Source organism: Alteripontixanthobacter muriae, assembly GCF_013336795.1.
Taxonomy (GTDB): domain Bacteria; phylum Pseudomonadota; class Alphaproteobacteria; order Sphingomonadales; family Sphingomonadaceae; genus Pseudopontixanthobacter; species Pseudopontixanthobacter muriae.
On sequence record NZ_JAAFZT010000012.1, the window covers coordinates 1 to 56,203 of the forward strand.

The 56,203-nt window shown below is 62.2% G+C and carries 56 protein-coding genes; 17 read left to right on the forward strand and 39 right to left on the reverse strand.

Features of this window, described 5'->3' with window-relative positions; all coding sequences use genetic code 11:
• Positions 1 to 427 precede the first annotated feature (427 nt).
• Positions 428 to 697 carry a DUF6894 family protein gene (locus G7A66_RS03405; protein WP_174294314.1) on the reverse strand — a complete coding sequence of 90 codons (270 nt, stop codon included), beginning with the start codon at positions 695 to 697 and terminating at the stop codon, positions 428 to 430.
• A gap of 339 nt (positions 698 to 1,036) precedes the next feature.
• Between G7A66_RS03405 and G7A66_RS03410 the strand changes: the two genes are divergently transcribed.
• A complete protein-coding gene (locus G7A66_RS03410; RefSeq protein ID WP_174294315.1) occupies positions 1,037 to 1,621 on the forward strand; it encodes a recombinase family protein in 585 nt (194 codons plus the stop codon).
• A 537-nt stretch (positions 1,622 to 2,158) separates the two neighbouring features.
• Here the strand turns inward: G7A66_RS03410 and G7A66_RS14080 are convergent.
• Positions 2,159 to 2,671, reverse strand: coding sequence for a PEPxxWA-CTERM sorting domain-containing protein (locus tag G7A66_RS14080; RefSeq protein WP_232366617.1), 513 nt, complete (start codon positions 2,669 to 2,671; stop codon positions 2,159 to 2,161).
• A gap of 326 nt (positions 2,672 to 2,997) precedes the next feature.
• Here G7A66_RS14080 and G7A66_RS03420 point away from each other — a divergent pair, with 326 nt between their 5' ends.
• Positions 2,998 to 3,315 carry an excalibur calcium-binding domain-containing protein gene (locus tag G7A66_RS03420; RefSeq protein WP_174294316.1) on the forward strand — a complete coding sequence of 106 codons (318 nt, stop codon included), beginning with the start codon at positions 2,998 to 3,000 and terminating at the stop codon, positions 3,313 to 3,315.
• A 221-nt stretch (positions 3,316 to 3,536) separates the two neighbouring features.
• Here the strand turns inward: G7A66_RS03420 and G7A66_RS03425 are convergent, their stop codons facing one another.
• The 4 genes from G7A66_RS03425 to queF all read right to left on the reverse strand — a co-directional run bounded on the left by G7A66_RS03425 (position 3,537) and on the right by queF (position 7,238).
• Positions 3,537 to 4,598: an ATP-grasp domain-containing protein gene (locus G7A66_RS03425; RefSeq protein ID WP_232366618.1), complete on the reverse strand. Its 1,062-nt coding sequence runs from the start codon at positions 4,596 to 4,598 to the stop codon at positions 3,537 to 3,539.
• Complete coding sequence (locus G7A66_RS03430; RefSeq protein ID WP_174294317.1) at positions 4,595 to 5,815, reverse strand: tyrosine/phenylalanine carboxypeptidase domain-containing protein; 1,221 nt, start codon at positions 5,813 to 5,815, stop codon at positions 4,595 to 4,597. Before G7A66_RS03430 ends, G7A66_RS03425 begins: the two co-directional genes overlap by 4 nt.
• Positions 5,812 to 6,669, reverse strand: a complete 858-nt coding sequence (locus G7A66_RS03435; RefSeq protein WP_174294318.1) for an N-formylglutamate amidohydrolase — start codon at positions 6,667 to 6,669, stop codon at positions 5,812 to 5,814. The genes G7A66_RS03430 and G7A66_RS03435 overlap by 4 nt, the downstream gene beginning before the upstream one ends.
• Positions 6,670 to 6,758: 89 nt before the next feature.
• Positions 6,759 to 7,238, reverse strand: a complete 480-nt coding sequence (gene queF / locus G7A66_RS03440; protein WP_174294319.1) for a preQ(1) synthase — start codon at positions 7,236 to 7,238, stop codon at positions 6,759 to 6,761.
• 106 nt (positions 7,239 to 7,344) lie between these two features.
• On the opposite strand from queF, the gene G7A66_RS03445 reads away from it, so the two are divergent.
• From G7A66_RS03445 to G7A66_RS03485, 9 genes are all read left to right on the forward strand, one after another.
• On the forward strand, positions 7,345 to 8,616 hold the full coding sequence (locus G7A66_RS03445) for a hypothetical protein (RefSeq protein WP_174294320.1): 1,272 nt from the start codon (positions 7,345 to 7,347) through the stop codon (positions 8,614 to 8,616).
• Between the two features lie 68 nt (positions 8,617 to 8,684).
• A complete protein-coding gene (locus G7A66_RS03450; protein WP_174294321.1) occupies positions 8,685 to 9,530 on the forward strand; it encodes a sulfurtransferase in 846 nt (281 codons plus the stop codon).
• A gap of 1 nt (position 9,531) precedes the next feature.
• Positions 9,532 to 10,773, forward strand: a complete 1,242-nt coding sequence (gene metC / locus G7A66_RS03455) for a cystathionine beta-lyase (protein WP_174294322.1) — start codon at positions 9,532 to 9,534, stop codon at positions 10,771 to 10,773.
• Complete coding sequence (locus G7A66_RS03460; RefSeq protein ID WP_174294323.1) at positions 10,770 to 11,915, forward strand: mechanosensitive ion channel family protein; 1,146 nt, start codon at positions 10,770 to 10,772, stop codon at positions 11,913 to 11,915. The genes metC and G7A66_RS03460 overlap by 4 nt, the downstream gene beginning before the upstream one ends.
• 109 nt (positions 11,916 to 12,024) lie before the next feature.
• Entirely contained in the window at positions 12,025 to 12,828 is an 804-nt protein-coding gene (cobA, locus tag G7A66_RS03465) for a uroporphyrinogen-III C-methyltransferase (RefSeq protein WP_174294467.1), read from the forward strand.
• Positions 12,825 to 13,124, forward strand: a complete 300-nt coding sequence (locus tag G7A66_RS03470) for a DUF2849 domain-containing protein (protein WP_174294324.1) — start codon at positions 12,825 to 12,827, stop codon at positions 13,122 to 13,124. The genes cobA and G7A66_RS03470 overlap by 4 nt, the downstream gene beginning before the upstream one ends.
• A complete protein-coding gene (locus tag G7A66_RS03475; RefSeq protein WP_174294325.1) occupies positions 13,124 to 14,758 on the forward strand; it encodes a nitrite/sulfite reductase in 1,635 nt (544 codons plus the stop codon). Before G7A66_RS03470 ends, G7A66_RS03475 begins: the two co-directional genes overlap by 1 nt.
• Positions 14,751 to 15,254, forward strand: a complete 504-nt coding sequence (locus tag G7A66_RS03480; protein ID WP_174294326.1) for a DUF934 domain-containing protein — start codon at positions 14,751 to 14,753, stop codon at positions 15,252 to 15,254. Before G7A66_RS03475 ends, G7A66_RS03480 begins: the two co-directional genes overlap by 8 nt.
• Positions 15,247 to 16,089 carry a phosphoadenylyl-sulfate reductase gene (locus G7A66_RS03485; RefSeq protein WP_174294327.1) on the forward strand — a complete coding sequence of 281 codons (843 nt, stop codon included), beginning with the start codon at positions 15,247 to 15,249 and terminating at the stop codon, positions 16,087 to 16,089. The genes G7A66_RS03480 and G7A66_RS03485 overlap by 8 nt, the downstream gene beginning before the upstream one ends.
• Positions 16,090 to 16,095: 6 nt before the next feature.
• On the opposite strand, the gene G7A66_RS03490 is transcribed toward G7A66_RS03485, so the two are convergent.
• The 28 genes from G7A66_RS03490 to G7A66_RS03625 form a co-directional block, all read right to left on the reverse strand.
• A complete protein-coding gene (locus G7A66_RS03490; protein ID WP_174294328.1) occupies positions 16,096 to 17,007 on the reverse strand; it encodes an NAD-dependent epimerase/dehydratase family protein in 912 nt (303 codons plus the stop codon).
• Positions 17,004 to 18,137 carry a glutamate 5-kinase gene (gene proB, locus G7A66_RS03495; protein ID WP_174294329.1) on the reverse strand — a complete coding sequence of 378 codons (1,134 nt, stop codon included), beginning with the start codon at positions 18,135 to 18,137 and terminating at the stop codon, positions 17,004 to 17,006. The genes G7A66_RS03490 and proB overlap by 4 nt, the downstream gene beginning before the upstream one ends.
• Positions 18,138 to 18,180: 43 nt before the next feature.
• The gene (gene obgE / locus G7A66_RS03500; RefSeq protein ID WP_174294330.1) at positions 18,181 to 19,236 is read right to left on the reverse strand and encodes a GTPase ObgE; all 1,056 of its coding nucleotides are present in this window, start codon (positions 19,234 to 19,236) and stop codon (positions 18,181 to 18,183) included.
• A gap of 243 nt (positions 19,237 to 19,479) precedes the next feature.
• A complete protein-coding gene (locus G7A66_RS03505) occupies positions 19,480 to 20,604 on the reverse strand; it encodes a hypothetical protein (protein ID WP_206675050.1) in 1,125 nt (374 codons plus the stop codon).
• A 191-nt stretch (positions 20,605 to 20,795) separates the two neighbouring features.
• Positions 20,796 to 21,575, reverse strand: a complete 780-nt coding sequence (locus G7A66_RS03510) for a Bax inhibitor-1/YccA family protein (RefSeq protein ID WP_174294468.1) — start codon at positions 21,573 to 21,575, stop codon at positions 20,796 to 20,798.
• A gap of 111 nt (positions 21,576 to 21,686) precedes the next feature.
• Positions 21,687 to 22,496 carry a pyrroline-5-carboxylate reductase family protein gene (locus G7A66_RS03515; protein WP_332310479.1) on the reverse strand — a complete coding sequence of 270 codons (810 nt, stop codon included), beginning with the start codon at positions 22,494 to 22,496 and terminating at the stop codon, positions 21,687 to 21,689.
• Between the two features lie 17 nt (positions 22,497 to 22,513).
• Positions 22,514 to 23,020 (reverse strand): type III secretion system chaperone family protein, encoded by a 507-nt coding sequence (locus G7A66_RS03520; protein ID WP_174294331.1) that lies wholly within the window; start codon positions 23,018 to 23,020, stop codon positions 22,514 to 22,516.
• A gap of 147 nt (positions 23,021 to 23,167) precedes the next feature.
• Positions 23,168 to 25,099 (reverse strand): tetratricopeptide repeat protein, encoded by a 1,932-nt coding sequence (locus G7A66_RS03525; protein ID WP_206675051.1) that lies wholly within the window; start codon positions 25,097 to 25,099, stop codon positions 23,168 to 23,170.
• 169 nt (positions 25,100 to 25,268) lie between these two features.
• A complete protein-coding gene (gene ftsZ, locus G7A66_RS03530; RefSeq protein ID WP_174294333.1) occupies positions 25,269 to 26,936 on the reverse strand; it encodes a cell division protein FtsZ in 1,668 nt (555 codons plus the stop codon).
• Between the two features lie 160 nt (positions 26,937 to 27,096).
• Positions 27,097 to 28,386 carry a cell division protein FtsA gene (gene ftsA, locus G7A66_RS03535; protein ID WP_174294334.1) on the reverse strand — a complete coding sequence of 430 codons (1,290 nt, stop codon included), beginning with the start codon at positions 28,384 to 28,386 and terminating at the stop codon, positions 27,097 to 27,099.
• Entirely contained in the window at positions 28,386 to 29,294 is a 909-nt protein-coding gene (locus G7A66_RS03540; protein ID WP_174294335.1) for a cell division protein FtsQ/DivIB, read from the reverse strand. The genes ftsA and G7A66_RS03540 overlap by 1 nt, the downstream gene beginning before the upstream one ends.
• Positions 29,287 to 30,267: a D-alanine--D-alanine ligase gene (locus tag G7A66_RS03545; protein WP_174294336.1), complete on the reverse strand. Its 981-nt coding sequence runs from the start codon at positions 30,265 to 30,267 to the stop codon at positions 29,287 to 29,289. Before G7A66_RS03545 ends, G7A66_RS03540 begins: the two co-directional genes overlap by 8 nt.
• A 25-nt stretch (positions 30,268 to 30,292) precedes the next feature.
• On the reverse strand, positions 30,293 to 31,219 hold the full coding sequence (gene murB, locus G7A66_RS03550) for a UDP-N-acetylmuramate dehydrogenase (protein ID WP_232366619.1): 927 nt from the start codon (positions 31,217 to 31,219) through the stop codon (positions 30,293 to 30,295).
• Entirely contained in the window at positions 31,216 to 32,649 is a 1,434-nt protein-coding gene (gene murC, locus G7A66_RS03555) for a UDP-N-acetylmuramate--L-alanine ligase (RefSeq protein WP_174294337.1), read from the reverse strand. The genes murB and murC overlap by 4 nt, the downstream gene beginning before the upstream one ends.
• Positions 32,646 to 33,845 carry an undecaprenyldiphospho-muramoylpentapeptide beta-N-acetylglucosaminyltransferase gene (murG, locus tag G7A66_RS03560; protein ID WP_174294338.1) on the reverse strand — a complete coding sequence of 400 codons (1,200 nt, stop codon included), beginning with the start codon at positions 33,843 to 33,845 and terminating at the stop codon, positions 32,646 to 32,648. The genes murC and murG overlap by 4 nt, the downstream gene beginning before the upstream one ends.
• Positions 33,842 to 34,996: an FtsW/RodA/SpoVE family cell cycle protein gene (locus G7A66_RS03565; protein WP_408609234.1), complete on the reverse strand. Its 1,155-nt coding sequence runs from the start codon at positions 34,994 to 34,996 to the stop codon at positions 33,842 to 33,844. The genes murG and G7A66_RS03565 overlap by 4 nt, the downstream gene beginning before the upstream one ends.
• Before the next feature lie 80 nt (positions 34,997 to 35,076).
• Positions 35,077 to 36,471 carry a UDP-N-acetylmuramoyl-L-alanine--D-glutamate ligase gene (gene murD / locus G7A66_RS03570; RefSeq protein ID WP_174294340.1) on the reverse strand — a complete coding sequence of 465 codons (1,395 nt, stop codon included), beginning with the start codon at positions 36,469 to 36,471 and terminating at the stop codon, positions 35,077 to 35,079.
• 7 nt (positions 36,472 to 36,478) lie between these two features.
• A complete protein-coding gene (mraY, locus tag G7A66_RS03575) occupies positions 36,479 to 37,549 on the reverse strand; it encodes a phospho-N-acetylmuramoyl-pentapeptide-transferase (RefSeq protein WP_174294341.1) in 1,071 nt (356 codons plus the stop codon).
• Complete coding sequence (locus tag G7A66_RS03580; RefSeq protein ID WP_174294342.1) at positions 37,550 to 39,007, reverse strand: UDP-N-acetylmuramoyl-tripeptide--D-alanyl-D-alanine ligase; 1,458 nt, start codon at positions 39,005 to 39,007, stop codon at positions 37,550 to 37,552.
• Positions 39,004 to 40,464, reverse strand: a complete 1,461-nt coding sequence (locus G7A66_RS03585) for a UDP-N-acetylmuramoyl-L-alanyl-D-glutamate--2,6-diaminopimelate ligase (RefSeq protein ID WP_174294471.1) — start codon at positions 40,462 to 40,464, stop codon at positions 39,004 to 39,006. The genes G7A66_RS03580 and G7A66_RS03585 overlap by 4 nt, the downstream gene beginning before the upstream one ends.
• The gene (locus tag G7A66_RS03590; protein ID WP_174294472.1) at positions 40,464 to 42,173 is read right to left on the reverse strand and encodes a peptidoglycan D,D-transpeptidase FtsI family protein; all 1,710 of its coding nucleotides are present in this window, start codon (positions 42,171 to 42,173) and stop codon (positions 40,464 to 40,466) included. The genes G7A66_RS03585 and G7A66_RS03590 overlap by 1 nt, the downstream gene beginning before the upstream one ends.
• 5 nt (positions 42,174 to 42,178) lie before the next feature.
• A complete protein-coding gene (locus tag G7A66_RS03595; RefSeq protein WP_232366631.1) occupies positions 42,179 to 42,703 on the reverse strand; it encodes a hypothetical protein in 525 nt (174 codons plus the stop codon).
• Positions 42,703 to 43,641, reverse strand: a complete 939-nt coding sequence (rsmH, locus tag G7A66_RS03600; RefSeq protein ID WP_174294344.1) for a 16S rRNA (cytosine(1402)-N(4))-methyltransferase RsmH — start codon at positions 43,639 to 43,641, stop codon at positions 42,703 to 42,705. Before rsmH ends, G7A66_RS03595 begins: the two co-directional genes overlap by 1 nt.
• On the reverse strand, positions 43,638 to 44,132 hold the full coding sequence (locus G7A66_RS03605; protein WP_174294345.1) for a division/cell wall cluster transcriptional repressor MraZ: 495 nt from the start codon (positions 44,130 to 44,132) through the stop codon (positions 43,638 to 43,640). The genes rsmH and G7A66_RS03605 overlap by 4 nt, the downstream gene beginning before the upstream one ends.
• Before the next feature lie 346 nt (positions 44,133 to 44,478).
• On the reverse strand, positions 44,479 to 45,282 hold the full coding sequence (locus G7A66_RS03610; RefSeq protein WP_232366620.1) for a Gldg family protein: 804 nt from the start codon (positions 45,280 to 45,282) through the stop codon (positions 44,479 to 44,481).
• A 7-nt stretch (positions 45,283 to 45,289) separates the two neighbouring features.
• The gene (locus tag G7A66_RS03615) at positions 45,290 to 45,664 is read right to left on the reverse strand and encodes a hypothetical protein (RefSeq protein ID WP_174294347.1); all 375 of its coding nucleotides are present in this window, start codon (positions 45,662 to 45,664) and stop codon (positions 45,290 to 45,292) included.
• 32 nt (positions 45,665 to 45,696) lie between these two features.
• Entirely contained in the window at positions 45,697 to 46,713 is a 1,017-nt protein-coding gene (locus G7A66_RS03620; protein WP_174294348.1) for a cysteine synthase A, read from the reverse strand.
• A 94-nt stretch (positions 46,714 to 46,807) separates the two neighbouring features.
• Positions 46,808 to 47,125, reverse strand: a complete 318-nt coding sequence (locus G7A66_RS03625; protein ID WP_174294349.1) for a 2Fe-2S iron-sulfur cluster-binding protein — start codon at positions 47,123 to 47,125, stop codon at positions 46,808 to 46,810.
• Positions 47,126 to 47,259: 134 nt separating this feature from the next.
• Here G7A66_RS03625 and G7A66_RS03630 point away from each other — a divergent pair, with 134 nt between their 5' ends.
• The gene (locus tag G7A66_RS03630; protein ID WP_174294350.1) at positions 47,260 to 47,883 is read left to right on the forward strand and encodes a DNA-3-methyladenine glycosylase family protein; all 624 of its coding nucleotides are present in this window, start codon (positions 47,260 to 47,262) and stop codon (positions 47,881 to 47,883) included.
• Between the two features lie 264 nt (positions 47,884 to 48,147).
• Here the strand turns inward: G7A66_RS03630 and G7A66_RS03635 are convergent, their stop codons facing one another.
• Positions 48,148 to 48,531, reverse strand: a complete 384-nt coding sequence (locus G7A66_RS03635) for a hypothetical protein (protein WP_174294351.1) — start codon at positions 48,529 to 48,531, stop codon at positions 48,148 to 48,150.
• Between the two features lie 255 nt (positions 48,532 to 48,786).
• Between G7A66_RS03635 and G7A66_RS03640 the strand changes: the two genes are divergently transcribed.
• Positions 48,787 to 49,665, forward strand: a complete 879-nt coding sequence (locus G7A66_RS03640; protein ID WP_174294352.1) for an AraC family transcriptional regulator — start codon at positions 48,787 to 48,789, stop codon at positions 49,663 to 49,665.
• 330 nt (positions 49,666 to 49,995) lie between these two features.
• Here the strand turns inward: G7A66_RS03640 and G7A66_RS03645 are convergent, their stop codons facing one another.
• Positions 49,996 to 50,208, reverse strand: a complete 213-nt coding sequence (locus G7A66_RS03645) for a helix-turn-helix transcriptional regulator (RefSeq protein WP_174294353.1) — start codon at positions 50,206 to 50,208, stop codon at positions 49,996 to 49,998.
• Entirely contained in the window at positions 50,198 to 50,551 is a 354-nt protein-coding gene (locus G7A66_RS03650) for a hypothetical protein (RefSeq protein WP_174294354.1), read from the reverse strand. Before G7A66_RS03650 ends, G7A66_RS03645 begins: the two co-directional genes overlap by 11 nt.
• A gap of 218 nt (positions 50,552 to 50,769) precedes the next feature.
• Here G7A66_RS03650 and G7A66_RS03655 point away from each other — a divergent pair, with 218 nt between their 5' ends.
• Positions 50,770 to 52,776, forward strand: a complete 2,007-nt coding sequence (locus G7A66_RS03655; RefSeq protein WP_174294355.1) for a S9 family peptidase — start codon at positions 50,770 to 50,772, stop codon at positions 52,774 to 52,776.
• 71 nt (positions 52,777 to 52,847) lie between these two features.
• On the forward strand, positions 52,848 to 53,654 hold the full coding sequence (locus G7A66_RS03660) for an SDR family oxidoreductase (protein ID WP_174294356.1): 807 nt from the start codon (positions 52,848 to 52,850) through the stop codon (positions 53,652 to 53,654).
• A gap of 4 nt (positions 53,655 to 53,658) precedes the next feature.
• On the opposite strand, the gene G7A66_RS03665 is transcribed toward G7A66_RS03660, so the two are convergent.
• Positions 53,659 to 53,949, reverse strand: a complete 291-nt coding sequence (locus G7A66_RS03665) for a 4a-hydroxytetrahydrobiopterin dehydratase (RefSeq protein ID WP_174294357.1) — start codon at positions 53,947 to 53,949, stop codon at positions 53,659 to 53,661.
• Positions 53,950 to 54,002: 53 nt separating this feature from the next.
• Here G7A66_RS03665 and ccmA point away from each other — a divergent pair, with 53 nt between their 5' ends.
• Both ccmA and G7A66_RS03675 read left to right on the forward strand, forming a co-directional pair.
• Positions 54,003 to 54,644, forward strand: coding sequence for a heme ABC exporter ATP-binding protein CcmA (gene ccmA, locus G7A66_RS03670; protein WP_174294358.1), 642 nt, complete (start codon positions 54,003 to 54,005; stop codon positions 54,642 to 54,644).
• Positions 54,644 to 55,303, forward strand: a complete 660-nt coding sequence (locus tag G7A66_RS03675; protein ID WP_174294359.1) for a heme exporter protein CcmB — start codon at positions 54,644 to 54,646, stop codon at positions 55,301 to 55,303. The genes ccmA and G7A66_RS03675 overlap by 1 nt, the downstream gene beginning before the upstream one ends.
• Here G7A66_RS03675 and map read toward each other — a convergent pair.
• Entirely contained in the window at positions 55,300 to 56,130 is an 831-nt protein-coding gene (gene map / locus G7A66_RS03680; RefSeq protein WP_174294360.1) for a type I methionyl aminopeptidase, read from the reverse strand. The two genes, G7A66_RS03675 and map, sit on opposite strands and share 4 nt — an antisense overlap.
• Positions 56,131 to 56,203 lie beyond the last annotated feature (73 nt).

Consider the following 56,203-nt stretch of genomic DNA (forward strand, 5'->3'; position numbering starts at 1 on the left):
CGGCGGGTCGCCACCCGCTTCGACCGCAACATCAAGACCTTTATGGCCACAATCGCTATCGCAGCCATCGTCACCTGGTGGCTCTAATGAGTCCGGACCCTAGAAAGCACCTGAAACATTTACCCGAACCCATGCAATAATTTGCGTTGAATTCAACCAAACCTCACAAATATTATCAGCTAAGTTAATGTAGGTGAAGATAAGTTAAGCTGAGTTCAGCTTTTTACATACTTACCTTGCCGGAGTTTGTGCATTTTGGTGGAGTTAGGCTCGGTAAAAAGGGGACTGTGTTTAGCCTATTAGGAAACTTCTTGTCTTCACAGATTGAAGACGAGTGCAGATAGCTCGAAGCAAAAAGGGCTAGCGGTTTTCTTTTTGAGCATCCGTGGTTGCTAGCCGCGTGTCGGAAATCGTGTGAAAAAAGCGCCTAAACTAGCCCTTCAATATGAACAGCGTCTCTGAACTTAATTTCCCCAACAATCCGCCCGCCTTCGGAAGCGATGATGATGCTGTGATTCAGATTAAGCTTGCCAGTCTTGGCGTCTTCTCCTGCAAGTTCCCTTGCCTCTCGTAAGCCGCGTCCTAGCGCAAACTCATCGGTTGGAAAGTCGGCACCCTCTTCATCTATCGTGTCAGTTTCATCGTGAACATGGAGGTAATATCTAGGCATAGAGTCTAGTTTAGCGCCATCTAACATGCCGGTCCTTCACAAATGGTAAGCACTTGCATCCAAACATTTACACTGAACCATCTGCACACTGGTCTACACCGCTAGTTTGGCCGTTGGCATTCATCACAACTGATGCAGGATGAAAGGGTTCTACCCACACCTGACCATCACAGAAGCGCTGTTATCAAGTGCGGCAAGGCTTTCACCTTCTGCCTGTTCAACGGTCGAGCATGACGCTCAGAACTTGTAACTAATAAGCCCACTTCATAATTATCTAGTGATATGGCGCACAAGATAGCTGGACTCCGTTATGAACTAGGCTCATAAAGTAAGCCTAACTTATAAGCGAGTCGAAAGGCAGAAACTATGAGCCGCATTGCATACTACCGAGTGTCTACCGATGGGCAGTCAATCGAAAGCCAGCGCAAGGCTCTTGGTGGTAACTTCGATAAGGAGTTTGCTGATGAAGGTGTGTCGGGTGCGACGTTAGCTGCTGACCGTCCTGCCTTCGCCGCACTGCTAGGCTATGTTCGCGAAGGTGATACGGTCTGTGTCACTGCATTGGACCGTGTAGGCCGCGATGCTTTGGATGTGCAGTCTGTGGTTCGTGACCTAATCAAGAAGGGCGTGACCATAGACGTTCTTGGCTTAGGCCCCGTCGCTAAGGGTGTAGGTGAACTGGTGGTAGCTGTGTTGGCACAGATTGCCGATATGGAACGTCAGCGCATTAAGGAGCGCTGTGATGCTGGTAGGCAAGCCGCAAGGGCCTCTCTTGCTGCCAATGGGAAGACGCACAGGGGCAAGGCTAGCCTAGGACGTCCTTTTGCTGCCGATAGCGATGCAGTTGCACAATGGCGCAAGGATAATGGCGCTAGCATCGCTACGACTGCACAGGAGTTCGGTTTGTCCGCTGCAACAGTGAAGCGGTACTGTGCTGCTAGTGCAGCCTAAGGTCTGCACTGCTTCAAGCGCTCCTATACCCTTCGGTCTAATCCCTTTGGCATAGCATGTGGCGGTTGGGTCTATAACGACAGAGAGGCACTTAGTCCTTTTGCATAGTAGACCAACCTACAACTAATCTGTCATGCCATGTCTCTCGCGGGAACCAGTTAGGACTCGCGAAGTTGTGAATGTCGGGTCGGCACGCAACTCACTGGCTTTCTCCCAAGTCAAAGAACGTGCCGCCCGTCTTCCAGCATACTGATATCAATTATGTGGCGGCGTCTTTGCCGCTACTGCCACAGCTGCCAAGCGGTAATGCGCTGCTCCTGCTGCCCAACCCTCTGAACTGTACCGTAAGGCTCTAGAAGGGCGGTCCAGGCCACCAAGGCGCCTCCTTTTACCGCTGACTGTTCCGCTAAGGTGCTCCATTGCGCTATACCCCCACCGAGCAGAGTGCTCAGGGGTTTGCATAAATTATCTGGACGAACAGCAAAACGCCGCCAGTACTACCCGGCGGCGCCATAGCTACAGACCTCTATCGGGTAGTTACGCGTAGGAGACGGTGAACTTCTGCCGGCGCTTAGTGAAACGCATTGCGCCACCCACGAAGCCGAAACCAAGCAACATCATAGCCCAAGTGGTCGGTTCGGGAACTGCGCCGCCTACCTCGCCGATTGTTAGTGTTCCTGTACCACCAGTCCCGCTGAGGGCGAAACTACCAAGTATGAATTGGGGGGCTGACGTAGGACCGGTAAAGAGTGCGGAACCAACATAATCAACAAAGCTGCCGCCGGAAGCAAAGTTGAAACCAGCCAAGGTGGGTGAGCCAAAGTTATAGAAATCGATTTGGCCCGTTACAAGGCCACTACTTGTTGTCACCGGAACCGCGGCGTAAGCAAATTGATTGGGGATAAATGCATCCGGAGCAACGGTGTCATCTAGAACAAAGCTGATGCTGTTCGCAGGGTTCTCTGCTGAGAAATTGAACACTAACTCCGCCGCTGATGCCGGGGTCGCGACGGTAAAGAGCCCTGCACTTGCGAGTAGAAGTCTTCTCATTTGACAAATCCTTTAGCTGGGGTGTCATAGTGACTGAAAAAACGACCCGTCCAATTGGAGTAATCGCTCAAAAATATGAGCGACGAGAATTATCATCAACAGCGGCTAAGGGCTCGAACTGCGTTCGGCCACCAAGCCCAAGCCATCGAATCCCGCGCTCGGCAGTAAAGATTAACCATACATTAATTTATGCCGCTTGCAACTGCCGGGTGGGCCCGCTTCCTATTTGTTAGAAGACTCAAGCCTGGTCTTTCGTGTCCTACCCTGCTTGCTAGACAACCGTGTTTGTGTACGCTGCAATCGAGGTTAAGTTAGGCGGGGGTGACATGCGCCAGCAGGGCAGAAACAATGTACATTCCATCAAGGCTGCCCGGCGCGCTGGTTGGAAGAAGACAAAGCGGCAGCGCAGTGCAAAACGTCTAAACATCGCAAAGGTTCGGTTGGGATTTCTAGTGCTTGCCTTCGGTGGCCTAGGGTTCTTCGCCTTGAAAAACGACCAGGTCGGATTTGCTGATTATGTATACTACCCGCGCTGTAGCTTCGCTCACGCAAAAGGAGTCTACTCAATCCGCAGTGGCGAACCTGGCTATCGCTCGGAACTAGACGCTGATGCGGATGGACTCGCCTGTGAGCCTTACCCCTGAGGCATAAGCCAACATAGCCTCAGCATCGGGGCCCAAGGACTAGCTTAGGACTAATCGACTCGCTCCTTACGGCTCCGAACTGCACCAGAGCGCACTGCTCCATTCCATAAGATATTGAAATCATGGAGCAGTATGGTTCAGGTTGGTGCAACTTGCCGGATTTGTAATCAGGGGGTCAGGGGTTCGAATCCTCTAGCCGGCACCATCCGCTCCTCGCCCGATCAGATTACCGCAAGCTGGCGATTGGTCAGCGTACCGCCATACTGGCGTTGCAGCCGTACCTTGCGCTCGAGATCGTCGATGATCGCTCCGGAGAAGTTTACGCCGCTCAGATCCTCGATGAAGTTGAGGCCGCCGGGCGTATCGACGTTTATTTCCATCATCTTGTCGCCCGCAATATCGAGCCCGGTCAAATACATGCCATCGTCGATCAGCTTGGGCCCGACGATTTCGGCAATTTTCAGGGCGACCTCTGGCGGATCAACCATTTCGACGCCGCCACCGGCGGAGATGTTCGACCGGTGATCCTCGGTCTGGCTGAAACGGTGCAGGCAGGCATAGGTGTCGTCCACCTTCAGCGGACGCCCGTTCATCGTCAGCATCCGCAGATCGCCTTCGCTGGCTGCCGGCAGATATTCCTGCACGATGGCGTAGCCGTCGCGGATGACCGCCTCCATGATTTGGTTGAGGTTCTGCCTATTGTTCTCGTCGATGATGAAGACGCCCTGCCCGCCCGAGCCTTGCAGCGGCTTGATCACGCCCTTGCCGCCATGCGCCTCGAGAAAGCGCTCGATCTCGGCCGGAACGCGGGTGATGGTGGTTTCAGGGCGCACGTCTTCGGGAAAGCCTTGGAAGTAGGTCTTGTTCTGCGCGTCGGTCAGATGCTGCGGGTCGTTCAGGACAATGGTCTGATTGCGCGCCGCCAATTGCGCGAACAGCAGGCTGGAGGAAGGCGCCCAGTTGCGGGTCCCGAGTTCCTCCGCCGGGTCGCCGCGCAGCATCAGCACGTCCCAATCGGCAAGCGCGATGCGGTGATTGTCGATCTCTCCATCCTGCAAATGGGCGAGATAGGTCGTGTCGTCCTCGAAACTATCGATCTTGCTCATCGTTGCCATGGCGCAGATCGATTCGTTCCAGTCGTAGATGAAGTTGCCGAGGCCGATCAGCGCCACCTCGTGCCCGCGGGCCACTGCTTTGCGCGCCAGCCGGATGGTGGTGTAATTGTCCTGCTCCGTTTCGATATCGTTGATGACGAAGGCGAGCTTGATCTTCATATCGGTCATGCTTCGGGTTTTTCCTGGAAAAGTTGTTCGATTGTGAGGGTGCGGACGCGGTCCAGCCGTTGGCGGGCTCCGTCGTCCTGCAGATAGTTTGGCAGAACCCGCGGCGGCATGACGATGCCGTCCTCCAGCAGGTCCTTGAGAATGGGGAGCTGTTTCAGGGCAAATTTGCCGAGGAACAGGATCTCGAAATCGCCGTCATGACGCAGATAGGCGAGCAGTTCCGCAAGGCCTTTCAGATAAAGCGCATCCTTGGTCAGCCCGCCGCCCCGCTTGGCGCGCAGGGCCGTGTCGAAGGCCATCTCGGGCATTAGATCGCATTCCTCGACGAGCCGGGCGTAGATTTCCGACCCGCTGGCGCGGGCGACCGCCATATGCGCGGCAATCACCCGGCCAGCCAAAACGCGCAGACGCGGTGCGGGCAAATAGCCGGACAGATATTCCGCCAGAACCGCGATGCCTTCCTGCAATTCGTCATAATCGGCAAGGCCGCCCGCAAGGGTATGCAGCGGCTGGCAGCGCCCGTTATGGCGCGTGACGACATGCGTGCCGACTTCGTGCTGGATCAGCGGGTCGACCCTGGCGCGGGCGGTGCGATAATCGAAAGCGACGTGAAAATTGCCCATCGAGGTATAGAGGGCGGTGCCCGGCGTATCGTCCTTGATCACCTCGCAGCGGAAGGATGGATAGCGTTTCTTGAAGCCGTCGACAGCATGATTTGCAGCATCGATGAAGTAGTCGGCATCGACGTCGGACTTGTCGCGCTCGACCACAGGCACACGGGCGAGAACCGTTTCAGCCGTGTCCAGCAATTGTTCGTCTACATGGCCGAACAAGTCGATGCTGGCCATGATGAAGCCGTCGCAATCTCGCATGCGGACGAGTTCGATCTGGCGGTCGAGTTCCCGCTGCTTCTCCAGCAGCAACGCTTCGACCAGCGGGTTTTCAATGTTCCGCACAGGCAAGTCGAACAGCGTCTTGCGAAGGCCCGGCGCATCGTCAACCAGCCCTTCGCCATAGGTGCTGTCGGGCATATGGCGGAATCCGCTGGCGAAGAACTCCTCGCGTATTTCATCGATATTGACCGGGGTCAGGCGTGTCAGCCAGTCGACCTGCCGGTCCATGCGGGCGAGCGCTTCGTCCACCTCCACCGCCGCAGCGCAGAGCTGGGTCCCGCCCTCCTTCCGCGAGACCTCGCGCGGCTGAACGCCGCTGCTCACGGGCGAAACCCTTCCAGCCGTGACAGCGCGGCGCGGCCTTCCCGCACAGCAGCATGAAAACCGGAACGCAGGTCCTGCATGGCGAGGACTTCGGCGCCGTGGCTCCATTCGTCCATGAAGATCTTCTTGTATTCCAGCGTGATGACACAGGCCGCATCGCCATATTCGGCATGCAGCCATTCGGGAAAGTTTCCGCCGTCTTCCCAGCGTACATTCACGCGAACGTCGGGGGTTTTTCCGACCACTTTCCGGCTGCGCAGACCATCGGCGAACCGGTCGAGCAGGTCGCCGTAAATTGCCTTGTCGAGTGTCGTGGCACCAAGGTCAATGTCGGGATTGCCTGCTTGCGGCGCCGCATCCGCTTCGGCCCCGTCGCGCCGGTGGTTGTAGCTGTGCAGATCGAGCACCAGTATTCTACCGTGACGGGCGATCATCGCCTCCACCCGCTCCGCCATCAGCCGGTAAAACTCGGCATGCAGCGCCAGGGATGTCTGCTTCTCCGCTTCCGGCATGTCGGGGTTCCAGATCTTCAGCCCCCAGGTGTCGTCCGGATCGACAGTGACCGCCGTCTCGGCCGGGCGGTTCAAATCAAATTCGAAGCGCGAACGGTTCGCGCGGAAAACAGTATCGCCGCCAGCCATGAAGTAGTCCGTCAGCGGGTCTTCCTCGCGAAGGCGGTCGCCATTCTCGATCTCGAGCCAGGGCTGCAGCGACTTGCGGATAATATGGCCAGCGTGAATGGCGGTGGTCATCACCGGGCCGTCCTGGATCATCAGATCCCATGGCGGATTGTCGGTGGCGTGGTTGCTTGCTGGTTGCGGGTAAAGGTCGTCGGCTTGGGGCAGTGTGTTCATGCCGGGTGAACGCTGCCCTGCTGGCTCCGTTCCGACCTTTCACGCCCGATCGCCCGGGAGTTTGCTCTAGGCGACCTCAAGCCGGTGCGTCAGCCGCGCCCCCGATAGGATGCAACCCCCTGATCCGGCACCCATAATCCCTGCGGGGGAGCGTCGCTCTGCCAGAAAACATCGATGGGGATCCCGCCGCGCGGATACCAATAGCCGCCGATGCGAAGCCAGCGGGGCTTCATTTCCTGCATCAGGCGCTGACCGATCCCGACCGTCACATCCTCGTGAAAACCGCAGTGATTGCGGAATGCACCCAGGAACAGCTTCAGCGATTTCGATTCGACGATCGTCTCATCCGGTGCGTAATCGATCACGATGTGGGCGAAGTCGGGCTGGCCTGTCACCGGGCAGAGCGAGGTGAACTCGGGCGCCGCAAATCGCACGAGATACAGGGAGCCTGCCCGCGGGTTCGGCACATAGTCCAGAACAGCTTCTTCCGGCGAAGCGGGAAGCGGGGTCTGTTTGCCGAGGAACTGCGGCCCTTGTCCGGGCGCACTCTTGAGAGGTGTGTCATCCATGCCGCGCTGATGCCGCGAAGCGCGCCGCGCTGCAAGCAGAGCGTTGGCCTGCAGCAATTCACCGCCTATTCAGCGCGCCCCCGCCCTTTGACCCGTCTGTATGTTCATGACCCGCTCTCCCAACGCGCTCTCGCGGCGCTCTGCCCTGCACCGCAGCAAACCCGCACTGGTGCTGACTGTCCTTGCAACAGCGATGCTGCCGTTGATGGCTACTGCGGCATCGGGGCAAGGACGAGTGCAGGATTTCAGATTGCCGCCTGCTCCGACGCCGACGCCGGACGTGATCGGCCCTGTCGATGAAGAAGCACCGCTGAGGCCCGCTCCGCGGGTCACGCCCACCCCGACGCCCGCGCCTCGCCCGGCAGCCACACCGACCCCGGCGCCCACCAACAGCGCGCCGCGCCAGCCGCTGGTCCTGCCGCAAGCGCCGGCTACCCGGTCGCCTGCAGCTTCCCCGACTGCGACAGGCACCCGCGCCCCCTCGCGCCCCTCCGCGGTCTCTTCGCCGCGCGCTTTGGGTCCGACGGCAGCGACACTTCCGAACGCATCCGAACCGGAACTTGCAACCGAAGCCGCTCAGTCGCTCGACGAAGCGAGCACGGCCCAAGCGCCTGTAGCCCCTCCCCCGGTTCAGCAGCCTGCCACGTCACCTGCGCCGGATGGTTTGGAGAGCGAAGGTAGCGCGGGCTTCGCATGGATCGCCCTGATCCTGGCGGCACTTGCTGCCCTTGCAGCATTCCTGTTCTTCCGGGCACGAACGCGCGAGGTAAGCGGAGGCGCAGCAAGCGCTCTGCCTCTTGCGGCGAAGCCGGAACAGCCCCCTGCCTCCCCTGCTCCTCGGCCGCCAGCTGCTCCCTCTCCTCCCGCTCGGCCGCGCAGCACCCCTGCTCCACTGACCAGATCGGACCAGCCGGTTGGAATGGAGGTGGAGCAGATCCGCGTATCGCGCAGTATGATGGCGATCACCTTCGCCTGGCGTCTGCGGCTGACCAACTACACCGAGGGCGATCTCGGTGATCTGCAACTTTCAGGCGACATCACCTCCGCGCATGGGAAGGTGCCGACGGAACAGCAGCTGGCGACAGGCGCAACCGAATTGCCGATGTTGCGCCAGTTGCCAGCCATTGCCGCCGGCGAGACGATCGAACTGAAGGGAGAGATACGCCTGCCCGTCGAACGCGTCGTGCCCATCCGGCAGGGCTCTACTCCGGTCCTGGTGCCGCTGCTGCGGCTGAGGATCACCGGTGAAGCTCTGGATCAGCAAACGCGCAATTGGGTCGTCGGGTTGCAGGGCGATGCGGGTGCCCGGCTCCAGCCTTTCCCGCTGGGCGACCGGCTTCAGACCTACGGCACTGCTGGAGCAAGATCGCTCGCCTAGTCATGGGCAGCTCAGCTGCAAGCGCGAGGCACTCGACGCGGGCGCGCGGCAAGGCTAGGTCATACTACATGCAATCTCTCGTGACCACGACATGGCTGGCGGATCAACTCGGTGCCAGCGACCTCATTCTCCTCGATGCGTCGCTGCATCTGCCGGCGGCAAATCGCGATGCGGAAGCGGAATATACCGCCGGGCACATCCCGGGCGCGTGCTTCCTTGGCCTCTCCAACCTAACGGATACGCAATCATCCGTACCCGCTGCCCTGCCGCGTGCCGACCAGATGCAGGACAGGCTCCGCACGCTTGGCGTGGATGAGGGCAGCCGCGTCGTTCTTTACGACGACAGCGCGCTGCGCACTTCTGCACGGGCCTGGTTCATGCTGCGCCGTGCGGGGTTGAAGAACATTGCCCTTCTCGACGGCGGGCTCGGAAAATGGAGAGCGGAAGGCCGGGCGATTTCGAAGGATGTGTCCGAACCTGCCGTCTCTAATCTGAAGGTCGAACAGGATGACAGGCTCGTTCGCGACAAGGCGGCGATGCATGCCAACATCGGCACCGGTGCCGAACAGATGGTGGACGCACGCGACGAGGGCCGCTTTACCGGGGCGATAGAGGATACGGTGCATGGCCTTGCCGGCGGGCATATCCCCGGTGCGCGCAACCTGCCCTTCACGAAGGTGCTGCACGGCGACGGCACCTATCGCGATCGGGTGCAATTGCGCGCATTGTTCGACGATGCAGGCATCGACCTCGACCAGCCCGTCGTGGCGAGTTGCGGTAGCGGGGTGACGGCATCGGTGCTGCTGTTCGCCTTGCATATTGCAGGCAAGGACGATGCTGCCCTGTACGACGGCAGCTGGAGCGAATGGGGAGCCGATCCGGTCACTCCGAAAAAGACCGGAGCCGCCGCCTGACATGGCAGCGAAGGGCGACACGGATGCAAGGCGACCGGACCGGCAGGAACGGCAACTTGGCACCGGAACCCGCCTCGTCGAAGCTGGCCGGCGCGAGGAATGGACCGGCGCCGTCGTCAATCCGCCCGTCTGGCGGGCGAGCACGCATCTGTACAATGACGTGGCAGCCCTGCGTGGGGGGCAGCGCGGCAACGCGGACGGCGCGTTCTTCTACGGCAGGCGCGGTGCGCCCACGCAATGGGCACTAGCCGACGCGCTGACGAGCCTGGAACCGGGTGCTTATGGCACCATGCTGTACCCCAGCGGCACCGCGGCCCTTGCAGGCGCGCTGATGGCGGTGCTTTCTCCAGGCGATGTCCTGCTGGTCACCGACAATGCCTATGAGCCCACCCGCAATCTGGCGACCGGCATTCTCAAGCGCTTCGGCATCGAAAGCCGCTTTTTCGATCCTTGCGATCTGGACGCTTTCGCGGCTGTCTTTTGCGAACGCACGAAGGCGGTGATGCTTGAGTGTCCCGGCAGCCTGACGATGGAACTGCAGGACATCCCCGCGATGGCCACTATCGCGCGCGCAAAAGGCGCAGTGACCTGCATCGACAACACCTGGGCAAGCCCGCTGGGCTTTGCGGCGCTGGAACATGGGTGCGACATTTCGATCATGTCGCTGACCAAGCATGTGGGCGGACATTCCGACCTCATGATGGGCAGCGCCACCGCAGGCGAACGCCATTATCGGCGTTTACGGAATACCGCGCAGGCTCTGGGCCATGTCGTCTCACCCGATGATGCAGCGCTGGCTCTGCGGGGCTTGCGCACCATGGGCGTCAGGCTCGAAAGGGAGGCCGCAAGTGCCCTGAACATAGCGGCATGGCTGCAATCCCGTGACGAGGTGGCACAGGTTCTGTGCCCCATGCTCCCCGGCGCACCGGGGCACACGATCTGGAAGCGTGATTTCACCGGCGGCTGCGGCCTGTTCAGCTTCATCCTGCAGGGCGGCGATGACGAAGCGCGAAGCCGCTTTATCGACGCGCTGCAACTCTTCGGCATCGGCTACAGCTGGGGCGGGTTCGAGAGCCTCGCCATTCCCTTCGACCCCTCGCCAATCCGCTCCGCCAGCGCATGGCCGCCCGCCGGCTGGGACGCAGCGGACCGGCTTGGCGTCCGCCTTTCCATCGGCCTTGAAGATGCGGACGATCTGATCGCCGATCTGGACCAGGCATTCAACGCGATGGCGCCCGCATGACCCCCGCCGAAATTGCTGCGCCCACACCCACGCCAGAGGCGGAAGCGAGTGAAGCGGCCGTCAATGTTCAGCCGCCGCCAATGCTGGAAGGCACGAACCTCCCGCTCCTGCCTGAAAACATCAACCCATTGGTCGAGGAGCCCGTCGGCGCGGCAGAGGGGCTGCGCGATGTGGTTTCGGCGCAGAATGAAACGGCAGCCGGGCTGATCGAGACACTGGACGCCGCGGCTCTGACCCTTGGCGAAACGCGCGTTTCCCTTTGGGACGCCGTCGTCGTGATGCTGGTGATTATCGCAATCATCATCGCAGCCTGGCTCTTCAGCAAGCTTTCTCATGGCCTGCTCGCGCGTATTACGCGGCTCGATCCCTCACAGCGCCTGCTCTCGGAAAAACTCCTCAGTGTCGGCGTATGGGCGATAGCGATCCTCGTCGGCATCGACCTGCTGGGGATCGATCTTACCGCATTCGCGATCTTTTCCGGCGCCTTTGGCCTCGCCATCGGTTTTGGCCTGCAGAAGACCTTCGGCAATCTCATCGCGGGAATTATCCTGCTGATGGACAAGTCGATCAAGCCGGGCGACGTCATCGCAGTGGCGGATATCGCCGGGAACGAGACCTTCGGGCAGATCCAGAAGATCGGTATCCGTGCCGTCTCCATCACCACCAGGGATGAACGCGAATATCTCATTCCGAACGAAAATCTGATGGTGAACCAGGTCGAGAACTGGTCCTATTCCTCCAAAAATGTGCGCATGCAGATCCCGGTCGGTATTTCGTATGGCTGCGATATCGACCAGGCAGAAAAGCTGATGCTTGAAGCCGCCAAGAGTTGCCGCAGGGTGCTAGAGGCTCCGCCGCCGACTGTCTGGCTGCAGAAGTTTGGCGACAGCAGCGTGGATTTCACGATCCACTGCTGGATCCGCGACCCGGAAGATGGCGTCGGCAATGTGAAGTCGGAAGTGCTGAAAAACCTCTGGCATCTGTTCCAGCGCGACGGGATCGAAATTCCCTTCCCTCAGCGCGACCTGAACCTGCGCAACAACGAACAGTTCGAACAGTTGATCGCCGCAATATCGCAGCGAATAGGCAGGAGCGAAGCGGATACGGGAGACGGCGCCGAAAAGGGCGACAAAAAGGCGTAGGCGCAGCTCTTCCAAAGAAAACTGTCCGGGTGGAAAACCATTCTCGCTGGCGCGGCGCGTGCTGCACCGCCATCTCGGCATGATGCAACAACCTATCCACAAATGCGCCATGCCCGCGCGCAATGCTGGCCCCAGAACTGGCACCAGTACTGGCACGGTCTATCTGGTCGGCGCAGGTCCGGGTGATCCCGACCTGCTGACCGTACGCGCGGCGCGGCTGGTGATGGAAGCCAGCCTCATCGTCCATGACGGCCTGGTCGATCCGTCCATACTGGCGCTCGCTCGGCCCGAAGCGCGGATGGTTTCGGTCGCCAAGCGCCGTTCGCATCACAGCGTCCCGCAGGACGACATCAATGCGCTGCTGATCCGCGAAGCCCGTTCAGGGCGGGACGTTGTTCGCCTGAAGGGCGGCGATCCGTTCATCTTCGGACGCGGTGGAGAAGAAGCGGAAGCCTGCCGCGCCGCCGGTGTTGCAGTCGAAGTGATACCCGGCATCAGCGCAGCGAACGGTGCAGCTGCCGCGGCGCAGATCGCGCTCACGCATCGCGATGCCTCTAGCATCGTCAGCTTCGTCGCAGGCCAATGCAAGGGCCTGGTCGAGCAGGATTGGGCCGGTCTTGCCGGCAAGGGACGCACGCTGGTCATTTACATGGGCGTGAAAACCGCACCGCAAATCGCCGAAAAGCTTATGGCGGATGGGCTTGCTCCCGACATGCCCGTAGCCATCATCGAAAATGGCGCGCGCAAGACCATGCGCGTGCTGCGCGGGCCGCTTGCCGGCTTGCCTACCCTCGTCACGGACTATTCTGTCGTCAGCCCTGCCCTCATCCTCATCGGTGAAGTGACTGCCCGGGATGACGCCGAAATCAATGCGCTGGCGCTGGAAGCTGCCTGCAAGGAGGCCGCGCGATGATCATCCTCACCGGAAACGATCTTGCCACCGGGGCCGTCACCTGGTGGACCGGCAGCGCATGGTCGCACGATGTGGCCGATGCCGCCGATGTCGGCGACCAGGCCGACGCGATCGCCGCGCGCGAGGAAGCAGCGCGGCGCGTCAATGTTCCCTATGCCATCCAGGCGGAGATCGGACCCGGCGGAATCGTCCGGCCTGCCCATATCAAGGACCGGATACGCGGGCTCGGCCCCACCGTCCGCCCCGATCTCACTCTGAAACCCGGCGACGCCGATGCCGTCCGCGAGGTGATCTGATGTATCGTTATGACCAATACGACCAGGCCATGGTCGATGCCCGCGTCGAGGAATTCCGCGACCAATGCCAGCGCCGCCTCGACGGGCAGCTGAGCGAAGATCAGTTCAAGCCGCTGCGCCTGATGAACGGCCTGTATCTGCAACTGCATGCCTACATGCTGCGGGTTGCCATTCCCTATGGCACGCTCAGCGGCGCGCAGATGCACATACTGGCCGACATCGCCGACAAATACGACCGCGGCTACGCCCATTTTACGACCCGCCAGAACGTTCAGTACAACTGGATCAAGCTGGAGGATGCCGGCGACATTCTGGCCGATCTCGCCTCGCGCGAAATGCACGCCATTCAGACCAGCGGCAACTGCATCCGCAACATCAGTTCGGACCATTTCGCCGGAGCCGCTGCGGACGAGGTATGCGACCCTCGCCCCTATGCCGAATTGCTGCGGCAGTGGTCCAGCTTTCACCCCGAATTCAGCTATTTGCCGCGCAAGTTCAAGATCGCGGTGATCGCCAGCCCCACCGATCGCGCCGCGATGAAGTTGCACGATATCGGCATCAACCTCGTCCGCAACAACGAGGGCGAGCTTGGCGCAGCCTTCTACGTCGGCGGCGGCATGGGCCGTACCCCGATGATCGCGCCGCAGATCCGCGAATTCGTGCCGCTCGACCAGCTGATCACCTATGCCGAGGCCTGCCTGCGCGTCTACAATCGGCACGGCCGCCGCGACAACAAGTACAAGGCGCGGATCAAGATCCTGGTGCATGAACTGGGCGCCGACGAATACCGCCGCCAGGTCGAAGCGGAATTCGAACATCTGCTGGCGCAGAAAATCGAACCGCCCTTCGCGGAACTGGAACGGCTGTGCGAATTCTTCGGTGATCCCGGCTTTGAGAATTTGGCGGAAGCGGAAATCGACCGTTCCGATCCGGAATTCGCACTGTGGGTCGACCGGAACACCCATCCGCACAAGCGGCCCGGCTATACCAGCGCAGTCATCAGCCTGAAGCCGGTTGGCGGCATACCGGGTGATGCGACAGCCGCGCAGATGCGCCTGATGGCAGATCTCGCCACGCAGTACAGCTTCGATGAATGCCGGGTGATGCACACGCAGAACATCGTGCTGCCCCATGTGCGCAAGGCCGATCTCCATGCGCTTTGGACGAAGCTGGACGAAGCCGGCCTCGCCACGCCCAATCTCGACCAGATCGACGACATCATCGCCTGCCCCGGGCTGGATTATTGCAGCCTCGCCAATGCGCGTTCCATTCCGGTGGCGCAGAAGATCTCGCAGCGTTTCGCCGCCAATGGCAAGGGCGATACGCTGGGCGAATTGAAGCTGAAGATCTCAGGCTGCATCAATGCCTGCGGGCATCACCATGCAGGCCACATCGGTATTCTCGGTGTGGACCGGAAGGGCGTCGAAAACTACCAACTGCTCCTCGGCGGCAGCGAGGCGGATGACACGTCACTCGCCAAGATCACCGGCCCGGGCTTCGACGAGGATGGGATTGTCAATGCGGTGGAAACCGCCACCGACGTCTACCTCGCCAACAGGGCCGACGGAGAACGCTTCCTCGACACCTATCGCCGCATAGGCATGGCCCCCTTCAAGGAGGCCTTGTATGGTTGATCATACCTCCACTACTCCCTCGGGTGCAGAAGGCCGCGGCCCTGAAGCGAGGCCGTTCCTGCGCTTCCGCGACGACGACCCTGTGGGCGACCCTGCCGTGACGGTCAATGCGTTCCTGGGCCAGGGCAATGCCACCGCTGTCCGCATCGAACCGGGCGACGACACCCGCGAGTTGCTGCCGCATCTGGACCGCGTCGCGCTGGTTGAGGTGAACTTTCCCACCTTGGGCGACGGACGCGGCTATTCGGCGGCGCGTATCCTGCGCGAGGAAGGCTACACCGGCGAGTTGCGGGCCGTGGGCAATGTGCTTGTCGACCAGCTTGCCTTTATGCGCCGCTGCGGCTTCGACGCTTTCGAACCTGGCGAGCCGCTGGATGCCGCCGATGTGGAAGCGGCGCTCGGCCGGTTCCCCCATGTCTATCAGCAGGCGGCCGACAGCGCCGTGCCGATCTGGTCGCTGCGGCATGGAAAGGAAGCGGGCGCGCGCAATGGCTGAAGCCGATCCCCGCTCCGGCGCGGCATCGGCCGTACGGCAGGTGGACCGGATCGACACCGGTCCACGCTTCACCGATGCCGATGCCATTCGTCTGAACCGGATGTTCCGGGGCGCAGATACGCATGAAATGCTCGCCGCAGTTCTGAAGGACGGGCTGGCAGGCGAAGTGGCGGTCGTGTCCAGTTTCGGTGCCGAGAGCGCGGTGTTGCTGGACATCGTGGCGCGGATCGATCCTTCGGTCCCGGTCCTGTTTCTGGAAACGGGCAAGCACTTCGAGGAAACTCTGGCCTATCGCGATGCGCTGGTGAGCCGTCTCGGCCTCACTGGTCTCCGGAACCTGCAGCCCGATGCTGATCTTCTGGCGTCCCGGGACGAGAGCGGCTTGCGCTGGTCCTACGACCCTGACGGCTGCTGCGAGATCCGCAAGGTGGCGCCGCTTGCGCGCGGCCTCGCCGGGTTCGATGCAACCCTGACCGGACGCAAGGCATTCCAGTCTACAACGCGCGCCACCCTGCCGCGTTTCGAAGTCGACCATTCCGATGCAGAGGGCCGGTTGAAGATCAATCCGCTGATAGATTGGACTCCGGACGACATACAGGCTTGGCTCGACGATAACGATTTGCCGCGTCATCCCCTGGTCGCGGCAGGGTACCCGTCGATCGGCTGCGCACCCTGCACCAATCAGGTCGCACCGGGTGAAGACCCGCGTTCGGGCCGTTGGAAGGGCTGGGACAAGGTCGAATGCGGCATCCACACGCCTGTCGGCGAAGATGGCGCGCCGAGTGATCAGGCAGGCAGCGACAAGCCGGATGTAAGTAACCAGCCCTATTTCTGAAGGCTATTAGAGCCAGCCTTCCTTACGGTACCAATCCGCCGTTCCCTGCAGCCCTGCCGTCCCGCCGATGCGCGGCTGCCATATGTCTTTCGGCAGAGCAGCATCCGGCGACGCGGTCCAGTCGGGATGGATCATGTACCCGACCCGATCAGGCGTCAGCTTGGCGCCACCGCTCCGCAGCATACCATCCATCTTTGCAGCCGCGCGTAGCAGCCCGCCGGATAATGCCGGCGTCCAGACGCGTCGCCCGACAGCCTTGCCGATCGCTTCACCCAGTTCCCGATGAGTCCAGCCGCCGGTCCTGCCGTCATCCGGTTCGAAAGTGCCATGACTGGTTCGCTCATCCTGCGGGATCAGGGCGACCAGCAGATCGGCCAGATCGCGCACGTGAATCAGCGATGTGCGCCCTGCCGGAGGCATCGGCACCACGCCCCACTTCGCGCTGCGAAACAGTTCGAACATTTCGCTGTCGTGCGGGCCGTAAACTGCAGGAGGCCGCACGATCGTCCAATCCATCCCGCTGGCCGCGACGATGCGTTCTGCCTGCCGCTTGCTCTTGCCATAGCGTGACAGCCCGGGTTCGCGAGCGGAGAGGGACGAGACGAGGATGAACCGCGGAACTCCGGCAGCCTGCGCCGCGCGGCAGACGGCCATGGTGCCGGCGACGTTTCCGGCGTGAAACCCTGCGGCATCGGGTGCATTTGTTACCCCGGCAACGTGAATGACGGCTTCCGAATTTCCGACGAGGCGCGCCAAGGCGTCGGCATCGGCCAGATCGCCCTTGATCCAGGATTGCCCTGTGCGCGCTACTTCCGGCACCTTGCGAGCCAATGCGCGCACTTCCTGGGAGTCGCGCTCAAGAGCATCGAGCAGGGCACGGCCGACGAATCCCGTTCCCCCGGTAACGGCGACGGTCACAGCAACACCATCGAATCGCGATGAACAACGGTCGAACGCGGCATCTGGCCAAGCGCGGCTTCATGCTGCGCCAAGGGCAGTCCCATGATCTTGCGGCATTCTGTCGCAGAATATTCCACCAGACCCCTGCCGATCAGCTTCGCGTCCTCGGACTGTATCATCACGAGGTCGCCCCGCGAAAAGTCACCGTCCACCTCGACTACGCCCGCCGCCAGCAGGCTCGCACCCGACTTCAGGGCGGCGACGCAGCCGGTATCTGCGACAAGCACCCCCTTGTCCGCCTTGCGCCCGCCGAGCCAGGCCTTGCGGCCCTTGTCATTCCGAGAGGGCATGAACAGCGTCCCGCGATCCGATGATCTCAACCGGCGGAGCGGCGCTGGCCCTGAGCCGTTGATGATCGCCAGGGCAACCCCGGCCCGACCCGCAATCTCGGCAGCGGCGACTTTGGCCGCCATGCCGCCTGTCCCCATACCTGCAATGGATGCTCCGCCAGCCATCGCGTGAACTGCGCTGTCCACGGCTTTGACCAAGGGCACCAGTTCACATCCTTCGTCCTGCGGGTTGCCCGTGTACAGACCATCTACGTCCGACATCAACAATACACCGCCGGCTCCTGCCGCCTGCGCGATGCGGGCTGCCAGGCGATCATTGTCGCCGAAACGAATCTCGCTGGTCGCCACGCTGTCATTCTCGTTCACGACCGGCACCGCTTCCGCATCCAGCAGGCGCTGCAAGGTGGCCGAGGCGTTCAGATAGCGCCGCCTCTCCTCCAGATCGTCGAGTGTCAGGAGCAATTGTGCGGCAACCGATCCATGCTGCGCCAAGGCATCTGCCCAAAGACCCGCCAGGGCTATCTGCCCGACGGCCGCCGCCGCCTGAGCATCGGCCAGGGTCGCCCTGCCTCCTTGCGGCAGATTCAGCCGCGCGGCCCCGAGGGCGATCGCCCCCGAACTGATGATGATCACCTGCTGTCCGGCGCTGCGCTGTTCTGCCACTTCGCTGGCAAGAACATCCATCCAGTCCTTCCGCGGCGCACCATCACTTCCGACGATCAGGGAAGAACCGATTTTGAGGACGAGTAGCGGCGTCTGAGCGGGATCGAGCATGCCGCTGGGCGAAGACACGGTCATTGGTTCGTCTGCGGAAAGATGAAGGCTACGGGTGGATAGTTCGTCAGAGCGGCGACCATTCCGGCAGATCCGCCTCGTCCTCGGTTTCGGTGCCCTTGGTCTCAGTCGATGTGCGATCCGGCAAATAGGAAAGCACAGCATCCAGAAGATGATCGACACCTTCTCCGGTTGCACCCGATACGGCAAAGACGCGCTCCGCGCCGGCTTCCAGCAGTTCGGCTGCAAAGCCCTCCGCCAGTTCGGCATCGGCCAGATCGATCTTGTTCAGCGCCACGAGCGTCGGCTTGTCAGCCAGCCCTGCGCCATATTGGGCGAGTTCTTCTTCCACGGTCTGCATGGCTGCGGCAGGATCGTCGCCCGAAATGTCCACCAGGTGGATCAGTACGCGGCACCGTTCGATGTGGCCCAGGAACCGGTCGCCGATGCCTGCACCATCGGCTGCTCCGGCGATCAGTCCGGGAATATCGGCGAGCACGAACTCGCGGCCCTTGTGATGCACGACTCCCAGCTTGGGTATCAGGGTGGTGAAGGCGTAGTGGCCCACCTTGGCCCCCGCGTTCGAAACCTGATTGATGAAGGTGCTTTTGCCGGCATTCGGCAAACCCAGAAGGCCGACATCGGCAAGCAGCTTCAGCCGCAGCCAGACATACATCTCCTGCGCCGCTTCGCCGGGCTGGTGCTGGCGGGGCGCGCGGTTGGTGCTGGTCTTGTAGCTGGCGTTCCCGCGGCCGCCCATTCCGCCTTCCAGGAAGGTGATCCGCTGGCCGACCTCTGTGAAGTCGGCGAGCACTTCCTCCTTGTCCTCAGACAGGATCTGCGTGCCAACCGGCACTGCGATGACGAGATCGTCCGCGCCCTTGCCCGTACGGTCGCGCCCCATGCCATGCCCGCCGCGCGGTGCCTTGAAATGCTGGGAATAACGGAAGTCGATGAGCGTATTGAGGCCCTGCACGGCTTCGAAAACTATATCCCCGCCTTTTCCGCCGTTGCCGCCATCGGGACCGCCATATTCGACGTATTTCTCACGCCGGAAGCTTACGGCACCGGGGCCGCCTGCTCCGGAGCGGATGAAAATCTTGGCCTGATCGAGAAAATGCATGCAGCCTTATCCGGCGGTTGGCGCGACAGCGCAAGTGATTGGCCGGTCTACCCGGGCCGGATCGCCATAGAATGAACGACAAACGGCAGATTTGAAGGGGATCGCACCCTTTTGCTCATCATTGCAAACGATGCATTCTCCGGGCTGAGCAAGAACCCTCGCCCTCGTTCGCATCGGCAAAGCTGCTTCGCACCTCCGAGAGATCCGGATTAGCGAATCAGCAATGCCGACGCAAAGAGATATCTAGCGCAGCAATGGCTCCACCTGTTCCGGCTGCGGCAGGTCCGTACCTGCCTCGTCCGCACCCGTCACGGGCTGCGGATTGGTCATCTCCTCCTGCGGCAGAGGGGCATCCAGATCGAAGCGCGGCGCGGGCACCGCCGCATCGGAGGGTTGCATCGGCGTGTAAGTACCGGGCGCATAGGACTGGGTCGCAGCCGCGTCTTCCTCGCCAGGCAGCACGATGGGAACGGCGTTGCTCGGCGCGACGTCGACAGCGGTCACGATGCCGTCTTCCAAGCCGGACGGAGGCGTGGTGACCATTGCCCCGGCACTCGTCGCCATGTTGGCGGAAGGTGTCGTCACGCTTTGGGCTGACCCTGGAACGGTGAAACCCGGGACGGAATAGCCCCCATCGTTCGAAGTTGCCTCACCCGCAACCAAAGTGGACTGCGTGGGGCCAAAAGGATCGTCATACGTCGCATAGACCGGTTCGGGCGGACCGTATTCCGCATTCCACGCGGCAAGGTTGACTCGATATTGTTCGAACGACTGGAAGAAGTCTTCGAACACGCTTTCGAGCACCGGCAGGCTGCGTTCGGAAAAGCTTTGCAGATCCGCAGGATTGACCATCAGCGCTTCGTTGCTGACGGCCAGGGCCGCGTCGCAGAATGCGTCCTGTGCCGGCGGCGTCGCAAAATAATTGTAGACCCGCGTCATGTACAGATCCTGCTCGTCGCGGGCGACGCGCTTCTGGCCGTAACGCTCGACGAATTCCGATGTAACCGTCTTGTTCGCCGTGCTCAGAGCCTTCTCGTTCGTGTCTAGGAACTGGCTGTAGTTCGGCAGGATGGCGACATATTGCGGATCAAGACAATTCAGCGCCGCCACGTTCAGCGCCGACCGCAGGTTCCAGACGGTCTGCGCCGGCGAAATATGCGCATTCACCGTCATGCGAGTGCCGTCCGGGCCGATCTGCGGGATCGGCATCGTCTCGCTCGCATTGCCGGGAGGCGTCGGCTGCGGCGGAATGACCTTGGCGACCGGGGGCGGCGGCGGTGGCGGCGGCGGCGGCGGGGGTGGCGGCGTTGTCTTACAGGCGGAAAGGGCAATAAGCCCCCCTGCAATCGCCAGATATCGGATTTTCAATGGTGAACTATGGGACATTTGGTGCGAACCCTCCTCGGCGCCGCGAACAGCGTGCCAGCGCGAATATTGCGCTGGGATGAAGGGATCAGCCTACAGAATCAAGATGGTAAAGAAAATGCCCGGAATGCACGAACGGCACTCCGGGCACGATGAATTGAGTTCGGCGGAAAAATCACCCGCCACGCAAAACCTTATTCGCGGCTGCCCATGAAACGCAGCAGGAACAGGAACATGTTGATGAAATCGAGATAGAGGGTGAGCGCACCCATCACGACCATCTTGCCGGTGCTGACGGCCTGCGCCGCACCGGGGTTGGTCACCATCATCTGCTGCACGGCCAGGTAGTCGTTCTTCAGGCGCTGCGTGTCATAAGCCGTGAGGCCCGCGAAAATCAGCACACCGAGGAAGCTGATCGCCAATTCCAGCGTTCCCGAACCCAGGAAGATGTTGATGATGCTGGCAATGATCAGGCCGATAACGCCCATGATCAGGAAACTACCCCAGGCCGAAATATCCTTCTTGGTGGTATAACCCCACAGGCTCAGACCCGCAAAGGCACCGGCCGTGGCGAAGAAAGTCGCGGCAATCGATTCACCCGTATAGACGAGGAAGATCGTCGAGAGCGACAGGCCCATGACGGTCGCAAACGCCCAGAACAGGCCCTGCAGCGTCGTCTTGCTGAACTTGTTGTAACCGGCGCCCATGGCAATCACGAAGCCGAGCGGTGCCAGCATGACGATCCAGCTGAGGATACCGCCACCCTGAAACAGGGTCGCGGCCAGGCCGGACTGTGCAAACAGCAGCGCCACGATGCCGGTAAGCAGGACACCCGATGCCATGTAGTTGTAAATCGAAAGCATGTGCTTCCGAAGGCCCGCGTCGAAGGTGGTACGACCGGTGACATCACCGGTCATCCCGGTGGTCGTGCCGAACCCCGTGCGCGTGCGCGGATTGTCGTTCCAATTCGCCATTTCGATCTCTACTCCATTGCCGGCAGTCTGTAGTCGTGCCGGTATGTCCGCAATATCGGCATTATTGCCGCGCAATTCAAGGAAAACCGGCGCGCGCGAACGGATTTCGCATTAACCCTCGGCAGCGGCTTGCGCAGCCATTTCCCCGCCCCTGTCGCGGGTTGCGCGCAAGGTCTTCGTCAGCAATTCGACAAGCGCATCGCGCTCGTCCAGCACGTCGAGGCCGCGCCGCGTCATGCCGTTAGGGCTGGCAACCGCATCCGCCAACTCTGCAGGCGGGCGATCCGCCTCGGCCGCGAGAGCGGCGGCGCCTTGAACCATGCCCAGCGCCAATCGTGCGGACAATTCAGGCTCCAGCCCGAGCCGCGCGCCAGCCTCCGAGAAGCCGTCGATCATGCGATAGACAAATGCCGGGCCGGAACCTGCCAGGGCTGTCGCGGCATCGTAATCGGCCTCTTCCGCAATCCATTCCGCACTGCCGAGAGCATCGGCAAAGGCGGTAACCTGCGCCCTTGTGTCGGCCTCCACCTCGCCCGCCAGCAGGATGGGCGTCAGGTTTAGCGAAACAGCAAGATTGGGCATGAACCGCACGACGGAACCAGCCTGCGGAAATGCTCCATGCAGCTGGCCCAGACCTATGCCGCCAAGGATGGACAGCACCGCCGTGCCCCGCGTGACCACCGGGCGCATTTCGGCAGCAAGCGCGCGAAGCAGTTGCGGCTTGAAGCCCAGGACCACGGCACCCGGCGCTTGCCTGGGCCATTCGGTCATTATCGACACGCCTTCGGGGACAGGCTTGCGACGGGGATTGTAGACCGAGAACGTTCCGGGGGCGTAGCCCGCGCGCAGCCAGCCAGTCAGCATCGCCTGAGTCATCGTGCCGAAGCCTGCGATCAGCACATGGCCAAACGGGTTCGGCACCGAGCCGCCGGCCACTTTCAGGCTTCGCCCATCGCATCGATCATCGTACTTTCCAGCGCCTCTTGCGGTGTCTTGTCGCCCCACAGCACGAACTGGAACGCCGGATAGAACCGGTCGCATTCCGAAACGGCGGTTTCGACCAGCGCCTGCGCCTGTCCGACGCTGAGCAATCCGTCATCACCCAGCATCGTGGCATGGCGATAGGCGACGATTCCGCCCGCGGACCAAACGTCGAAATGGCCGAGCCATACCTGCTCGTTCACCAGCGCCAGCAACTCGTGCGCCGCATGCAGGCGGGCATCGGATACGCGGATTTCCGGCATGCAAAGCAATTGCAGAACATTGTCTTCGCTGCGCCAGATCGCGCGCATCTGGTACTTCGTCCATGCGCCTTGGATCTCGCCGGACATTTCCTCGTCACTCAGCGCATCGAATGCCCATCCGCGCGCTTCGAACAGGGCCGACAGCATGTCGACCGGCGCGGCATCTTCGCCCCGAGGGGCGGTATCTTCTATATCGGTCATCACGGGCAATGTTCCATTCGTCTCATGCCAACGGGATGCATCTTACCATCGATCCGGCGCAATACTGCCCCCCCGCTGCTTCTGGGGACAAGTCGGCTGTCCTGTTCAAAGCCTGTGCACAAGCCAGGTTCCCCCAGCAGGTATCGCTCAGCCGAGCGGCTCGACGACCTCGCCCGCGCGGCTGGTGAACACAAAGCTGTCGACATCTTCCGCCTTAAGCGCGGTCACCAGTTCCTGCGCGGCAGAGCGTGAAGCCAGCGGCCCAGCGAGGAGCCGGTTCGCATCGTTCCATTCCGCGAGATGGCCCTTCTGGTCCGCCAGCAGATCGCCGGCCTTTCGGCTGATCCGGCGCCAGTCGAAAGCCAGAGCATCGCGATCGCGCCCGGTCGCCACCTGCACCCAGATGCGACTGGGATGAGCGGGAGGCGGCGGAGTCTCTGCCACAGGCGCCGCCGGGCGCGGTTCAGCCCGCCGTATTTCGCGCGGGGGATCGATCGCCGTGATGTCGATGCCGCCGACAGGCGCCGCAACAGGAGTGAGCGCGAAAGCCGCGAAAGCATCTTCGACACTGGCCGGTTCGGGCAGGTCTGGAGCGGAGGTCGCTCTGCCCGATGCTGTGGCGGCAGGTCCTGCGCTGGCGACAATGACCGGCATGGCTGCGGCGGTCGTATCCGATGGGCTCGGCACATTTTCCGCCGCAGGTTCGGCAAGCGCTATCACCGGGCGGGCAGCTTGTGACTGCACCAAAGCAGTGTCCTGGAGTGGCGTGGGTGTCCCTGCCTGATTGGTTACCAATGCAGGTAGTTCGCCAGTGGCCGTTGCGACACCGCTGCTCGTGTTCTGCACAGCCGGTTCAGGAACTTCGATCCGCACGCCGGCAAGCTGCGCGGCAGGCACCTGCGCCGGAGCCGGTGAGGCAGTCTGCACCGGCTTCTGCACCGGCGGCGACGTGCGACCCGTACCTGAAGCGCGGGACAGAGGGTCTGACGCGGATCGCCGATTCGACCGCGCCTGGCGAGCAGCGATACGGGCGCGCCGTCTGGCTTCCGCATCGTCGCGCGGCGCCTGCGAGCCCGCGCTAGCATTGGCTGAACGCGAGACCCTGCGCGTAGTCGCTTGGCCGGGGTTTGGTTCGGTCGCCGGAGCGGTCCGCGCAGAAGACCCGCCGAGCGGCGGTCCGGAAGGCGCCAGACGCGAACCGCTGCCGATCGATTGCACGGTGTTCTGAGTGGGCGTCAATGCAGAGAGCGCAGCGTTGGCAGAATATTGCGCGATACGGGGATCGTCGCGGCCGATCTGCGCCGCTCGCGGGAAGATGCCGAGATTGCCTGCCGCGGCCTGCTGCGCGCGCGTCAGGCGCGGCATATAGCGCAGGTAAGGGACGATCTTGTCCGACAGGTGCCCAGGCATCACCGCCTCGGCAATTGCGACGGCTTCCTCTTCATCGCCCAATATGGCGAGGCCGAAAGCCCGAACCCGGTAGGCGCCGAAGTCACGATTGTTCAGCAGCGGCAGAAGCGTCTGCTCGAACCCTTCGCGATTTCCCGCTATAGCCTGGCTGAGGGCGAGTCTCCGCTGCATTTCGGCATCACCGCCGCTGCTTATCGCGCTGCGATACTGCGCCTGTGCGCTCACATTGTCCCCGACGAGGTCGTAGGCAAGGCCGCGGTCACCGGCGAGTGCAGCCGTGGATGCACCGGCAGCTTCCGCTTCGGAGAACAGGCGCAGCGCCTCCAGCGGGCGATCCGACCTCAGGAAAGCACCCGCCAGCCCAACCTTTATTCGCGGATTGCCGGGCGACAGATCTTCGGCCCGCCCAAAAAAGCCTATGGCCGCATCGATATCGCCTAATTGCAGCGAAGCCGTTCCTGCATCGATCAAGGCGTCGAGATCGCGCGTATCGCGGGCAAGCCGACGCAGGGCAGTCTGCAAATCGGCAACTGCAGGGGACGGCAGCGACTGTACCACGGGGCGCGACACGGTCTGCGCTGCGGCGGGTGCTGCCGGCAAGACAATTGCGCCGCCTGCCATCAGGGCTACGGCGATCCGCCCGGCGATCTCGCTTGTCGGCGACTTCATTCTGGCGGTCGAGATCAGGTAAAACTGTATTATCTGCTCCTGCATGGTCATCAGCCGTGCTCTCCATCGAAGAGGGCGCAGGGTGCCATTACAGCCTTAACCTGCACGGAACAGGATGCCGAAGCGCGGCGCGCCGGCGGAAAGCTGAGACCTTCCGCCGGTCATGCGATCACTGGTTGTTCTGACGCCCGAGGAAGCGCGGAATGCTGAGCGAAGACGCATCATCGTCATCATCGTCATCGTCCCTGCTCGAATCTGAACCCCGTGACAGATTGGCCATCCGCTCGAACAGCGTGCTGCCGCCGCCCGCACCTGCACGCGGTGCCTTTGCAGGCTGCTCGTCACCATCGCTGGACACGAGACCGCGGCGGCGGCCCGGGCTTTTCGCCTCGACCGGCCGGTCCTCTTCTGCAAGCCTGTCGGCATTCAGAAGAAGATCATTCTGGCTGCGGCGCGCATCGGCCAGATCGTTGCCTTCCGCTTCTTCGTCAACGGTCAGGTCAAGCGGTTCGTCATCGTCGCGGCTTCCTCCCGCCGATCCGACCACGCCCACACCGCTGCTGTCGGCAGGATTGGCGAGGCGACCGTCATCCTCATCGTCCGAAGCATTGCGAAGACCGGCGAGCGGATCGACAATATCATCGACGTCATCTTCGTCTTCGGCGTACTCTTCGTCGTCCTGATCGCCCTGCGGCTGGCCGGAGCCGTAATAAGCGCTATCGTCCGCATCGCTATAGATCGCTGGCTCCTCGGCTGGAACTTCTTCATCCTCGGCGGGAAGCTCCAGCACCGGACGCTTGGGAGCGCGGGACGCGCCCAGTGAGAAGTTGCGGTTTTCGCTCGAGGCAGTCGGAGCAGCGGAACGGTCGCCCGTCTGCTCGATGCCGGTCGCTACCACGGACACACGAATCTTGCCGTCGAGGTCGGGATTGAACGCCGAGCCCCAGATGATGTTGGCGTCTTCGTCGACCAGTTCGCGGATGTGATTAGCCGCTTCGTCCACCTCCAGCAGCTTCATGTCTTCGCCGCCGATGATGGAGATGATCACACCCTTGGCGCCTGCCATGCTCACACCGTCGAGCAGGGGGTTGGCAATGGCTCGTTCGGCTGCCTCGAGCGCACGGTTCTCGCCCTCGCCTTCGCCGGTACCCATCATCGCCTTGCCCATCTCCTCCATCACCGAACGAACGTCGGCGAAGTCGAGGTTGATGAGGCCTGGCATCACCATCAGATCGGTGATGGAGCGGACGCCCTGCTGCAGCACTTCGTCGGCAAGCTGGAACGCTTCCTTGAAGGTAGTTTCGGCCTTGGCGACCAGGAACAGATTCTGGTTCGGAATGACGATCAGCGTGTCGACATGCTTCTGCAATTCGTCGATGCCGGCCTCTGCTGCGCGCATGCGGCGAGTGCCCTCGAACAGGAACGGCTTGGTGACGACGCCGACGGTCAGCACACCTTTGCGCCGCGCCGCTTCCGCGATGACAGGAGCCGCGCCGGTGCCGGTGCCGCCGCCCATGCCCGCCGCGATGAAGCACATGTTCACGCCTTCGAGCGCATCCTCGATGTCGCCCACGGTTTCTTCGGCCGCCGCCTTGCCCACTTCCGGACGAGCGCCTGCGCCCAGCCCGCCGGTGATGTCGGGGCCAAGCTGGATCCGCTGTTCCGCAACGGCGTTGGTCAATGCCTGCGCATCGGTGTTCGCGACGATGAATTCGACGCCCTCGATCTCGGCCTGAATCATGTTGGCGATGGCATTGCCGCCCGCGCCGCCGACCCCGATAACGGTGATCTTGGGACGCATGTCGTCTACGGCAGCGGGTCCGATATTGATGCTCATTGTTCAGCTTCCCTCCGGGGAAATTCAGCGATGTGTGTTCTAGACCTGGACATTCGACGCGTCGGCGTCGGCGTTCTGGCACGTTCGCACCAAATTTGCACGGGCTGCAACGCGTTGTCCACAGTGGTTAACCGATGCTGGCGCATGGAACAGCGAAGCATCAGAAATATTCCCGCACTGCGCGTGCGACGCGCCCGATCAGCTTCATGCCGGTGTAGCGCGTCGTCTGCGTATCACGGTCGCCCAGCGTACGGATGTCGACCGGATCTTCCGATGCGTACAGGCAAAGCCCGGCGAGCGTCGAAAAGCCCGGTGCCGAATGGGCTTCTGGCAGGCCGCGAAGGGCAGGTGGCCGGCCGATCCGCACCGGGCGGCCAAGCGCTCCTTGCGCAAACTCGGCAAAGCCGGCCAGTTCCGCACCGCCGCCAGTCAGCACGACCTGTCCGCCTTTCGCACCTGTGAACCCCATGGCCTTGAGGCTGCGCCCGATCTGATCGGTAAGGCCCGACAATTGCTGCGTAACGACCGAGACCAGTTCTGCGCGCGGGATGCGGTTAGCGTCATCCGCCCCGCGCGCCATCGCGTTCGCATCGCCGGGCTGCCCGTCGCCCGGGCCATTTACCGACACCATTTCACGGTGATCGGTAGGGCTCGCAATTGCCGATCCCGCGACGCATTTCAGCCGTTCGGCCTGTGAGCGGCGGATGCCGAACGCGCTGGCGATCGCATCGGTAATGTCGCCGGAACCTGTCGGTATGGCCGTAAGTCCCAGCAGCATGCCGCCTGCATGGACCGATACGTTGGTCACCTCTCCGCCGATCTCGATCAGAGCGACGCCCAATTCGCGTTCCTCAGGCGTCAGGCAGGCGTGCCCGGTCGCGATCGGTGCTGCAACAACGGCTTCCACGCCAAGATGAGCGCTTTGCACCGCTTCCAGCAGATTGCGGACCGGCGCGCCGTCTGCCAGCATCACGTGAATATCGACGCCCAACCGTTCGGCATGCAGCCCTTTGGGGCTGGCCACGCCATGCACCCCGTCCAGCGTGTAATGAGCGGGCTGCGCATGCAGGACCTCGCGGCCGTCGGGCTGGATATTGTCCCGTGCGGCGAGAAGAAGATGCTCGATATCCTCCTCCTCGATCCGCCGCCCACCGATATCGACCTCGACCTTGGCGATCTGGCTGGCGAGTCCTGCGCCCGAACAGCCGACCCAGACGCTGCTGATGCTGGTTCCGGCATTGCGTTCTGCCCGTTCAACCGCGTCCCGGATGGCGTGGGTCGCGGCCGCCATGTCGGTGACATAGCCCCTCTTGATCCCTTCGCTGGCACGGTGGCCCGAACCCAGCACCACGAGGTCGCCCGTCTCCGAGACGCCCATGATCATGGCCGAGATGCGGAAGGAACCGATGTTTACGGCCCCGAAGACCCTGCTGATACGCGGTGTGCCCATCAGGGATTTTCCCGGCTTTCGAGCATTTCTTTCGCCCTGCCGGGTATGCGGCCATAGATGCGGTCGGGCACGCGCATGTCAAACGTGGCGATCTGCCCGCCCAGGAACCGGCGTGTCCCGTCCATGCGGGCGAAGGAGATCAGCGCCTTCGACGAAGCGTCTTCCCCCTGCGGCAGAGCCAGCACCTGGTTGGTCGAGAAGGTCAGGTTCCAGCGCCGGTTGCCGATCCATTCGGCATGGCTGACGCGCGATTTCAATGCAGGTGCGGCATTGAGCAGATCCGTCAGCGGGCCCACCTGCCGCTGGGCACCGGGGCCGGAAATGACCAGCATGCCCTTGCTCTGTTCGGCAGAGATCGATTCCAGCTCCGCCCCAGTCGGATCAATCAGCATCATCCGGTCCGCCCGGGCAAGCACCGCATGCGGCTTGCGTTCGACGATATCCACCACCAGCGTATCGGGAAGCTGCCGCGAGATGCGGGCATCCTTTACCCAGCTGAGATCGAGCATCTGAAGGCGCACGGCATCGAGGTCGACGAGCGGCATCGGCCGGTCGCGCTCGCCCAGCGCGCGCTCATAGACCTTGAGTTCATTCATGCGATCGACGCCGCTGACCTGCACGCGGCGCACCTCGAACCCCGCATCCCCCGCCACGCGGGCAATCTGCTGCGTCGCCATGGCGGGCACACCGGCGAGGTTGGCCACGAACCAGGCAAGCGCCACGGCCGCGCCGAGGATCACGGCAAGGAAAACGCGGTGCAGCTGGTCTTCGGTGAAGGGCAGCACCTGCATCACGGCGTCCATCGCACTGCCGGTCGTCGCCTTGGCGCGGCGTGCATTGGCGGCGCGGCTGGATGCCGCAGCGGCGCGCCTGACCCCCTTGCCCTTGCGCTTGATGCGTTCAGCCATCGCGGCGGCCTTCGCCATCTCTCGCGGAATGGAACCGCAGCGCTTCGGCGACGATCGCCTCAACCAGATCGGCATAGCTCATGCCGCAGAGCAGCGCCTGTTCCGGCACGAGGCTGAGCGGTGTCATGCCGGGCTGAGTATTTGTTTCCAGCACGAACAGACCGTCCTCGCCCTGTTCGTCATCCCATCGGAAATCGGTGCGGCTGGTGCCCCGGCAACCCAGCAGCCGGTGCGCCTGGGTGGCATATTGCAGGCACAAAGCCGTGATCTCGTCTGGCAGCTGGGCGGGGCAGACATGTTCGGTCATGCCATCGGTGTATTTGGCGGCGAAGTCGTAGAAACCCGCCTTCGGCTTCAATTCCGTGACGGCCAGCGCGCGCGGACCATCCGGGCCGTCGATGACGGCAGTCGTCAATTCGCGGCCTCTTATGAAGGGTTCGGCAAGCAGGGTCTCGAACTGCTGCCAAGGCCCTTCGGCATCGCTGGGGATCGGATCAGGATAGCGCCCGTCATCGGTCACGATAGCGACGCCGACGCTGGAACCTTCGTTGACGGGCTTCAGCACATAGGGACGCGGCAGCGGGTCGGAGTCGTGCAAATCGGCACTTTTGACCACGCGGCCACCCGGCATCGGAACGCCGTGGGGGACCAGCGCCTGCTTGGTCAGTTCCTTGTCGATCGCGATCACCGATGTCGCGAGCCCCGAATGGGTATAGGGAATGCCCATCAAGTCGAGCATGCCCTGCACCGTACCGTCTTCTCCGGGAACGCCGTGCAATGCATTGAAGACGACATCCGGCGATGCTTCGGCGATCCGGGCGGCAACGTCGCGGCCCATGTCGAGGCGGGTGACGCGATGGCCGCGTTCTTCCAGCGCGTCGGCCACGCCATTGCCGCTCATCAGCGACACTTCGCGCTCGTTCGCCCAGCCGCCCATCAGGACGCAGACATGCTGCTTCGCGAGTGTCGTCATGATGAAAGTTCCATGCCTGTCATGTTCAGGGCCGTCCCACCCGCTGGATTTCCCATTCGAGCGCGACGCCCAGTTTTTCGCGAACCTGATTGCGCACCGATTCGCCGAGGCCTTCTATATCGCTGCTGCTCGCATTGCCTGTGTTGATCAGGAAATTCGCATGTTTTTCGCTGACCTGTGCGCCGCCCAGAGTAAGACCGCGGCAGCCAGCCTTGTCCACCATCTGCCATGCCTTGCCCTCGGGCGGGTTCTTGAAGGTCGAGCCACCTGTCTTGGTGCGTAGCGGCTGGCTTTCCTCCCGCGCCTGCGCGATACGGTCCATCTCGGCACCGATCTCCTCCGGATCGCCAGGATGGCCGCGGAAGCGTGCCGCCGTGATGATTGCCCCCTCAGGCAGAGCGGAGTGCCGGTAGGAATAGCGCAGATCGTCCGCAGGCAGCGTGTGGCACTCCCCCTCCGGCATGACGACATCGCAATCCACGAGAATATCTGCCACTTCGCGGCCATAGGCACCGCCGTTCATGCGCACGAAGCCACCGACCGTCCCCGGAATGCCGCGCAGGAATTCCAGGCCGGCCACGCCCGCGTCACGCGCATTGGATGCGACAAGGATGCCGGCCGCTCCGCCCCCGCAACTGACCATGCATTCTTCGCCTACTTCCACCTGCGCGAAAGGTTTGCCAAGGCGGACGACCACGCCCGGAACGCCGCCGTCGCGGATGATGAGGTTGGACCCCAGCCCCAAAGCCATGACCGGCAGTTGCCCTTCCAGCCGGGTGAGGAACAGGCGCAAATCGTCCACGTCTGCAGGTTCGAACAGCCAGTCCGCCGATCCGCCGGACTTGAACCAGACCAGCTTGGCGAGCGGCGCGTTCGGGGTCAGTTCTCCTTTGATCCCATTCATCCAGACCGGCGGTTCGGGTTGGCGGTCATCCTGCATCGGCCGGCTCATGCCTGGTGCCTTTGGATGGCGTCGGCAAGTTCGGCCGCCCAGCGAGTAATGTCCCCGGCACCGAGGCAGACAACGATATCGCCGCCCTGCACCGTTTCGGCAAGGCTTGCAGCCAGTTCATCCATTTCTTCGATGGTGCGCGCCATACGGTGTCCGCGGTCCTTCAGGCCGGACACGAGCGCTTCGGCGCTGACACCTTCGACCGGATCTTCCCCGGCGGCATAGACAGGTGTGACATAGACGATGTCGGCATCATTGAACGCCGTCTGGAAGTCGTCCATCAGATCGCCGAGGCGCGAATAGCGATGCGGCTGCATTACCGCGATTACGCGGCCCGGCGTCCGGCCCGATGCAGCAGCCTCTCGCGCAGCGGATAGCACGGCGCGTATTTCCACCGGGTGGTGGGCATAATCATCGATAATGACAGCCTTGCTGCTGTCGGCCGCAACTTCCCCTACTTTTGTGAAGCGCCGCTTCACGCCGTCGAATTGCCCGAAACCATTGCAGATGATGTCGGTGCCGCAGCCCATCTCCAGCGCCACAGCCACCGCCGCCAGGGCGTTCTGCACATTATGCCTGCCCGGCATCGGCAAGCGGATGTTCTCGATACGGCGCAGCGAGCCGTCCCTTTCGCGCAACACGGCGTCGAAGATGTTGCCGGCATCGTCCGGACGGATGTTCTCGCCCCGCAGATCCGCCTGCGCTGAAAACCCGTAGGTAATCACGCGTCGGTCCCGGATCTTGGGGATGATGTTCTGCACCTCGGGATGATCGATGCACAGGATCGCCGCGCCGTAGAACGGTACATTTTCGATGAATTCGACGAATGCGTCCTTCACGGTATCGAAATCACCATAGTGGTCGAGATGCTCGGGATCGATATTGGTGACCACGGCGATCTGCCCATCCAGGCGGAGAAAACTGCCATCGCTCTCATCCGCCTCGACTACCATCCACTCGCTGTCGCCAAGGCGAGCGTTGGAGCCATATTGGTTGATGATCCCGCCGTTGATGACCGTCGGATCAATACCTCCGGCATCAAGCAGCGCCGCGATCATGCTGGTGGTTGTCGTCTTCCCATGTGTGCCTGCCACCGCAACCGTGCGCTTCAGCCGCATCAGTTCGGCAAGCATTTCGGCCCGGCGGACTACGGGAATGCGGTTTTCGAGCGCTGCCACGACTTCGGGGTTGGTCCGCTTCACCGCGGTAGAGGTCACGATGACGGCCGCATCGGCGACGTTCTCAGGCGCATGCCCAATAGAAACCCTTACTCCGCGCGCGCGCAGGCGCTCGACGCTCGGCCCTTCCGAAATGTCGGAGCCCTGGATGCTGTAACCGAGGTTATGCATGACCTCGGCAATGCCGGACATGCCGATGCCGCCGATCCCGACGAAATGTATCGTGCCGATGTCGGCTGCGACGCCTTTCACGATCCGGCCCCCTGCCGTGCTGTATCAGCCCGTCGTTTCGCGCCTTGCGCCTGACCGGGCTTTACGCGGATCACGTCCATCATGTCGGCTCCGCCAAAGCTTTCCACCAGATCGGCCAGATCCTCCGTCGCCTCGGGACGTCCGCAGTTCCAGGCGCCATGCGCGGCTGTCGCCAGGCTTTCGGGATAATGCGCCAGTGCGTTGATCTGCTTCGCCAGTTCTTTCGCCGTAAAGCGCTGCTGGCGGATCGCCCGCGCGCCGCCCTTCGACACCATCTCGCGCGTGTTCGCAGCCTGGTGATCGTCGGTGGCGATCGGCAGCGGGATGAGTATCGCAGGTCGGCCCACCGCTGTCAGTTCCGCAATCGTTGAAGCGCCCGCCCGTCCGATAAAGATGTGGGTGTCGGCCAGTCTTGCCTGCATATCTTCAAAATAGGTGCCCAGCTCGGCGGGTATGTCGTGGGCGAGATAGCGTTCGCGAACGGCTCCGATGTCTTCCGGACGGCATTGCTGCGTAACCTGCAGCCTCGCGCGCAAGGCGGGCGCCAGCATGGCCAGCCCGTCGGGAACCACCTCCGAAAGAATGCGCGCGCCTTGGCTGCCGCCCGTCACCAGCACCCGCAACGGGCTGTCCTGCGTGAAAGCGGGATAGGGTTCGTCCCGCAGGGCCAGAACCTCGGCGCGGACCGGATTGCCGACGAGATGCGCCTTGCCTGCGTGCCCAGGCTTCAGGCGCTCGATTTCGGGATAGGCAGTGGCGATCGCGGCGACCTTGCCGGCAAAGAGCCGATTTACACGCCCCAGAACGGCATTCTGTTCATGCACGATGCTGGGTATGCCGGCCTTTTCCGCGGCGAGCAGCGCGGGCAGGGATGGATATCCGCCGAAGCCAACGACGGCGCTCGGCTGAAAGGTTTCGAACAGTCGTAGCGCCATGTTCCGTCCCTGCATCACCGAGCGTGCGCCGCGCAGCCACTGCAGCGGGTTCTTGCCGAAACGGCCGGCTGGCAGCACATGAGCAGGCAGGAAATCGGGTTTGCCGGGAATCTCGGCGCCCCTGCTGTCGGTAATCAACGCGACATGGTGGCCGCGCGCCTCCAGTTCCGCAGCCAAGGCGAAAGCAGGCAGCAGGTGCCCGCCCGTACCACCGGCGGCAAGAACGAAATGGCGATTCGAACCGGGTAGCTGGCCGGTCATGTCCGTGGCCCTCCGCTGGCCGATCTACGGGTCATCAGCGCGCCCAGCCCCGGCGTATCGCGCCTCAGAAAGGGATTGCGCCTCGTGATGGCCAGGAGCAGGCCGACGCCCAGACATACCGCGATAGTGGACGATCCGCCATAGCTTACCAGCGGCAAGGTCATGCCCTTGGACGGGAAAAGCTGCAAATTCACCAGCATGTTGATGAAGGCCTGGCCGCCGACCTGCGCGGCAAGGCCAGCAGCGGCAAGAACGGTGAACAGATCCTCTTCATCCACGAGGCGCGTCAGCACGCGAAAGATGATGGCGAGATACAGGATCACGATAATCGCGCAGACGATCAGCCCGAATTCTTCGCCGATGACGGAGAAAATATAGTCGGTGTGCGCTTCCGGCAGGTTCATCTTCCGGACCCCAAGCCAGAAGCCGCTGCCGGTCCAGCCCCCCGCAAGCAGGGTGCGTTCCGCCAGATCGACCTGGTCGAATGCGGTTCCGCCGCCGAGGAAATCGTCGATGCGATGCCTCGCATTGTCGTAAAGGAAGTAGGTCGCCGTCAAGGCTGCGGCGCCTGCTGCCGAAAGTACGCCGATCAGGCTGAGCGACACGCCCGATAACAGGAGCATCACGAACCACACCCCGGCGAACAGCATCGTGTCGCCAAGGTTGGGCTGCATCATCAACAAGCCGCCGACCACGCCCATGAGGCCGCTGATGACCCACATGACCGGCAGGTTCCGGTCCTTTAGCTGCCACGACAGGATCCAGGCGAGTGCAATCGCGAATGCCGGTTTCAGGAATTCGGATGGCTGGAACCCGACGCCCAGATTGATCCAGCGCCGCGCGCCGTTCACTTCCGTTCCAATGAAGGGAACCAGCACCAGCAGGGCAATCATCGCTCCGGCAAGAACGATGCCGAGCCGCCGGGCCGCGCAACGCGACAGCATGGATGCGCCGATCATCACGGCGAGGCCGAGCAGTTGCCAGCGCAGATGCGCCCAGTAGAAGAACAGATCTGGCAGCGTGGTGTCCGATGTGGATAGGCGCCGGGCACTGGCGGGCGAAGCCGCAGCCACTGCCGCCGTTCCGATGACCATCAGAATGAGAACGAGGGCGAGCAGCACCCTGTCGATCTCGCGCCACCAGATCCGCATCGCATTGCGCCTGGATGTTCGGTGTGTATGCCTCGCCGCGCTGCGATCCGAACTGCGGGGCATGTAGGGTTGAACGATGCTCATTGGTTTCGCACTTCCAAGCCAGAGATGCTGGCGCTGCCCGCTTCCAGCTTGTTGCCGGTCAGCACTTCGACCACCGTTCGAAAATGGTCGCCGCGCTTTTCATAGTCGCGGAACTGGTCGAAACTGGCGCAAGCGGGAGAGAGCAGGATGACATCTCCTGCCCGCGCCGATCCCAGCGCGCGGCGGGTCGCCTCGCAGATCATCTCCGACGGTTCGACCGGAACACTACCCTGCAGCAATTCTGCAAAGCGCGGGCCGCTTTCCCCGACAGTATAGGCGCAGGCGACATTGGCAAGGTATTGCGCGCATTCCCCAAGGCCGTCTTCCTTCGGAAGCCCGCCAACGATCCAGTGTATGCGCGGCGTGCCGCCGTGGATTGCCTCGTCCGGAGGGAAGGCGGCCAGCGCCGGGGCCGCAGAGGCCGGGTTGGTCGCTTTGCTGTCGTTTACGAACAGGATGCCGCGATATTCGCCGAGCCGTTCCATCCGGTGCGCAAGGCCACCGAAACTTACGAGAGCCGGTGCCCACTCGACCTCCTGCACTCCGAGTTCGGTGACGATGGCGATGGCTGCCGCTGCATTCTCGAGATTGTGCGGTCCCTGCAGCGAAGGCCAAAGGTGCTGCCGCTCAGAATATCGGGCGGTGTCGATCGATCGCACCCGGTCGGCTCCGCGCCGGTCTTGCGCCGCATCCCTGAAGGCGCGGGTCAGCGGATCGCCGGTTCCAAAGATCGCGAGCTGGCCCGAACCCTGCATCGCGAACAACCGGCTCTTGGCGAAGGCATAAGCTTCCAGCCCGTCATACCGGTCGAGATGGTCGGGCGAGATATTCAGCAGAGCAGCAACTTCGCAGGCGAGCGAGCGCGTGAGATCGATCTGGTAGCTGGACAGTTCCATCACATAGACCCCCACACCACTCTTGTTCGGCTCGAGCGGGTCTGCCGCGAGAATCGGCAGGCCGATATTGCCGCCCATGCGAACCGGCCTTCCGGCCTCTCGCAGGATGTGTGTGACAAGTCCGGTCGTCGTCGATTTGCCATTGGTGCCGGTAATCCCCACCACCTGATGCGGCGGCAATTCCGCACGGGCCTGTGCGAACAGTTCGATGTCGCCGATGATCGGCACGCCGAATTGCCGCGCCCGGTCTGCTATGGGATGCGAATTGAGAGGGACGCCCGGCGATACCACAATCGCATCAAAGCCGGTCAGATCGCAGGTGAGCGGGTCCGCGACCTGCGCCCGGCCGGTGAAGGCTTCGCGCGGTTCGTCCTGCCGGTCCCAGACGGTGACCTTCGCGCCGCTGGCGATGAGGCTTTCCGCCGCCGCCGCGCCGGACCGTGCGAGGCCGAGTACCGCGTAACTTCTGCCAGCGAATACGGCGGAGGTGATCATCGCCCGCTCACCGCAGCTTCAGCGTTGCCAGACCCATGAGCGCGAGCACGATGGAGATGATCCAGAACCGGATGACGACGGTCGATTCCTTCCAGCCCAATTGCTCGAAATGGTGGTGGATGGGTGCCATGAGGAAGATACGCCGACCGGTTCGCTTGAACCAGAACACCTGGATGATCACCGACAGCGCCTCGATCACGAACAGCCCGCCGACGATCCCCAGCACGATTTCGTGGTGACTTGCAACCGCGATCGCGCCGAGCGCTCCGCCCAGCGCCAGGCTGCCGGTGTCGCCCATGAAAACGGCGGCAGGCGGCGCATTGAACCAGAGGAAGGCGAGGCCCGCACCCATGATGGCGGCACAGAAGATCGCGAGCTCCCCCGCGCCCGGCACATGCGGGATGCCGAGGTAGCTGGAGTAATCGACGCGCCCGACAAGGTAGCAGATGATGGCGAAGGTACCGGCCGCAATGATGACCGGCATCGTCGCCAACCCGTCCAGCCCATCGGTCAGGTTGACCGCATTGCCCGCGCCCACGATGACGAAGGCAGCGAACACGTAATAGATAAAGCCCATTTCTACTCCAAGGTTGGAGAAGAAGGGGACATACAGGAACGTGTTGATCTGGCTGACGATGATCCACGATGCGACACCCGCAACCGCGAACTCCAGCAGCAGCCGCACCCGGCCCGACACCCCGCGGTGGCTCTTCTTCGTGATCTTATCGTAATCGTCGATGAAGCCGATCAGGCCAAAGCCGACAGTGACGGCGAGGCAGGCCCAGATGAAGGGATTGCGCAGATCCATCCAGATGATCAGCGACAGCATAAGCGAAACCAGCATCATCAGCCCGCCCATCGTCGGCGTGCCGACCTTGGCAAGATGGCTTTGCGGTCCGTCCGCACGGATGGGCTGGCCCTTGCCCTGGCGGACGCGCAGCATCAGGATGAAGCGCGGTCCGATGATGAGGCCAATGAACAGTGCGGTGACCAGCGTCGCCCCTGCGCGTGCGGTCTGATATCTGACGAGGTTGAAGACCCCCTCGAAGTTCATCCATTCGGCAAGCAGATAAAGCATTCAGCCTTCCCTGGTCGTGAAATGGGCAACCACCTTGCCGAGCCCGACCGAATTCGATCCCTTCACCAGAACGGCATCGCCGGCGGTTATCCCGTAATCCTCCAGCGCCGCGATGGCAGCCTGGGGATCATCGCAATGGGCGAAGTGAAGCCCGGCTGCAAGCGCACCCCCGTCACCTTTCCCCAAGCTGCGTGCAAGGCTGCGCATTTCCTCGCCCACGAGAATGGCGAAATCGATTTTCGCTTCGGCCAGCGGTTCGGCAAGATCGGCATGGAAGCGCGGCGCGAAGTCGCCAAGTTCCTTCATAGCGCCAAGGACTGCGATGCGGCGAGTGGCCGGCGTTTGTCCCAACGCGCGCAAGGTCGCCCGCATCGACGCCGGATTGGCGTTGTAGCTTTCGTCGATCATCAGCGCGTGACCGCCCGGAGCAGCCAACCGATGACGCGCGCCCCGCCCTTTCAGCCCGCCCATTTCAGCAAGGGCCAGCCCGGCAGCCCCCAGATCACCGCCCGCGGCGCGAACTGCGGCCATGACGCAAAGCGCATTGGAGATCCAGTGATCGCCGGGTTCGGCGACCGAGAAGCAGACCCGCGTGTCGCCCATGTCCGCCGTAACCAGCGACCCACCATTGGCAGAAGGGATCGCGTCCAGCAGCCGCACATCGGCCTCGGCCGAGCGCCCGAAGGAAACCAGCTTGATGCCCGCCTTTGCGGCGTGATCGGCAAGACGTTTGAAATGCGGGCTGTCGGCGGGCACGATGGCCGTTCCGCCTTCGACAACACCGCCGAAAATTTCCGCCTTGGCATCGGCAATAGCCTCTTCGCTGCCCAGATTCTCGATATGAGCCGGAGCGATGGTGGTAATCACCGCCACATGCGGCCGGACGTGATCGGCCAGTTGCGCCATCTCGCCGGCATGGTTCATGCCCATCTCGAAAATGCCGAAACGGCTGCGCGCAGGCATTCTGGCCAGCGACAGCGGAACGCCGACATGATTGTTGTAACTGCGAACAGAGCGATGCGCCTCGCCCCTGCTCGACCGGTCGAGGCCTGCAAAGATCGCTTCCTTCACGCCGGTCTTGCCGACCGAGCCGGTCACCCCGATCCTGACGGCGCTTGTGCGTGCCAGCGCCGCGCGGCCAAGCGCATGAAGCGCAGCCGTGGTATCTTCTACCAGAACGTGCGGCTGCGGAATGGGGCGATCTGTGATCGCGGCGGCTGCCCCGTTAGAAAATGCGGTTTCGATGAAGCGGTGGCCGTCCATGGCCTCCCCCTTCAAGGCGATGAACAGATCGCCGCCCCGAACGTCGCGGCTGTCCATTTCCACGCCAGAAACCTGGAAGGCCGCGCTGGCCCGACCGCCGGTCACACGAGCGATTTCATCGCTGCTCCACAAGGCGGTTGGCAGGGCATCGGCCTGAATTACCGGCCATTGCCTAAGGGCATTACGGGCGCTCATCGGGCAGCCTCCTCACGCGAAACGGTTACATCGTCGAAGGCGAGCACGCGCATGTTCTCGCCCGCTCCAACTATCTGGCCCTGTTCATGGCCCTTGCCTGCGACAAGGACGATATCGTCGCGCCGCGCCGCGGAAACGGCGGCAGCGATGGCCTGGCGGCGGTCGGCGATTTCCCATCTCTCCGCCTTCTGCCCGGCAGCGCCCGCCATGATCGACCGGCGAATTGCAGCCGCATCCTCGCCTCTCGGGTTATCGTCTGTCACGATGATCATGTCAGAAAGCTCGGCAGCGACGCGGCCCATCGGTTCGCGTTTGCCCATGTCGCGGTCGCCGCCAGCGCCGAGGACAGTAATCAGCCGCCCTTCAACATGCGGCCGAAGAGCCTGCATCGCTGCCTCCAGAGCATCCGGTGTATGCGCGTAATCCACGTAGACCGGTGCACCTTGCTGCGTGATGACGGCGCGCTCCAGGCGCCCACGCACCGGCTGCAGCCTGCCCATCGCATCGAACACCTGCGAGGCTTGCCCGCCCGTCGCGAGCACTAGAGCCGCCGCCACCATTGCGTTCTGTGCCTGATAGGCACCGATCAGCGGCAGACGGACAATCCTTTCCGCGCCCTCATGCTGCAGGGTCAGTTCCTGCCCGAGCTGCGTAGCATCGCGCTTGACGAGGCGAATGAATTCGCCCTGCTCGCCCACGGTCAACACCCGTAACCCACGGGTGGTGCCAGCTTCGGCCACTCGGGCCATCCATTCGCTGCCGTCGAGATGCACGACCAGCGTGCCGTCACCGTCCAGTACCTCGTCCACCAGCCGCAGCTTGGCGGAGAAATAATCCTCCATATCAGCGTGATAATCGAGGTGATCGCGGCTGAAATTGGTGAAGGCTGCGGCTTTCACCGATAGCCCTTCATTACGATATTGCGACAGGCCGTGGCTCGACGCTTCATAGGCGACATGGGTGACGCCTTCGCGGGCGAGCCCCGCCATATTCGACAGGAAGGTGACGATGTCCGGGGTGGTCAGGCCGGTGGCGACGCTCTCGTCCGGCGTGGTGACGCCCAGAGTACCAATAGAGGCCGCGCGCTCGCCCGCCATGCGCCACAATTGCCGCGTCATTTCGACGGTCGAGGTCTTGCCGTTGGTACCGGTGACCGCGACGATTGTGTCAGGCACGGGTGTGAAGAACTTCGCCGCCAGCTGCGCGAAGAGGCGGCGCGGCTGTTCGTCTACTATGTGCAGCGCACCTTCGACCCGCGCCTGCGGTCTGGCGACCACCGCGATGGCGCCTGCGCTGACCGCCGCTGCTATGAAGTCCTCTCCATTGACAGTGCTGCCCCGAAACGCACCAAAAACCGTTCCCGGCGCGACCTTGCGATGATCGATGGCAAAGCCTGTTACCGTCGCGTCGGCATTGTCGCTGCCGCCCGCCGAAGGGTGGATCGCGCGCAGTTTCATCATGCACCCCCGCCGACAAGCGGCTCGAGATCGCTCATGTCCACGTCCCTCGTATCATCCGGCCGCACGCCAAGGATGGGTCCGATGCGGGGAACCAGACGCCCAACGATGGGTGCCGCATTCCATGCCGCCGTTCTCTGGAACGAGCTGGCTGTCGTGCCCTTGGGTTCGTCCAGCATGGCGATGATGACATAGCGCGGACGATCCATCGGAAACGCAGCGGCAAAGGTCGAAACCAGCGACGAACGGCGATAGCCGCCCGCGCCCGGCTTTTCGGCAGAACCGGTCTTTCCGCCCACCCGGAAGCCCGGCGCATCGGCATTGCGGCCGGTACCATACACCGCGATCATCCGCAGCAATTGCCTCATGCGGGAAGAGGTGCTCGATTTGAAGACGCGCGTGCCTCTGGGCGCTTCACCGGGCTTGATACGGTGCATGGTCGCGGGCCGGAAAATGCCGCCGTTGACCATCGCCGCATAGGCACTGGCCAGGTGCAGCGGCGTCACCGCGATTCCGTGGCCATAGCTGACGGTCATGTTACGAAGGCGCGGCCATTTCTCGCCCGGCCAGATCGGGAACCCGCGCGCGGGCAGTTCGATGGCGGGGCGATCGTTCATGCCGAGATCCATCATCACCCGGCGCATCCGTTCCGGCCCCAGTTCATCGGCGATGCGCGCCGTTACGGTGTTGGAGGAGTGGATCAGCGTTTCGGGCACGTTCAACGTATCGCCAAGGAAGTGGCTGTCCTTCAGGCTGAACCTGCCGACCTTTACCGGATGCGCGTTGTACCGCTTACCGAAATCGCGCACCACGCCGGCATCGATGGCCGCCGCCACGGTCAGCGGCTTGAAGGTGGAGCCGAGTTCGTAGACCTGGTTCGTCACCCGGTTGAACATGTATTTTTCGCCATCGGCGTCGATGCGGTTCGGGTCGAATTCCGGCAGGGAAGCCAGGGCGAGCACTTCGCCCGTATCGACATCGAGCACGATGCCGGCCGCGCCCATCGCGTTGGTCGACAGCATGCCGCGGCGAAGCTCGTCTTCCAGCGCACCCTGTGCGCGCATATCGATGGAAAGGGCGCTGGGCGTTGCACGCCGGGCGGGGTCGCTCAGTTGGTCATCGAGCACCTGTTCCATGCCGACGCGGCCTTTGCCGTCGGCAGCGACATAGCCGAGCACGTGAGCTGCCATCGTACCCTGCGGATAATGCCGGTCGTTTTCCTTCGGCATTTCGAGTGCGAGTTCACCCAGCGCCTGAACCTTGTTCGCCTGTTCGGGAAGAACGCGGCGGCGCAGATAGCCCGCCTTGCCGCTGGCGAGACGTGCCGCAACATCGGCCTCGTCCATTTCGGGGAAGATCTGCTTCAACTGCGCGGCCACGCTCGCCGCGTCCTGCACCAGCGGCGAACCGGTGTCGCCCAAGGCTTCAGGATTGAACCACAGGGCATAAGCGGGAAAGGCGCGGGCCAGCGGCACGCCATTACGATCGGTGATCTCACCGCGCGATGGCAGCAGCGCCTCTTCGAGAGAGGTCGTGCGGGTGGTCCGGTCGGACAAGCCCAGAAAGCCGATCCGCGCGACTGCAGCAAGGGCGATGACGACGAACATGGCTGCCACCAGCAGCACCCGCAGCCGCGCAACTGCCAGCGTCCGCTGGCGAAAATCGACCAACTGTGCCCGGCCGGACGAGATTGCCGTGCTGTAGGTCATGGATGTCACTGGCCATTCTCCAGAACCGAAGCACCCAGCCCCATGCCGCGGGTGCTGAAGGTTCCGCCGTGCGTCAGGCGTTCGGCCAGCGTGCGGCTTTCATCCCGATCCGCTTGTTCCTGCCCGGCAGGGCGACCCGTCACGGGCGAGACCATCGCGGGCAGGCCTTCGGCCAGCAGCGCCTCGTCATCGGCAGCGCGCGCGACCCGGATCGGATCGGGTGCGCCCACAGCACGCGGACCTGCAAGGGCGGCCAACTCGCGCTCATTATCGACATATTGATCGGCGCGTGGTGCCTCATATCCGAAGTCCACGACGTTCCAGTCGGCAAGCTGCTGCTGGTTTGCCCGTGTCTCGAACTCCGTTTCCAGCAGGATCGTTTCCCGCTGCAAGGCGATGATCTGCCGTTCGGCGAGGCGCACTTCGCTCTTCACCGCATTCACCCGGAAGGTGAGCGCGGCGAAGACAGCCAGGCAGATACCGAGCACGACCGCCCATCCCAGTTGCCGCATCCTGCTGCCCGCGACCATCACGCTGCCATCCTTGCCGCAGCGTCGGTGCGGGTCGCATGGCGCAGGGTGGCGGAACGGGCGCGCGGGTTGCGCTCGATCTCGTCATTTCCGGGACGGATCCCTCGCGAGATATTCGTGAAAACCGCGGGGCCGGTTTCCGCCATGGGCAGATGGCGCGAACCTGCAGAAACTGCTGCTGCATCCTTCAGAAACCGTTTCACGATGCGGTCCTCCAGACTGTGAAAGCTCACGACAGCCAGTTTCCCGCCGCTACGAAGCACCTTCTCCGCTGCGGAAAGGCCGCTGCGCAGCTCATCGAGTTCGGCATTCACGTGGATGCGGACGGCTTGGAACGTGCGCGTCGCAGGGTCTTTCGGCGCGCCTGGGTGATGGCCGAGCGCCTTGCGCACGACCCGCGCCAGATCGCCGGTGGTCTCCAGCGGCCGTGCGGCGACGATAGCGCGAGCGACCCTGCGCGATTGGCGTTCTTCGCCATACAGGTAGAGCACGTCGGCAATTGCGGCATCGTCGGCTTCGTTCAGGAAATCGGCCGCGCTTGGGCCAGCCTGGCTCATCCGCATGTCCAGCGGCCCGTCGACCGAGAATGCGAAGCCGCGCTCCCCCTGGTCGAGTTGCATTGAGGATACGCCGATGTCCATGGCCACGCCGTCGACCTGCTCCACGCCGGCCTCTGCCAGCGTGCCCGCCATTTCGGAAAAGCGACGTGGATGCAATATGAGGCGCGGGTTCTCCCCAGCCGCTTCCGCCCAGTCCTGCCCTGCTGCAATCGCATCGGGATCGCGGTCGAAGGCATGGACGGTCGCACCGGCATCCAGAAAGGCGCGGGTATAGCCGCCAGCGCCGAAAGTGGCGTCGACCACCACTGCACCGGGCTGAATGTCGAGCGCTTCGACCACTTCATCGAGCAACACGGGAATATGCGGGACGGCGCTCATTTGCGCTTCGCCTTCGCATCGGCCAGCAAATTGGCACAGGCAGCCTGCGCCGCTTCCCAACCGGCGCCCATCTTTGCGAGTTCTTCCGGGTTCCAGATGGTAAAGAAGCGACCTGCGCCCTGAAAGTACAATCCGTCTTCTATGCAGCCAAGTGCGGTAAGGTGGTCGGGCATGACGAAGCGGCCGCTGTCATCGAAAGGCACTTCGTTGAAGCCGAAAAGCTGCATGGAGCGCATGTCGCGGTCAAACTCCGTGCCGCGTTCGATTGCGATGGCTTCTTCGCGATCGACCTGCGCGTCGAGTTCTGCACGGCGGGAAAGACCGAACCCGGTCAGGCAATTCCAGCGATCATGCTTGGCAAGGCAGAGCACACGGCCTTCGCTGGATTCCTTGACAGCCTTGCGGAACAGCGGCGGCAGAACGAAGCGGCCTTTATCGCCCTGCGGCGAATAGGCCTGCCCGCTATATCCGTGCTGTAGCGCCGTGGCCACCTTCCCCCATCTCCCCTCAACACGACGATGACTTCCCCGTCCCACCGCGCGCATTCGCAGTGGGCTCGCGCTGCCACCCCAGCACGCATTCCGAGACTCCATGTCCGATAGGAGAATTGTTTAACGCCACCCGCAGGGGGATGGAAGGGGAAAATACGGGAAATCGCGGGATAATACGACATGCGGTTGATTTTATAGGATTTTATTGTATGACCTGCTGATCGGCATGGTTAATGGCCGGAACGCTTTTCAACGATTTTGCTTGGTTTTCAGGAGGTGCGAATGAGTGATCCCGCACCATCCCCGTATTCTGCCCGTGATTTCCCGTAAATTGATGCGAAGCCAGTCAGCGCTGCGGCGATGTTCCAAAGGCCGCATCCAGCAATGCATCAAGAGCCTGCGGAGCATTTTCGGCTCCGTGGTCGCCATCTTCAAGCAAGGCCGCATCGGCTACGATTACGGCCCGCCCCTCGCCGATCACGCATTGCGCTACGAGGCCGCTGGCCATCATGCGGCAATCGGACGGCGCATCGGCACTGGTGGCGACCGGACGGAAACTGCCTTCGAGGTTCACGGGCAGCGGCTGTCCCAGAACGTCCACGCTGCTTTCGCCCAGCGGCTGACTTTCGTCGAAAGTGAGATCCAGACCCCAGCGCTTCAGTATCGGTGAGAGCAGAACGACGTCCTGCGGCCGGCGGCGATCGCCGATGGGATAGATCGAATGACCGGTCAGCCGCGGATCGGCGAACAGCAGAACTTCCCCGCCGTCGCGCACCCATTGGTCGAGGGCGACATTCTCCATGCCCGACAGCGCACGGGGTTGGGCAAGCAGAAGATGGTCCAGCCGCGCAAGAGTCCCTGCGTCCAGCGTATCGACAGGCCTCAGATCATATTGCCGGGCCAGCCATTCCCGCGCCCAGTGCAACGGTATGTCACTGGTAAGCGCACCGGCGAAGCTGGGGCTTTCGGTCCAGTAGATTGGCAGAGTGGTCAGAAGCCCCAGCGCAGGTTGACCAGACTGTCGTTCGGCACTTGCGGCAGCGGCAGCAACCTGATCATCGGCTGGCAACACATCCGGACTACCCGAGCAACCCGCCAACAGCGCAGCGCCGAGGAAAGCATGGAGAGCCGCAGTCCGGCGTCTCCACATCACACAGTCAGGGGCGTTCGGCATCCGGGTCTCCCGGTGTTTCGATCACGATTGGCGCGCCGGTCAAAGGCGATGGCACGGTCGTGGGAGCAGGCGTCGGTCCCGCAGGCATGTCGGGAACAACCCCGGCATCGGCCAGCGGATCGCTTGTCGGCGCGGGCGGGGCGGCGACCGTAGCGACGGCTTCCGGCACCGCCGCCCGGCCCGTTTCCTCGGCCCACTGCGTGATGATGCTGGCGAGGCCAATCAGCAGCAGCATGGCGATCAGGCCAGCCACACCGACCTGCAATCGCTGCATGGCCTGCGCGCGCGTGCCGCCGAGCGGAGCTGCCAGCCGGTCGCCATTTGCCACGGCGATGCCGTTCGTGTTTGCCTTCGCCATCGGCGCATAGGCTACAGAAAGCGGCGCTTCAGTCAATCCGCAGGCCTGAGCCAGTCAAAAACAGGCAATCCCTTGGCGGCTAGCCATTCGGGATTGTAGAGCGAGGACAGGTAGCGAAAGCCGGTGTCGCAAAGGATCGTGGCGACCCGCGCCTCCTCGCCCTTGGTCGCGGCCAGTTCTCTGCCAAGCGCAACGGCACCTGCCACGTTGATGCCGCTCGACAGGCCGAGGCACAGACCTTCTTCCTGCAGCAATCGGGCAACCCACTGGAGACCTTCCTCGTCCGAAATGCGGAACTGCGTGTCGATCGGCGCGCCTTCCAGATTCCCGGTAATGCGGCCCTGCCCTATCCCTTCGGCGACGGACGACCCTTCCGACTGCAATTCGCCATTGGCGTAGTAATTGTACAGCGCCGCGCCATGCGGGTCGGTCAGCGCGATGGTGACGTCTTCGTTTCGGCTTTTCAGTCCCATGCCAACGCCGGCGATTGTACCGCCGGTGCCCGCCGCACAGGTGAAGCCGTCGATGCGGCCTTCCATCTGCTCCCATAATTCCACCGCGGTGCCGTCGATATGCGCCTTGCGATTGGCGGTATTGTCGAACTGGTTGGCCCAGATCGCTCCTTCGGTTTCCTCGGCAAGCCGGCGTGAGGTATGCACGAAATGCCCGGGATTGGCGAAGGGCGCGGCGGGCACGAGCACCAGTTCCGCACCCAGCGCGCGCAGGGTGTCCATCTTCTCACGGCTTTGCGTTTCGGGCATTACGATGATCGTGCGATACCCCAAAGCATTCGCCACCAGAGCGAGGCCGATGCCGGTGTTTCCTGCGGTTCCTTCGACGATGGTGCCGCCGGGCTTCAACTCGCCGCGCTCCTCTGCCTCGCGCACGATATATAGCGCCGCGCGGTCCTTCACGGACGCGCCGGGGTTGGTGAATTCGCACTTGCCGTAGATCTCGCAACCCGCAGCCTCGCTGGGGCCTTGCAGCAACACCAGCGGCGTATTGCCGATCAATTCGAGCGTATCCTTGCGCGGAGAAGTAAGCATCATGGCGCGAGAGGTAGGGGCAGCCGGGCAGCTTCGCAATGCAATTGCACTTCTGCTGCGCCTATCAAGGCTTGCAGCCCCAATCCGCTGCTTTTGATCAATCCTCGGGTGCGATGGTTACCTTCAACCCGTCAAGATCCGATGTAAATTCAATCTGGCAAGAGAGCCGGGAATTCTCGGTGCGGTGATCGCTGGATTCCAGCAGATCATCTTCATCCTCGCTGATCGGAGGCAGCTTGCCCATGAATTCGGGATCGACATGAACGTGGCAGGTCGCGCAGGAACAGCAGCCACCGCAAAGGGCCAGCAATTCATCGAACCCGTTGTCGCGGATCGCTTCCATGACCGTCAGGCCGTCCTGCGCCTCGATGCTGGATTCCACGCCTTCACGGTTGACGACATTCAATGTGGGCATGATGAGCCTTGATCCCCGAATTTCAGCGGCCCGTCAGGACGTGCGGGCCATTCGGGGCAAGCTGCTAGGACAGGCGACCCGTTTTGGCAAGGTGGGCTCGGCGATGCTGGGGGCAGGCGTATGGGAGATTTGAAATGGGGCTGAGCGCCGAACGACTGAAGGCCGGTCTGGACGCCATCGCAGATAAGGAACCTGCGATGGCGCGCGCGCTCGCACTCGCCGGATACCCGCAGCCGCGCATCAGCTCTCCGGGGTATCGCACCCTGCTGCGCACGATTGTCGGGCAGCAGGTGTCGGTCGCGGCGGCGGCATCGGTCTGGGGCAAGCTGGAGCTTGAACTTGGGGCCGAGATGAAGCCGGATGACCTGCTGGCGCGCGACTATGATGCCCTCCGCGCCTGCGGCCTCTCGCGGCAGAAACAGGGCTATGCCCGGTCGCTGTGCGAATTGCTTGCACGGGGCGAACTGGACCTCGAACACCTGCCCGCCGACGACGAAGTGGCCATCGCAGAACTCACCCGCATTAAGGGTATCGGACGCTGGTCAGCCGAGATCTACCTGCTATTCGCCGAGGGGCGCGAGGATATCTGGCCCGCCGGAGACTTGGCGGTGATGGCGGGGATCGGCAAGATACTCGGCCTGCCGGAGCGCCCGAACGAAAGGCAGACGCGCGCACTCGCCGAAGACTGGCGTCCGTTCCGCGGCTCGGCGGCGATCTTCACCTGGCACTACTACTCGCTAGGTTGTGTACCTGTCTGATCGGCCTCACCGCGTTCCCTTGAAGCTGGTGGATTAAGCTGCCTGTCCGCTTCCGACCCTATTGTGTTGAAAAACTCGGCCGCCGGCGCTCAGGTCCGAATTTTCGGCAACAATGATTCAACGAAGCTCAGTCCTGTTAATCAATAATGCGCTCAGGATGCTACCCACGTTCCAAAGTTACCGGCGAAAAGTGGCTGCGGAGTTTTTCAACACAATAGACCCAAAAGCGGACAATGTGGCTTTCGTTCGATCCTAATAAACCGCCTAGCGACTTTTCCGGATAAGCTCAGCGATCATCGGCTTGGTGAACTGGCTAACGGGGTCGTCGGACTTGTCTGCTCTTCGATAATATTCCCCAGCATCGAATGCATCGAAAATTTCATAGAACGTGTTGGGAAATGGTTCGCTCAAATGGTCGCCCATCCAGCCGGTTAGAATCACCCATAATTCATTCACTACTTCATCACAGAAGGCGTAAGAACGTTCGCCCGCATGGAACCGCTTAGCAAGCTCAAAGCCAAAACTATCGAGGAAATTGGATGCCGTTTGACCGCGCTCGGTGGCCCACATAAGAACTTCATCCTCGGTAATTTCTACCGCGCCATCAGTGTCTATTTTTCCTGCAATCGTATCGAATATCTCGTCCATTGTGCTGGTAATGGCATCAAAAGCAGAACGACTGCAATCCACCCCAATAACAGACATCCGCTCGCCTTCAGCAGTTCGCCACAAGCAGACTGGCTGCTTTCTTCATTCTGTGCCAAAAGCTGCCCGTCGGTTAACGACGCCATTGCCGCCGTAGCGCAAACATTCGAGAGCTCTGTGAACGGTCTTCGCGAAAATGCGCAAGATCGGAAACGACCGGAAGATGTGGGCAGCATAATAGGGCGCAAGGAGACCGGTATGAAACCTAACCAGAGATCATGTTACGCCAATCGTATCGAACGTGCGATTACCTTGATGCAGCAAAGGCTTGCCAACGGCGACGCACCAACGATTGACCAGTTGGCAGCGGCGGCAGCGCTCTCGAGCTACCACTTTCACCGTGTCTTTCGGGTCATGACCGGCGAAACTATCGGCGCAGCCCTCACGCGAGCGCGCCTCGGCGGAAGCCTGCCGATGCTCGACGATAGCATCATGGCAGCAACGGAGCGTGCCGGGTATTCAACGAGCCAAGCCCATGCGCGTGCTTTGAAAGAGCGGGCGAACGTAACCCCGTCGTTACTGAAGAATGACGTCGATCAACGCAGCAAGGTGGCAGCCGAACTGTCACGACCCGCAGTCGAGCGGAGTGAAACAATGCCAGCTCTCGAAATAGCGATCGAATCGCTAATGCCGCTTCGCCTCGCAGTCCTCCGCAACATCGGCGATTACAACGAACTCAACCACGGCTTTAACCTCCTTTTCGAGCGATTAATGGAGCACATGTCTCCCGATAATATCTCGGGACTTTATGGTATACCATACGACGATCCCCGCGAGGTGGCAGCGCAAAACTGCCGTTTCGATTGCGCTGTCACGACGTTGGAGAGTGCAACAATCGGGAAGGGTGTCCACCAAACCCTGATTGCGGGAGGGCTTGCGCTACGCATGTCGCACGTGGGCGATTATGATGAGATTCATCCAGCCATCGACGACCTTTATCGAGAAGCGGTCTTGGCCGAACTCTCAATTGCTAACGAGCCGTTGCTCATTCATTTTCTCGACGACCCCGAAGAAGTGCCGGTCGATCGGTTGCGGGCATATGTTTATCTTCCGCTCACCCCAGCAGCGTCTGCTTAATCAAACGACGTTCTAAAAACGGACGTTTCGGAATCCCACCCAAAATCGGCCGTTCGTCTATGAATTAGCAATTCCCGAAAGCCGACGTTCGATTTACGGATAGGCGCCGGGTTGTTGCAGTAGTAGCCAAAGATACCAGCTTGCTAAACCACTGAAAAGATGCACTTTCATCCGTTTGACGCGGTGATGTTCACCCTGCATGTTTACAACACATCTGCGCTCTAAGCTGGAGAGCATAATCAGCTCTCCGGCTTTCTCCTGCAGGTCATGGCCGGTCAGCTAACGATTCCACTACCCACTTGATCGGTCACATGGACCCGCGCATTCGTTCTATCCCTCCGGCAGGGAAAAGAGTGTTTCGAAGGGTGTTTGAAGCGCGCGGGAAATCTTGAGAGCGAGGACGGTCGATGGAACGAAGACACCGTTTTCGACAGAATTGATGGTCTTGCGGGTCACGTTCACGGAATCTGCGAGCTGCGCCTGGGTGAGCCCAGCTCTCCCGCGATGAAGTTTCATGGAGTTGTTCAGCCGCTCACTCTCCATCAGGCAGCGCCCGTTCCATGACGGCGAAACGAATGACCGGAGCCGAAACGCCGACAATCAGAACCGCGCGCAGCAAGTCATCGGCGGGCGCGGTGGTATTGCTCGCGGCGAAGAGGGCAAGGATGGCGCAAACGATGAAAATCCAGTATCCCCAGTTGAATGCGGTGCGACGATTTCGGCGGGTAAGCTCGTCTTCTACCGTCGTTCTCTCGCGGGTGAAGGCCGGAGCGAGCAACGCGACCAAGGTGACGGTCCACAAGGTGACGGCTGATGCGCTCAAAAAGGAATGGATGCTTTCCACCAGCGCATCTTGCACCAATTGGATCTCCATCATCTGCCACACGGCGAAAGCGATTCCGTTCGACAAAAGAAAACCTGCCCGGCCCCTCGAGATTTGGTCGACTGTCAACATGATACCCTCCCTGCAACGCATCTGAATGAGTAGTAAAGGTTACTTTAGGAGTAGTCAACTACTCTTGATATCCCTCATTGCTTCCCGTTTTCTTGCCACTCCCCGCGCCGAACCTTGCAAGTGTTGTCTCTGCACCCAAAAAGGAGTGCATGACAGCATCAGCACAAAGCACCGCCCCCGCCCACAACCCTGATCTGGCGAAGGTGCCGCTGATCCCCCGCAACGCCTTGTTCGGGAATCCGACCAGAGCGGCGGGCAAGATCAGCCCTGATGGCGAATGGCTCAGCTGGCTGGCACCGAAGGACGGTGTTCTGAATGTCTGGATGGCGCCCTTCTCCAATCCTGACGACGCCCGGGTGATGACCAAGGCGACCGACCGCCCAATCCGGCAGTATTTCTGGGCACCCGATTCGCGCAGCCTGCTCTACATCCAGGACAAGGGCGGCGACGAGAATTTCCTGCTTTATGGCGTCGACATCGCCAGCGGCGAGGAGCGAACCTTAACTCCCTTCGACAATACGCGGGTGCAGATTGCCGGTGCTTCGGAAACCATCCGCGACCGCATTCTGGTCGGGCTGAACAACCGCGATGCGCAATATCACGATATCTGGATGCTCGATCTGAACTCGGGCGAGTTGACGGAGGTATTGCGCAACGAAGGTTACGCCGGCTTCCTCGCGGACGACAGCCTCGTCATCCGCATGGCCATCAAGCCGAACGAAGCCGGAGGAATGGATTACTTCGCGGTTGAAGACGGCACCGTGGCGGAGGAGCCCACGGAAAGCACGACACTTGCCGACAGCCTGACGACCAGCCCGGCAGGCTACACCACGGACGGACAGACCTTGTACTGGATCGACAGCCGGGGCCGGAACACCGCGGCGCTGATCGCCGAAAATACGAAGTCCGGCGAACGGCGGGTGATCGCGGAAGACGACCGTGCAGACATCGGCAGCGCGATGCAGCATCAACAGACGGGCGAGGTGCAGGCCTATTCCGTCAATTACCTGCGGAACGAATGGACCGCTCTCGATCCGGAAATCGGCAAGTCGCTCGATTTCCTGCGGGACAATCTGAAAGGCGCTTTCGGCGTCCAGTCGAGGACTCGCGACGATACCAGATGGATCGTCGCCAACGACCCGCTGACGGAGCCGGCGCAGAGCTGGATCTACGACCGCGAAGCCGGATCGCTGACGCCGTTCTATACTGCGCGGCCCGAGTTGGAAGGAGCGCCGCTCCAGCCGATGCAGGCATTCGAAATTACGGCGCGTGACGGTCTGACCCTGCCCAGCTATCTTACGCTGCCCGCCATCTCTGCTCCCGATGCCGAGGGGAAGCCGACGAAAGCCGTACCCATGGTCCTGCTGGTGCATGGCGGGCCGTGGGCGCGCGATGCCTACGGCTTCAACGGGATGCATCAATGGCTCGCCAATCGTGGCTATGCGGTTCTGAGCGTGAACTTTCGCGGCTCCACCGGTTTCGGCAAGGACTTCATCTCGGCCGGCGACCTCCAGTGGGGCAAGGCCATGCATGACGATTTGCTCGATGCAGTCGAGTGGGCGGTGGAGCGGGGGGTGACCGAAAGCGACAAGGTCGCGATCATGGGCGGATCCTACGGCGGCTATGCGACGCTTGCGGGGCTCGCCTTCACGCCCGAAGTCTTCGCCTGCGGGGTGGATATCGTCGGACCTTCCAATTTGCAGACGCTGCTGGAAACAATTCCTCCCTATTGGGTGCCGATGATCCGGCAGTTCCACGACCGGATGGGCGATCCGAACACGGAAGACGGCCTCGCCTTGCTGAAGGAGCGCAGCCCGCTCCACAGTGCCGAGCGCATCGTGCGGCCGCTGCTGATCGCGCAAGGGGCGAATGATCCCCGCGTCAACCAGGCCGAAAGCGACCAGATCGTCGACGCCATGCGGACACGCGACATTCCCGTGACATACGTGCTTTACCCCGACGAAGGGCATGGTTTTGCCAAGCCTGCCAACAACATCGCCTTCAATGCCATCGCAGAGAATTTCCTCGCGCAGTTCCTCGGCGGCAGAGCCGAGGAAATCGGCGGTACGCTGCACGATGCCACGGCGGAAATCGTGACGGGAGCCGAATTCGTCGAAGGGTTGGAAGCAGCGCAGATCAGGAATGAGGATGCCTAGAGTGCTAGGCTGCTGACAAAGGCTCGACCGCTGGCTATTACCTGCGCAAAGAACAGGGCAGGAGAGAGACTTTGGGTGAGCGCAAGGCGATTTTCATTACCGGCGGCGGCTCTGGCATCGGTCAGGCTATCGCAGCCTATTTTGGCGGGCGCGGTTGGTTCGTCGGGCTTGGCGATATCGATGCGGACGGCATGCGCAAGACCGAGGCGATGCTGCCCGGAGGCTATTCCTACAGCCACGAATTCGACGTTCGCGACCGCGATGCCTGGGACCGGGCGCTATCCTCCTTCAACACCGCCGCCGGCGGGCGGATCGATGTTCTTGTCAACAATGCGGGCATTCCGCTGGGCGGATCGCTGACGGAGAACTCGGTCGAGGAGATCGAGCGCTGCCTCGACATCAATCTGAAGGGCGTGCTGTTCGGCGCGCAGGCTGTCTATCCTTACCTGCAGAAGAGCGCACCGGAATCCTGCCTGCTGAACACCGCCAGCGCGGCCGGTATCTACGGCACCAGCGGCGCATCGGTCTATTCCGCGACCAAGTTCGGGGTTCGCGCCGTGACGGAGGCGCTGGATGCGGAATGGAGCGAGGACAACATCAGGGTGCGCTCCATCATGCCGGCCTTCATCGACACGCCGCTGCTGGAACATGCGCCCAATCAGCGCAGCAACGAGAACATCCGTCAGCGCGTGACCGACGCCGGGCTGGAGATCACGCCCGTCCTGCAGGTGGCGCAGGCGGCCTGGGACGCAGTTCATGGCGAAAGGCTGCACACTACGGTCGGCAAGACGGCGAAGGCCCTCGCCTTCGGCACGCGGTGGATGCCCGGCAGAGTGCGGAAACGCGCGCGCGATGCAGCGCAGCCGCTCGGCCGCTGAGGGATCAAAGCAAAGCGTCGATCGCCTTGGCCATCGTCAGGTCGCGCTGGGTCAGCCCGTCAGCGTCATGGGTGGTCAGCGCGATTGTCACGCGGTTGTAAACGTTGGACCATTCGGGGTGGTGATCCTGCGAATCGGCCAGCAGGGCCACACGGGTCATGAAACCGAAGGCCTCGCTGAAATCGGCGAAGGTGAACTGCCGCTCGATGGCTTTCCCGCTGCGGACTTCGGACCATTCGGGCAAATCATTCAGCGCGGCTGCGCGTTCTGCGTCATTCAGTCTGGCCAGGGTCATGAGGCGTCTCCTTCGCTTGTTCGCTGGCGGCCTTTCGCCTAACGCACACCCTCATGCAAGATGCAGCAAGTCAGGGGGCAGCGGAGGCCGGCGTGCAGGCTGCACTTGTCGCGCGCGATCTGTATTGCCGACGTGGCGAGCGTCCGCTCTTCGGCGGGCTAAACATCACGCTCGAGGCTGGTGAAGCGCTGCATCTGGTCGGTCCGAACGGCATCGGCAAGACCAGTCTGTTGCAGATGCTTGCGGGGCTGCGGAAGCCTGCAAGGCATGGCAGCTTCAATGCAGCAGGGCCGCCGGGTGATGTCCTCTGGCAAGGAATCGTCAGCTATCTGGAGGACCGCACGGCGCTGGACGCGGAGCTGCCGCTGGCCGACGCGCTCGCCTTCTGGGCTAGGCTGGACGGACGTCCGGTCCGGTTGGAACCATACGGGCTGGCGGATTTGGCCGATGTTCCCGTGCGTTATCTCTCGACCGGGCAACGCCGCCGCGCAGGTTTCGCCCGCCTCTCCTTGCAGCGCGCCGACCACTGGCTGCTGGACGAGCCGCTGAACGGGCTCGACACCCAGGGCTGCGGCATGGTGGAATCGCTGATTGCCGAAAAGCGCGAGGCGGGCGGTATCGTTATCGTCGCGTCGCATCAGCCGATCGCGGTGCCCGGCCTCCGCACCCTTGATCTGCGCGATCATCCCTGGTGATGCGTGTCTTCGCCACCCTGCTACGCCGCGATCTGGCGATGCTCCTGCCGGGCGGACGACGCGGACAAAGCCTACTGCCGTTCCTGTTCTTTCTGGCAATCGCGATGCTCTACCCTTTCGCCGTGGGACCGGATGCCGACCTTCTGAGGCGCACCGGCGGCGGCGTCATCTGGGTTGCAGCCCTCCTCGCATCCATCCTGCCGCTGGACCGGCTCGTGGCACCCGATATCGAGCAGGGTGTCTTCGATCAGCTGGCCATACGCGGTATTGCCGACGAAGCGGCCATAGCCATTCGCGTGCTTGCGCATTGGCTGAGTTTCGCCCCGCTGCTGATGGTGGCAGCCCTCCCCGCATCGGTGCTGCTCAATCTGGATGGCTCTACCTTGAGCATCGTCGTTCTGGGTTTGCTGGCCGGAACGCCTGGCCTTGCCGCAATCGGAGTTACCATCGCTGCACTTACGGCCGGACTTCGCGGCGGCACCGCACTGGCAGGACTGCTTCTGGTGCCGCTGGCGACGCCAATCCTGATCTTTGGCGCCGGCAGCCTTGCACGACCCGATGACGGAGGCATTTTGCTCGCCGCCGCGATCAGCCTCGTGGCGCTCGCCATTGCGCCATTCGCTGGCGGTGCCGCCATCCGGGCGGCGCGGGACAGCTAGACCGCGTAAGGCGGTTTGTGCAGGCCGGTCGGGCTGAGCGTGAATATCTCGTTGCCCGTTTCGGTAATTCCGATCGAATGTTCGAACTGCGCCGACAGCGACTTGTCGCGAGTAACCGCCGTCCAGCCATCGTTGAGCAGCTTCACCCAGGCCTTGCCCGCGTTGATCATGGGTTCGATGGTCATGAACATGCCGGGCTTCAATTCCGGACCCGTTCCCGCCTTCGCCGCATGCACGACTTCGGGCGCGTCATGGAACAGGCGACCGAGGCCATGGCCGCAGAATTCGCGAACCACGCCGTAACGGTATTGCCGGGCATGCGCCTCGATCGCCGCACCGATATCGCCCAGCCGCGCACCGGGCTGTGCAGCCTCGATCCCCAGCATCAGGCATTCATGTGTCACGTCCACCAGCCGACGAGCTTTCAGCGATACGTCGCCCACCATGTACATCCGGCTGGTGTCGCCGTGCCAGCCGTCCAGCAGCGGGGTGACGTCGACATTGACGATGTCGCCTTCCTTCAGGATTTTTTCAGAGGGAATGCCGTGGCAGACGACATGGTTGATCGAGATGCAGCAGCTATGCTCGTAGCCGCGATAGCCCATCGTTGCCGGAACTGCGCCATTGTCCAACGTCATTTCACGGACCCTGTCGTCGATGGCGGCTGTGGTGATGCCCGGTTCGACCATGCGAGCCACCTCGTCGAGGATCTCTGCGGCCAATGCCCCGGCCCGGCGCATTCCTGCGAATCCGGCTTCGGTGTGCAGCTTGATCGTGCCGTCGCGAATGACGGTCTCGTTGCCGTCGATGGTCTGATATTGAGTCATGCCTGCAGATGTAGCGTTACCCTGAAGAAATTGCGAGGGGTGCCACCGCGGCTTCTTCCCGTCGGTCAGCGCA

Bases quoted from the DNA above. Each gene is read 5' to 3' on its own strand.
- G7A66_RS03580 (WP_174294342.1), bottom strand. From the start codon at position 39,007: ATGAGCGCCCGTAATGCCCTTAGGCAATGGCCGGTAATTCAGGCCGAT.
- G7A66_RS03625 (WP_174294349.1), bottom strand. From the start codon at position 47,125: ATGCCCACATTGAATGTCGTCAACCGTGAAGGCGTGGAATCCAGCATC.
- G7A66_RS03665 (WP_174294357.1), bottom strand. From the start codon at position 53,949: ATGACCCTGGCCAGACTGAATGACGCAGAACGCGCAGCCGCGCTGAAT.
- G7A66_RS03470 (WP_174294324.1), top strand. From the start codon at position 12,825: ATGATCATCCTCACCGGAAACGATCTTGCCACCGGGGCCGTCACCTGG.
- G7A66_RS03445 (WP_174294320.1), top strand. From the start codon at position 7,345: ATGACCCGCTCTCCCAACGCGCTCTCGCGGCGCTCTGCCCTGCACCGC.
- queF (WP_174294319.1), bottom strand. From the start codon at position 7,238: ATGGATGACACACCTCTCAAGAGTGCGCCCGGACAAGGGCCGCAGTTC.
- murD (WP_174294340.1), bottom strand. From the start codon at position 36,471: ATGATCACCTCCGCCGTATTCGCTGGCAGAAGTTACGCGGTACTCGGC.
- ftsZ (WP_174294333.1), bottom strand. From the start codon at position 26,936: ATGAGCATCAATATCGGACCCGCTGCCGTAGACGACATGCGTCCCAAG.
- obgE (WP_174294330.1), bottom strand. From the start codon at position 19,236: ATGCATTTTCTCGATCAGGCCAAGATTTTCATCCGCTCCGGAGCAGGC.
- G7A66_RS03480 (WP_174294326.1), top strand. From the start codon at position 14,751: ATGGTTGATCATACCTCCACTACTCCCTCGGGTGCAGAAGGCCGCGGC.
- mraY (WP_174294341.1), bottom strand. From the start codon at position 37,549: ATGCTTTATCTGCTTGCCGAATGGATGAACTTCGAGGGGGTCTTCAAC.
- G7A66_RS03540 (WP_174294335.1), bottom strand. From the start codon at position 29,294: ATGGCTGAACGCATCAAGCGCAAGGGCAAGGGGGTCAGGCGCGCCGCT.
- G7A66_RS03615 (WP_174294347.1), bottom strand. From the start codon at position 45,664: ATGGCGAAGGCAAACACGAACGGCATCGCCGTGGCAAATGGCGACCGG.
- ccmA (WP_174294358.1), top strand. From the start codon at position 54,003: ATGCAAGATGCAGCAAGTCAGGGGGCAGCGGAGGCCGGCGTGCAGGCT.
- G7A66_RS03585 (WP_174294471.1), bottom strand. From the start codon at position 40,464: ATGAAACTGCGCGCGATCCACCCTTCGGCGGGCGGCAGCGACAATGCC.
- cobA (WP_174294467.1), top strand. From the start codon at position 12,025: ATGCCCGCGCGCAATGCTGGCCCCAGAACTGGCACCAGTACTGGCACG.
- G7A66_RS03410 (WP_174294315.1), top strand. From the start codon at position 1,037: ATGAGCCGCATTGCATACTACCGAGTGTCTACCGATGGGCAGTCAATC.
- G7A66_RS03435 (WP_174294318.1), bottom strand. From the start codon at position 6,669: ATGAACACACTGCCCCAAGCCGACGACCTTTACCCGCAACCAGCAAGC.
- G7A66_RS03460 (WP_174294323.1), top strand. From the start codon at position 10,770: ATGACCCCCGCCGAAATTGCTGCGCCCACACCCACGCCAGAGGCGGAA.
- metC (WP_174294322.1), top strand. From the start codon at position 9,532: ATGGCAGCGAAGGGCGACACGGATGCAAGGCGACCGGACCGGCAGGAA.
- murB (WP_232366619.1), bottom strand. From the start codon at position 31,219: ATGAGCCGGCCGATGCAGGATGACCGCCAACCCGAACCGCCGGTCTGG.
- G7A66_RS03525 (WP_206675051.1), bottom strand. From the start codon at position 25,099: ATGAAGTCGCCGACAAGCGAGATCGCCGGGCGGATCGCCGTAGCCCTG.
- G7A66_RS03520 (WP_174294331.1), bottom strand. From the start codon at position 23,020: ATGACCGATATAGAAGATACCGCCCCTCGGGGCGAAGATGCCGCGCCG.
- G7A66_RS03405 (WP_174294314.1), bottom strand. From the start codon at position 697: ATGTTAGATGGCGCTAAACTAGACTCTATGCCTAGATATTACCTCCAT.
- G7A66_RS03635 (WP_174294351.1), bottom strand. From the start codon at position 48,531: ATGGACGAGATATTCGATACGATTGCAGGAAAAATAGACACTGATGGC.
- G7A66_RS03590 (WP_174294472.1), bottom strand. From the start codon at position 42,173: ATGACCTACAGCACGGCAATCTCGTCCGGCCGGGCACAGTTGGTCGAT.
- G7A66_RS03630 (WP_174294350.1), top strand. From the start codon at position 47,260: ATGGGGCTGAGCGCCGAACGACTGAAGGCCGGTCTGGACGCCATCGCA.
- proB (WP_174294329.1), bottom strand. From the start codon at position 18,137: ATGACCGTGTCTTCGCCCAGCGGCATGCTCGATCCCGCTCAGACGCCG.
- G7A66_RS03595 (WP_232366631.1), bottom strand. From the start codon at position 42,703: ATGGTCGCGGGCAGCAGGATGCGGCAACTGGGATGGGCGGTCGTGCTC.
- murG (WP_174294338.1), bottom strand. From the start codon at position 33,845: ATGACCGGCCAGCTACCCGGTTCGAATCGCCATTTCGTTCTTGCCGCC.
- G7A66_RS03485 (WP_174294327.1), top strand. From the start codon at position 15,247: ATGGCTGAAGCCGATCCCCGCTCCGGCGCGGCATCGGCCGTACGGCAG.
- G7A66_RS03645 (WP_174294353.1), bottom strand. From the start codon at position 50,208: ATGGAGAGTGAGCGGCTGAACAACTCCATGAAACTTCATCGCGGGAGA.
- map (WP_174294360.1), bottom strand. From the start codon at position 56,130: ATGACTCAATATCAGACCATCGACGGCAACGAGACCGTCATTCGCGAC.
- G7A66_RS03450 (WP_174294321.1), top strand. From the start codon at position 8,685: ATGCAATCTCTCGTGACCACGACATGGCTGGCGGATCAACTCGGTGCC.
- G7A66_RS03545 (WP_174294336.1), bottom strand. From the start codon at position 30,267: ATGACGACACTCGCGAAGCAGCATGTCTGCGTCCTGATGGGCGGCTGG.
- G7A66_RS03425 (WP_232366618.1), bottom strand. From the start codon at position 4,598: ATGACCGATATGAAGATCAAGCTCGCCTTCGTCATCAACGATATCGAA.
- G7A66_RS03510 (WP_174294468.1), bottom strand. From the start codon at position 21,575: ATGGCGAATTGGAACGACAATCCGCGCACGCGCACGGGGTTCGGCACG.
- G7A66_RS03610 (WP_232366620.1), bottom strand. From the start codon at position 45,282: ATGTGGAGACGCCGGACTGCGGCTCTCCATGCTTTCCTCGGCGCTGCG.
- G7A66_RS03475 (WP_174294325.1), top strand. From the start codon at position 13,124: ATGTATCGTTATGACCAATACGACCAGGCCATGGTCGATGCCCGCGTC.
- G7A66_RS03675 (WP_174294359.1), top strand. From the start codon at position 54,644: ATGCGTGTCTTCGCCACCCTGCTACGCCGCGATCTGGCGATGCTCCTG.
- G7A66_RS03420 (WP_174294316.1), top strand. From the start codon at position 2,998: ATGCGCCAGCAGGGCAGAAACAATGTACATTCCATCAAGGCTGCCCGG.
- G7A66_RS03640 (WP_174294352.1), top strand. From the start codon at position 48,787: ATGAAACCTAACCAGAGATCATGTTACGCCAATCGTATCGAACGTGCG.
- G7A66_RS14080 (WP_232366617.1), bottom strand. From the start codon at position 2,671: ATGAGAAGACTTCTACTCGCAAGTGCAGGGCTCTTTACCGTCGCGACC.
- G7A66_RS03620 (WP_174294348.1), bottom strand. From the start codon at position 46,713: ATGATGCTTACTTCTCCGCGCAAGGATACGCTCGAATTGATCGGCAAT.
- ftsA (WP_174294334.1), bottom strand. From the start codon at position 28,386: ATGGGCACACCGCGTATCAGCAGGGTCTTCGGGGCCGTAAACATCGGT.
- rsmH (WP_174294344.1), bottom strand. From the start codon at position 43,641: ATGAGCGCCGTCCCGCATATTCCCGTGTTGCTCGATGAAGTGGTCGAA.
- G7A66_RS03565 (WP_408609234.1), bottom strand. From the start codon at position 34,996: ATGCGGATCTGGTGGCGCGAGATCGACAGGGTGCTGCTCGCCCTCGTT.
- G7A66_RS03655 (WP_174294355.1), top strand. From the start codon at position 50,770: ATGACAGCATCAGCACAAAGCACCGCCCCCGCCCACAACCCTGATCTG.